Below are 42,892 nucleotides of genomic sequence, written 5' to 3'. Positions count from 1 at the left end.
CCGCTTCAACTATTACTTCGACAAGTACGTCTTTCTGCCTGTGGCGAGTGCCTATGAATTCATCACGCCGGATTTCGTGGAAACCGGCCCGGTCAGAATGGAACCGTCGCACCGAAAATCACCAGGGCATCTTCCTCTCCGGAGGCGGTGTAAACAGCCCTGCCGGTTTCTTTTGAAATGGCCAGCGTCCAGCCAAATCCGTCCCGCGACTTCTCATAACCGTCCTCCGCTCCCTGCAGGATCAGTTTGCCGTCCACATTTTCCATGCGTTCTATGGGTGAGGGCGGCCTGTCGTCACCCGGCACGGCGGATGCGATATTTTTTTTCTCGAAGTCGATTTTAAAAAACTGGGGCACGTCGATTTCCTCTGCCGGCGTTTCGAAGCACTCACCGTCGGGTGTGCATTCGATCACCTTTATGACCGATAGCAGCAGTGCTTTCGAGCCGTCAAAGTCTTCGCCGGCGGCTGCAAGGGGAATCAGGCAAAGGCATAAAAAAATCAGACCGGTAAGGATTCGCTTGTTCATAATGCCCTCCAGACGTTTTTTCAGGGTCCACCAACCGATGACGTTATTTGCTTCGGGCCAAAGCGGAAACCCGATTTGAAAAGCGGAACATCAACATATTGCGAGAATTCAAATCACAGTGGTCAGCATAGCAACCGCGCAGCTGAGTCATTCAGGGATGAACGCTATTTAACGGAATAGCCTCTTCCTTCCAGGCAGGCACCATAGGCACGGTTGTAGGCATTGCGCTGCTGCGCATACTGTCCGGCTTGCTGGTTGGCCCACTGCTGCTGCGCCTGCTGGTCCTGCTGCTGCTGCCGATGGGTGCGCGCACCGCCTAAAACCCCACCGGTAAGAGCACCGATGCCCGCCCCCTTTTTGGCACCTTTTTTGCCGCTGGCGATGGCGCCCACTCCGGCACCCAGCAACCCACCCCCGACACCACCCCTTACAGCACTGCCGGCCACGCTCCCCTGGGCTTGCTGGGGTGGCGGCGCACTGCTGGCGGTCGGCGTTTGCATGGGATCAAAACCGGTTTGCCCTTTGGCCCAGGAGTAGCATTCGAATTTGTCCTTTTCCATCTGCTGCTGGCTCTGACCCTTGGCCGGGTAGATGACAAGGTCCTGGGCAACCGCGGGTCCTGCCACGACAATCGACAGCAGCATCACAAGCCATAACGGTGTGCGTTTTTTCATCGTTACCTCCTTATGGATTTCAGTCTGGTGCGCCCGTTCATCCGCAACACCTTTTTTCTGAGACCGTGTCCCAAAAAGTCATTTGACCGCAAGACGACGGGCCGTCAGTGTGATCACGGCGATGCGTATTATGCTTTCGTGGTTTCGGGCAACTTCTCGTAGTCCTTGGGTAGCCTCCGGTGACGACCCAGCCATCCGGAGAACCGCTCCACAACCCACCGGCGTGGAAGCACATGGAAATGACCGGTTCAACCTTTTTGGACACGCGCTAAAAAATGATGCCCACATAGCCCACAAAGCTGTCTCCGGGGTGTTTGTCGTAGCTCGTGGCATAGGCGACGGTCTCGGCTCGCCGGGCGCCAAGCTGCAGGCCGGCCGCCAGTGCCGCCGCCGCCGCGCCGGCGCAGCAGGCATTCTGATGCGCCAGGGCTTTTCGGATCACCGCCTGGGGGTCCAGCGCCAGCATCGTCTCGATTATTTCGCGGTCGTTTTGATCCCGCACCCAGCGCACGGCCTGCGGCCCGCTGCCCTCCGGTGAAAAGCCGTAGTTGGCCCCGTAATGGGTCAAATCGGTGGATCCCAGGATCTTGATGCGCAACCCCAGCTCACGGCCGATGTCCACCGCGGCGGCCCCGATTTCGATGGCCTCGGGGGACGGTGCGGCGCCGATCGGAACGATTTTGACCCCCCTGAAAAAGTATTTGATAAACGGCAGCTGCAGCTCGATGGTGTTGTCCTGGGAGTAGCGCCCCGGCTTTTCAATGGTGAATGCGAACCGTCGCGCCAGGGCGGCCGCCAGCCGCTCTTCCACCGGCAGGCTGCCGAGAGGTGTTTCCCAAGCCCCGGCGGTCATGATGTGGTGGGCCGAGGCGGGGTGCAGGTGCATGCCGAAGAGCACGAAGACGTCCGGCGGGGGGTCCTGCCGCAGGGCGTGGATCACGCGGCAGGCGATGCTGCCGGAAAAGAACCAGCCGGCATGGGGCACGATGCCGCCCACCAGGACGCGGTCCGGGGGGGGCTGAAAACCGTCCTCTTTCAGGAACCCTTTGATGGCGCTTTGACACCCGGCGGCGGTGTCGGGATACCAGCTGCCGGCAAAGACCGATTTGCGGAGCGTCATTGGGCACCTCCTTTCTGAAGCGGCTGAAGGTGGCGGGAGAAAAGGCCGGCGGAGGATTGTGGGCGAGCGCGGGGCGTGGCGGTGGATCTCCCGGCGACCCTGATGGGTAAAGAATTTCATTTTGCCACACCCCGCCCGCCTTGTCCATGGACTTTTAGACCCGTGTCGCCGCAGTCCACCTATCCGTCTGCAGCCCTCCTGGCCGGCGCCAAAATCCTTAACATTCGCCCGCCAATGTGCTATGTGCAGACAACTTTTTGGCGGCCGGCGCCGGCGCGCTTCCTCCCCGGCCGCCGCAAACCGCCGAGAACCCACGCACGCGGCATTCAGAGAGGCCTTATGTTCAAAGTCATGATCCGGGACGGCATGTCCCCGCTTGCCAGACAAATTCTTGAGGCCACGGGCCAGATCGAGGTGGTCGTGGACAACGACAAAACCACCTCCGAACCGGACCGGCTGGCTGAAATCATAGCCGATTTCGACGGACTGGCCATTCGCAGCGGCACCCGCGTTACCGCGGCGGTGCTGGACAAGGCCCCCAGGCTGAAGGTTATCGGCCGGGCCGGCATCGGGGTCGACAATATCGACGTGCAGGCCGCCACCCGCAAGGGCATCGTGGTCATGAACGCCCCCGGCGGCAATACCATCACCACCGCCGAGCACACAATCTCGATGATGTTCGCGCTCGCCCGCAACATCCCCCAGGGGACCTGGTCGTTGCGCCACGGCAAGTGGGAAAAGAAAACCTTGACCGGCGTCGAGATCACCGGCAAGACTTTGGGGATCATCGGTCTCGGGCACATCGGGCGGGTGGTGGCCGAGCGGGCCCAGGGGCTGAAAATGCGGGTGATCGCCAGCGACCCCTTTGTGAGCCCAGAGGCCGCCCGGGCGCTGGGGGTTACCCTGGTGAGTTTTGACGAGCTCTTGGCCGGGTCCGATTTTATCTCCCTGCATGTGCCGCGCATGAAGGAGACCGTCAACCTGATCAACGCCGGAACCATCGTCAAAATGAAGCCCGGGGTGCGGCTGATCAACTGCTCCCGGGGCGAGGTGGTCAACATCGACGATCTCTACGATGCGCTGGTCAGCGGCCGGGTGGCCGGGGCCGCCCTGGACGTGCTGCCCCAGGAACCGCCCGATCCCACCTGGCCGATCCTGCAGCACCCCCACGTGATTCTCACGCCGCACCTGGGGGCCAGCACCGGCGAGGCCCAGGAAAAGGTCGCCGACATGATCGCGCACCAGATCGCCAATTACCTGATCAACGACGTCATCACCAATGCGGTCAATTTTCCGTCGCTCTCCAAGGAGAGCATGGATCAGCTGCGTCCCTACCTGGATCTGAGCGAGAAGATGGGCTCGCTCATGGGGCAGCTGGCCAAGGGCGTGCATGATATCACAATCACCTACGAGGGCGAGATGGCCAACCTGGCCACCCAGCCGCTGACCCACGCCCTGCTCAAAGGCCTGCTGGGCGCCTTCACCGACAAACCGGTCAACTTTGTCAGCGCCCCCGAGATTGCCAAGGAAAAAGGCATCTCGGTCAAGGAGGTCACCACCCAGAAAAAGGCCAATTTTTCGGGGGTCATCCGGCTGAAACTGGAAGACGTCGAAGAGGGGCCGGGCGAAATCTGGGGCACGATCTTCGCCGAGAAGCACCCCCGCATCGTCCGCCTGGGCAAAATCTACCTGGACGCCATTCCCGAGGGCGCCATGATCGTCATCCAGAACTTCGACCGGCCCGGGGTGATCGGCAACCTGGGGACAACCCTGGGGCGCCACAACATCAATATCGGCCGTTTCCAGCTGGGGCGGCTGGAGGACCGCGCGCTGTGCATGATCAACGTCGATTCCCCGGCTGAGGAAGCGGTGATCGAAGAGCTGCGCGCGCTGCCCAACATCATTTCGGCCCGCCAGGTGAATCTCGGCTGACCCGGCGGCCGGCTTTTCCGATCCGACACAAGCTAAGAGGGCGAACCAAATAAACGGTTCGCCCTCTTAGCATTTTTTGGGGTTGCGGCTGCATGCTTACGCCGCCGGCTACCGCAGCTTGCGCCCGACCTGCTCCTTGAGCCAGTCGACCCAGGGGGCCAGCCCGTCGCCGCTGTGCGCCGAGATTTCAAAGATCGGCATCTGCGGGTGGATCTGGCGGATATTGGCCAGCACCGCGGCCTTGTCGTAGTCCAGGTGCGGCAGCAGGTCGGTCTTGTTGAGCAGGGCGGCGTCGCAGACCCGGAACATCAGGGGGTACTTGAGGGGTTTGTCCTCACCTTCGGTGACGCTGAGCACGACCACGCGGGCGTCTTCGCCAATGTCGAATTCCGCCGGGCAGACGAGGTTGCCCACGTTTTCAACGATCAGCAGCTCCGTCTGGTCCAGATCCAGGTCCATGGCCGCTTTTTCGATGACGTGGGCCGCCAGGTGGCAGTCGCCGCCGAAGGCGTCGGTGTTGACTTGGATCACCGGCACACCCGTGCGCGCCAGGCGGTCCGCGTCGTTGGTGGTGCAGACGTCGCCGACGATGACCGCGCAATGCAGCGCCGGTGCCAGGAGCGCGAGGGTCTTCTCCAGGGTGGTGGTCTTGCCCGAACCCGGCGAACTCATCATGTTGAGGACAAACACCTTTTTGCTGCTGAACAGCTCCCGGTTGCGGGCGGCCATGGTGTCATTGACGTCCAGGACCTTGCGGACCACTTTGATTTCCATCAAATTTTCCTTCCGGCGGGCACCACCGAAGGCCGGTGGGCTCAGTCTTTTTCGACTTCGATGGACACGATGTCCAGTTCCCGGCCCGAGAGCATCCGGACATCCCCGCTGTCACAGGCCGGACAGCGAAAGGCCGGCCCGTCTAAGGTCCATTCGTGGCCGCAGGCGCCGCAGCGGGCCACCACCGCCACCTCTTGCATGAAGAGCTCCGCCCCCTCCATGGGGGTGTTGCGGGTGATCGCCGCAAAACAGAAGCGCAGACTCTCCGGCACCACCGCCGCCATTTTGCCGACCTTCAGGTTGACCCGCTGGATGCGGGCCCCGGCAAGCTCGGGGGGCAGGGAGGCTTTGGCGATTTCGACAATCTGGAGCGCCAACCCCATTTCGTGCATGATCCGTGGGCCTGTTGCGAAAAAAAGGTTCATCCCCGTCCGGCGGCGCGCGGCCCGGCGAGCGGTGTCAAAAAGCCTTGGCGCAGAGTTCGCCCAGGGTCCCCAGGTTCTCGCAGACGTGGATCCCACTGGCCTTCATGGCGGCGATCTTGCCCTGGGCGGTACCGCTGGCGCCGCTGATGATGGCGCCGGCATGCCCCATGCGGCGGCCCGGCGGGGCCGTCAAGCCGGCGATGAAGCCCACCACGGGCTTGGTCACCTCCCGGGTGATGAAATCGGCGGCGTCCTCCTCGGCGCTCCCGCCGATTTCTCCCACCATCACGATCCCGGTGGTTTCGGGGTCGTTCTGAAAGGCCGTCAGGCAGTCGATGAAGTTGGTGCCGTTGACCGGGTCGCCGCCGATTCCGATGCATGTGGTCTGGCCGATTCCCTGCTGGGTCAACTGATGAACGACCTCGTAGGTCAGGGTGCCGGAGCGCGACACCACCCCGATGGGGCCGCCGGGTTTGTGGATCGGGCCCGGCATGATGCCGACCTTGCACGCACCGGGGGTGATGATGCCCGGGCAGTTGGGGCCGATCAGACGGCAGGCCTTGTTTCGGAGGTAATTTTTGACGCGCATCATGTCCATCACCGGAATGCCCTCGGTGATGGCCACGATCAGGTCCACCCCACTGTCGGCGGCCTCCAGGATCGCGTCGGCGGCAAAGGCCGGCGGCACGAAGATCAGGCTGCAGTTGGCCCCGGTTTCGGCAACGGCCTCCTTGGCGCGGTTGAAAACCGGGATGCCGTCCATCTCCTGGCCGCCCTTCCCGGGGGTCACCCCGGCCACCACCTGGGTGCCGTAGGCCGCGCACTGGCGGGTGTGAAACTGCCCCTCGCGTCCGGTAATTCCCTGAACCAGAACCTTGGTGTTCTTGTCGACGAAAATGCTCATCTTTTCTCCCTCTTCAGACCCACCTGCAGGTCGAAACGGTGTCAGGCGTTGACGATCGCGGCCACCTTGCCGGCCGCGTCCTTGAGGTCCACCGCGGTGATCAGGTTCAGGCCGGATTCCGACAGGATCCTGCGCCCCTCCTCCACGTTGGTACCCTCCATGCGGACCACCACGGGCACGTTCAAGCCGGCTTTGGTCGCGGCCGTCACCACGCCCTGGGCCAGGACGTCGCAGCGCAGGATGCCCCCGAAGATGTTGATCAGGATGCCCTTGACGTTCTTGTCGCTGAGGATGATCCGAAAGCCGTTTTCCACCATTTCGGCGTTGGCGCCGCCGCCCACGTCCAGAAAGTTGGCGGGCTCCGCACCGGCCAGCTTGATGATGTCCATCGTGGCCATGGCCAGCCCCGCGCCGTTGACCATGTTGCCGACATTGCCCCCGCCGCCGAGATTGATGTAGTTGAGATTGTACTTGGAGGCTTCCAGCTCCAGCGGGTCCTCTTCGTCCGTATCGCGGTAGGCCAGGATGTCCTTGTGCCGGAAGAGGGCGTTGCTGTCCACGTCCACCTTGGCGTCCAGCGCGATGACGCTGTTTTCCGCCGTCAGCACCAGGGGGTTGATCTCCACCAGCGAGCAGTCGCAGGTGGTGAAAACCCGGTAGAGGCTGCCCAGCAGGGCCGAAAAGGGCTTCATCGCCGCCGCCGGGATGTTGAGCCGGAAGGCCGCCTCGCGGATGTGGTAGGGCTGGATGCCCAGCAGCGGGTCGACGTAGACCTTGACGATTTTCTCCGGCGTCTCGGCCGCAACGGTTTCGATGTCCATGCCGCCGGCCTCGCTGGCCATGATGATGTTCTGGGCGCTGGCGCGATCGGGCAGGACGCTCAGGTAGAGTTCCTTGGCGATGTTGAGGCCCTGCTCCACCAGGACCTTCTTGACCAGCCGGCCCTGGGGCCCGGTCTGGGGCGTGACCAGGGTCATGCCGATGATCTGGCCGGCGAGAGTTCCCACCTCGTCCAGGGACTGAGCCAGCTTGACCCCGCCGCCTTTGCCGCGCCCCCCGGCGTGGATCTGGGCTTTGACCACCACCGGAAACCCGCCCAGCTTCTGGGCCACGCCCCTGGCCTCCTCGGGGGTGAAGGCGACGCCGCCGTCCGGCACCGGGACGCCGTATTTGCGGAACAGTTCCTTTGCCTGGTACTCGTGGATTTTCATTGCTGCAACCCCCTCCCTGTGTGCTGCGGGATAGTGACGCGGCAAACGCCGGACAAGCCGGCGTTCGCCCGTTTTTGCGGATGACGCTGGGCTAACCGATGACGGCCAGCACGTCGTTTTTGGCCACCGAGTCGCCGCTCTTGCGTGTGATGGCCTTGATGGTGCCGGCCACCGGGGCCGGCAGGGCATTTTCCATTTTCATGGCCTCCAGGACCAGCACGGTTTCCCCCTCGGCGACGGTGTCGCCCACCTGTTTGCTGTAGGAGACGATCATGCCGGGCATCGGGGCCACCAGCGGGGTCCCGTCGGCGACGGCGGCCGCGGCCGGTTTGGGGGCGGCGGCCGGCTTCGGGGGCGCTGCCGGTTTGGGCGCCGCCGGGGCTGCCGGCGCCTTGGGTGCTGCGGGCGCGGGGGCGGCCGGACGCAGCGGTGGAATGAATGTCGCCGCGGGCGCCGCGGCGGCGGCGGCCGGCGTGCCGGGCGCTGCGGGTGCCGCCGGCAGCTGCTGCAGGTAGCTGATCACCGGCGAGCCGCCGACCTCGTCCACGCCGACCTCGAAGAACTCGTCATCCATGAACACGTTGAAGGTGCGGGCGTTTTCGCTCTTGGCCGGGGCGGCCTCCTTCTTGGCCTTTTCCACCAGTTCGCCGGCCAGGGCTTTCTTGACCAGCTCGCGCTCCTTGAGGGCCTGCTCCAGCGTTTTGGGGCGGACTTCCGGGGGCGCCTCCTCCTTGCCGTATTTCCATTTGAGGAAGCGTTTGCCGGTCACCGGGTAGAGGGCGTAGAGAATTTCATCGTCCAGGTCCACCGCCAGGCCCTTGATCTCCTCCTGGGCCTTCTTCAGCTCGGGCTCCAGGACCTCGGCCGGCCGGCAGGTGATCGGTTCCTCGCCGCGCGGGTAGCCCTTGAGGGCTTTCTTCTGGACTTCCGGGTTGATGGGCACCGCGGTCTTGCCGTAGAGCCCGTAGCAGAGGTCTTTGACCTGGCCGGTGATGCGCTTGTAGCGCTCGTTTTCATCGTCGAAGAGGACGTTGTTGACCGTCTGCACACCGACGATCTGGCTGGTGGGGGTCACCAGCGGGATCTGGCCGAGATCCTTGCGCACCCGCGGCAGTTCGGCGTAAACCTGATCGATTTTGTCCAGGGCGTCCATTTCGCGCAGCTGGTTGACCAGGTTGGAGAGCATCCCGCCCGGGGTCTGGTGCAAGAGGACGTTGATGTCGATGATCGACATTTTGGTGTCGTCCAGCAGGTGGCGGTACTTGGGCATGACCTCCTTTTCGAGGATTTCGTTGATCTGACCCAGCAGGCGGATGTCGAAGCCGGTGTCGCGGTTGGTCCCTATCAGGGCCATCACCAGCGGCTCGATGGCGGCATGCGAGGTGCGGTAGGCGTAAGGCGCCATGACCGCGTCGATGATGTCCACGCCGGCCTCGATGGCCTTGAGGTGGCTCATGGCGGACATCCCCGAGGTGAAGTGGCTGTGGAGATGGATGGGCGGTTTGACCGCGGCTTTGAGCGTCTTGACGATGGCGTAGGCATCGTAGGGGGCGATCAGCCCGGCCATGTCCTTGATGCAGATGCTGTCGGCGCCCATGGCCTCCAGCGCCTTGGCCTTGTTGAGATAGTACTCCAGGTTGTAGACCTCGCCGCCCAGGCGCGGTTCGGTCAGGGTGTAGCAGATACAGCCCTGGAAGTGCTTGCCGCAGGACTTGATCACCGGCACGACGGTCTCGAAGTTGCGGTAGTCGTTGAGGGCGTCGAAGGTCCGGAAGATGTCCATCCCGTTTTCGGCGGCGCGCTGGACGAAGGCTTTGGCCACGTCATCGGCGTAGTTGCGGTAGCCGACCAGGTTCTGGCCGCGCAGCAGCATCGAGAAGGGCGTTTTTTTGATGTAGCGCTTGAGGGTGCGGATGCGCTCCCAGGGGTCTTCGTTGAGAAAGCGGTGCATGGTGTCGAAGGTGGCGCCGCCCCAGACCTCCATGGCCCAGAAGCCCACCTGGTCCATCATTTCGGCCACCGGCAGCATGTCCTCGGTGCGCCCGCGGGTGGCGAAAAGCGACTGGTGACCGTCGCGCAGACTCAAATCCTCGATCTTGACCGGATTTGCCGCCTGGGGACGGTCCTTGGCATAGTTCATTTCCGTCATTGCTACTTGGCTGTGATCGCTCATCTTAGACTTCTCCTCTCAAAAGATAGCTGGCGCGAGTTAAAATTGCGGTATTGGGTGGTGTCGGGACCGGTTCGGGGCCGGCGGGCTATCGCATTTTCCATCCCTGAAACGCTTTGAGCTGCATCAGCCCCCGCAGCTGCATCTGCTCCTGGCGGCCGCTGAAGCCCCACGGCTTGTAGGCGGCGGCCGGCGCCGGGGCAGGTGCCGGGGCGATTTCGGCTGTGCCGGCCTGGAGGCGCTGGAGGCACAGGGCTTCTTCTTCGGTCTGGATGTAGGCGATTACCGCCGAGGCGATGGCGGCCCTTTTTTTGTCGGCTTCCATGGGGTCTCCCTGGGTTAGACGTTGGCGAAGATGGGCGGAAAAGCGGCCCGGCTCACATCGGGATGTTGCCGTGCTTTTTCGGCGGCCGCAGCTCCCGCTTGGTGCATAGGATCTCCAGGGCCTCGATGAGCCGCGGCCGGGTCTCGCTGGGTTCGATCACCGCGTCGATGTAGCCACGGCTGGCGGCGCAGTATGGGTTGGAGAAAAGCGCCTTGTACTCCTCGATTTTTTCCTTGCGCTTGGCCACCGGTTCTTCGGCCTCCTTGATCTCGCGGCGGTGGATGATGTTGGCCGCACCCTCGGCGCCCATCACGGCGATCTCGGCGGTGGGCCAGGCAAAGGCCATGTCGGCCCCCAGGTCCTTGGAGCACATCGCCAGGTAGGAGCCGCCGTAGTCCTTGCGGGTCACCAGCAGCAGCTTGGGCACGGTGGCCTCGGAGTAGCACCACAGCAGCTTGGCGCCGTGGCGGATGATGCCGCCCCATTCCTGCTGGCTGCCGGGCAGGTAGCCGGGGACATCGGCGATGGTCAGCATCGGGATGTTGAAGGCGTCGCAGAAGCGGATGAAGCGCGTGGCCTTGTCCGAAGCGTTGATGTCCAGGCAGCCGGCCAGGTTCTTGGGCTGATTGGCGATGATGCCGATGGTCCGGCCGTTCAGGCGCGCAAAGCAGACGAGAATGTTGGGCGCGAAGAACTGGTGCGGCTCGAAGAATTCGCCGTTGTCGACGATCGCGGCGATCACGTCCTTCACGTCGTAGGCCGTATTCGGGTTGTCGGGAATGATCGTGTTGAGCTCCGGCGCGCTGCGCCTGGGGGAGTCGCCGGTGTCCACCCGCGGCGGGTCCTCCATGTTGTTGGCCGGCAGATAGGAGAGCAGGCGTTTGATCTGCGCGATGGCGTCCTCGTCGTTTTCACAGGCGAAATGCGAGACGCCGCTCTTTTCGCTGTGGGTCATGGCCCCACCCAGGTCCTCGAAGCTGATCTCCTCGCCGGTGACGGCCTTGATGACCTGGGGCCCGGTGATGAACATGAAGCTGGTGTTTTTGACCATGAAAATCCAGTCGGTCATGGCCGGCGAGTAGACGGCGCCGCCGGCGGTGGTGCCCATGATGGCCGAAATCTGGGGGATGACCCCCGAGGCCAGCGAGTTGCGGTAGAAAATCTGACCGAAGCCCGACAGGGCATCGACCCCTTCCTGGATGCGCGCCCCGCCGGAATCGTTGATGCCCACGAAGGGCACGCCGGCTTTGAGGGCCAGGTCCATGACCTTGCAGATTTTCTTGGCGTGCATTTCCCCCAGGCTGCCGGCGCGCGAAGTGAAGTCCTGGGAGAAGGCGAACACCGGGCGGCCGTCCACCATCCCGTGGCCGGTGACCACGCCGTCGGAGGGCACCTCGACCTTCTCCATCCCGAAGTTGACGCAGCGGTGCTGGACGAACATGTCGATTTCGCGGAAAGTTCCCGGGTCGAAAAGCAAGTCCAGCCGCTCACGGGCGCTGAGCTTGCCCGATTCCTTGTGCTTCGCGACCGCCTTCTCGCCGCCCATCTGCAGGACCTTTTGCTCGCGTTCCTTGAGATCCTTCAACTTGTCATCAACGACACCCATCGTTTCTTCCTTTCATCTCGCCAGATTTTATGATTGGAAAACATTATATATCCGAATCCTTGTCAAGCAAAAAGAGGAGGTCGCTGGCGGCCCGGGTGGGCGCGCACTCGCCCCGCTGAACGGCGGCGATCACCTCGGGCAGCCGGCGCTGGACGGCCGGATGCTGGTGGAAGCGCTCCTTGAGGCCCTCCTCCAGCAGGGTCCACATCCAGGCCAGGGACTGCTGGCGGCGTTTGGCCTGCAGTTCGCCGACGGCCTCCAGTTTGCGGTGATGCGCCATCACGGTCGACCAGACCTCCTCGATGCCGACGGTGTTCAGGGCGCTGCAGGTCAGCACCGGCGGGTTCCAGTGGGGAGAGGCCGGGCTGAGGTAGTGCAGGGCGTTTTCATACTCCCGGCGGGCCCGCCGCGCCTTTTCGAGGTTGTCGCCGTCGGCCTTGTTGATGGCGATGGCATCGGCCAGCTCCAAGATGCCCTTCTTGATCCCCTGGAGCTCGTCGCCGGCGCCGGCCAGCATCAGGACCAGGAAAAAGTCGACCATGGAGGCCACCGCCGTTTCCGACTGTCCGACCCCCACGGTTTCGACGATGATGACATCAAAGCCCGCGGCTTCGCAGACCACCATGGTCTCGCGCGTCCGGCTGGCCACCCCGCCCAGGGTGCCCCCCGAGGGCGAGGGCCGGATAAAGGCGTTCTCCTCGGCCGAGAGGCGCTCCATGCGGGTCTTGTCCGCCAGGATGCTGCCGCCGCTGCGCGCGCTGCTGGGGTCCACCGCCAGAACCGCCAAGCGGTGGCCCCGGCCCACCAGATACATGCCGAGACTCTCGATGAAGGTGCTCTTGCCCACTCCGGGCACCCCCGTGATGCCCACCCGCACCGCCTTGCAGCGCCGGGGCAGAAGGTGCTCGACGATCTCGCGGGCCAGCTGCTGGCGGCTCGGCAGGACGCTTTCCACCAGGGTGATGGTCTTGGCGAGGATGCGCTGGTTGCGCTCCAGGACCCCTTTGACGTAGTCTTCGGCTTCGGCGGATAGCATCGCGCTACGATCAGGCCTTCTTTTCGACGACGTTCAGGACCTTGTTGGCGGCGTCGGTCACCACCGTACCGGGGCCGAACACGCAGGCCGCGCCGGCCTGGTAGAGAAAATCGTAGTCGCCCGGCGGAATGACCCCGCCGACCACCACCGCGATGTCCTCGCCGCCGGCCTGCTTGAGCTCCGCGATCAGCTGCGGCACCAGGGTCTTGTGGCCGGCGGCCAGGCTGGAGACCCCCACCACGTGGACGTCGTTTTCCACCGCCATTTTGGCCGCTTCCCTGGGGGTCTGGAACATGGGGCTGATGTCGACGTCGAAGCCCAGGTCGGCGAAGGCCGTGGCGATCACCTTGATCCCCCGGTCGTGGCCGTCCTGGCCCATCTTGGTGACCAGGATGCGCGGCCGGCGGCCCCGCTGCTGCTTGAACTCGTCGGTGCGCTTGCGCAGGGCGGCAAAGATCTCGCTGTCGCCGTACTCTGCGGCGTAGACCCCCGAAATGCTCTGGGTGGTGGCGACAAAGCGCCCGAAGACCTTCTCCATGGCATCCGAGATCTCCCCTACCGTGGCGCGCGCGCGCACCGCCGTGATGCAGGCGGCCAGCAGGTTGTCGCCGCCTTCGGCCGCGCGGGTGACGGCCTCAAGGGCTTGGGCGACCGCTGCGGCGTCGCGCCGGCCGCGGATTTCCTTCAGGCGCGCGACCTGCTCCTCGCGCACGCTGGCGGGCACCTCCAGAACCTCCATGGGGGTTTCCTGGTCGATCTTGTACTTGTTGACCCCCACAATCACGTCGAGCCCCTGGTCGATGCGCGCCTGTTTGCGGGCTGCCGACTCCTCGATCCGCATTTTGGGCATACCGGTTTCGATGGCCTTGGCCATGCCGCCCAGTTCCTCGACCTCGGCAATGATCTTGCGGGCCTCGCGGATGATCCCGTCGGTCAGGGCCTCCACGTAGTAGGAACCGCCCAGGGGGTCGACCACGTGGCAGACCTGGGATTCCTCCTGGATGACCAGCTGGGTGTTGCGGGCGATGCGGGCGGAGAAGTCGGTGGGCAGACCGACGGCCTCGTCGAAGGAGTTGGTGTGCAGCGACTGGGTGCCGCCCAGGACCGCCGAGAGGGCCTCCAGGGTGGTGCGGATGATGTTGTTGTAGGGATCCTGTTGGGTGAGGCTCCAGCCCGAGGTCTGGACGTGGGTGCGCAGCATGGAGGATTTGGGGTTCTTGGGGTTGAACTGCCGCATCAGGTCGTGCCAGAGAAAGCGCGCCGCCCGCAGCATGGCGATTTCCATGAAGAAGTTCATGCCGACCCCGAAGAAGAAGGACAGCCTTGGGGCGAAGGTGTCGATGTCCAGGCCGGCGGCCAGCGCCGCCCGCACGTATTCGATCCCGTCGGCCAGGGTGAAGGCGGTCTGGAGGACCGAGTTGGCGCCGGCCTCCATCATGTGGTAGCCGCTGATGCTGACGGTGTTGAAGCGCGGCATGTTCTCCGAGCAGTAGGCGATGATGTCGGAGACGATCCGCATGGAGGGCTCCGGCGGGTAGATGTAGGTGTTGCGGGTGAGGTACTCCTTCAAAATGTCGTTCTGGATCGTGCCGGTGAGCTGCGCCTGGGCGACCCCCTGCTCCTCGGCGGCCACGATGTAGCCGGCCATGATGGGCAGCACCGCGCCGTTCATGGTCATGGAGACCGACATCTGGTCCAGCGGGATCTGGTCGAAGAGGATCTTCATGTCCTCAATGGAATCGATGGCGACGCCGGCCTTGCCGATGTCGCCGACCACCCGCGGGTGGTCGGAATCATAGCCCCGGTGGGTGGCCAGGTCGAAGGCCACCGAGAGCCCCTTCTGGCCGGCGGCCAGGTTGCGGCGGTAGAAGGCGTTGGATTCCTTGGCGGTGGAAAAGCCGGCGTACTGGCGGATGGTCCAGGGGCGCCCGGTGTACATGGTGGCCATCGGGCCGCGGACGTAGGGGGCGATCCCCGGCAGGGTGTTGACGTGTTCCATGCCCTCGAGGTCTTCGGCGGTGTAAAGCGGCTTGACGCGGATGCCCTCGGGGGTGTCCCAGTTCAGGCTCTCCAGGGGTTTGCCTTTCATCTGTTTGGATGCCAGATCGATCCACTTTTGCAGGTCGGGGTGTGCTGCCATGTTCACTCTCCTTGTTCGTTGCGGCCACAATTCAAAAAAGAGGCAAGCGTCCGGGGGGGCAACCCGAGCGCTTCGGGGCTTGCAGTGCGTTGGACGGCGGGTGCCGGAGGCGGAAAAAGAAACTGAGCGATCGTTCGGCAACGATTACCTTACCTAAAAATCGCTGACAGGTCAATATGTTTGGCGTACGGGGTGTGGGCCGCTGCCTACCGTTCGCAGAGCTCGACCAGGACCCCGTTGGTGGCCTTGGGGTGCAGAAAGGCGATTTTGGCCCCGCCGGCCCCCTTGCGGGGGGTCTGATCGATCAGCTGGACGCCCTTGGCCTTGAGCTCTTCCAGGGCCGCCTCGATGTTCTCCACCCGAAAGGCCACGTGCTGGATGCCCTGGCCCTTCTTTTCGATGTATTTGGCCACCGGCCCGTCGGGGGCGGTGGACATCAGCAGTTCGACTTCGCTTTCCCCCACCGGGAAAAAAGCGGTGGTCACCTTCTGTTCGGCGACCGTCTCGGTGCCCTCGAAATTCAAGCCCAGGACCTCCTGCCAGAAGCGTTGGCCCTCCTCGATGCTGTTGACCGCGATGCCGAGGTGGTCGATTTTCAGAATTTTCATTTCTTATCTCCTTAGTAATGTTGCGGGTTGCCCCCGCAATGGGGGTGAAAACGCTGGGGACTCCAGGCCGGCTACCGGAAGCGGGCCATGACCCGCCGGAAGCCCGGCAGGGCGTTGACGATGGTCTCATCGGAGACGCAAAACGCGATTCGAAAATGACCCGGGCGGCCGAAGCCGCTGCCCGGGACCGTCAGGATCAGCTCCTCCTGCAGGGCCTGCACGAATTTCACGTCATCGGCCAGCGGGGTTCGGGGAAAGGCGTAAAGGGCGCCCTTGGGTGTGACAAAATCGTAGCCGCAGGCGGCCAGACCGTCGCACAACAGGTCGCGCTTGCGCTGGTAGGCGGCCACATCCACGCTGACATCCTGCAGCTCGGCCACCACCCGCTGCATCAGGGCCGGGGCGTTGACAAAGCCCAAAATGCGGTTGGCCAGGGTCATGCCCGCCACCAGGTCCGCCCGGAACTCGGCGCGCGGGCTGACCGCCACGTAGCCGATGCGCTCGCCGGCCAGGGAGAGATCCTTGGAGTAGGAGTTGGCGATCAGGCTGTTGGCGCAGCAGTCGAAGATGCCCGGCACCGTGACGCCGTCAAAAACGATGCGGCGGTAGGGTTCGTCGGAGATCAGGTACAGGCTGCGGCCCAGCTCCCGGCCGCGGGTCTCCAGCAGCGCCCCCAGGGCCTGGAGGCTTTCGGCCGAATAGACCTGGCCGGTGGGGTTGTTGGGCGAGTTGATCAACACCGCGCGCGTGCGGGGGGTGATGGCGGCGGCGAGGCCGTCCAGATCCAGGGTGAAGTCCGCCCGCGTCGGCACGGTTTTCAGCACGCCGCCGTGGTTGTCGGCGTAGAAGGTGTACTCCACGAAATAGGGCGCCGGGGTGATGACCTCATCCCCCGGGTCCAGCAGGGCCTTGAAAATGACGTTCAAGGCGCCGGCGGCCCCGCAGGTCATGATGATCTCCTCGGCGGTCACCGATAGCTTCTCCTGGCGGGCCACGGTCTCGGCCACCCGCTGGCGCACGAAGGGGTAGCCGGCGTTGGGCATGTAGACGTGGTCGTGGTCGCCGGCCTGATCGATGATGGCGCGGGCCACCTGGCGGAAGGCGGCCGGCGGGCTGAGGTTGGGGTTGCCCAGGCTGAAATCGAAAACCCGGTCGGCGCCGTGGTGCGCCTTGAGGCGCGCGCCTTCCTCGAACATCTTGCGGATCCAGGAGGACCGCGTCAGGACCTCCGCCACCTTTCTGGAAATCGTCATGAATCTCTCCCGCTGGGGTTACCCCAATTCGCATCCACGCCCGGCCGGGGCCCTTAGTCCGCCGACTCCACTGATTTAACCCCGGGGATCTCCTTTTTCAACAATTTTTCGATGCCCTGTTTGAGGGTCATCTGGGACATGGGGCAGCCGGCGCAGGCGCCCTTGAGGCGCACCTTGACCACGCCCTCCTCAATGGCCACGAACTCCACGTCGCCGCCGTCGGCCTGCAGCATCGGGCGGATCTTGGCGAGCATCTCTTTGACTTTGGCTTCCATCAGGGGTCTCCTTGGTTGGGGTTGCAGTCGCTGCCGGCGGGGGCGTCAGGCCTGGCGCCGGCGGTAAAACGCCTTTCTGAACTGGTCGAACGCGCCGGCTGCGATGGCCGCTTGCATGGCCGCCATCAACCCGGCATAGTAGTGCAGGTTGTGGATCGAGTTGAGCCGGTAGGCCAGCAGTTCGCGGTTGAGGTAGAGGTGGCGCAGGTAGGCGCGCGAGTAGTGCCGGCAGGTGTAGCAGTCGCAGTCGGGGTCGACGGGGCCGCAATCCAGCCGAAAGCGGGCGTTGGCGATGTTGAGGGTACCAAAGGCAGTCAGCAGCTGGCCGTTGCGGGCATTGCGCGTGGGCAGCACGCAGTCGAACATGTCCGCGCCCAGGGCGGTCAACTCCACCAGGTCTTCGGGGGTGCCGACGCCCATGATGTAGCGCGGTTTGTCGACGGGCAGCAGCGGCAGGCTGGCCGCGGCCACCGCCAGCATCAACTCCGTGGGCTCGCCCACGCTCAGACCGCCCAGGGCGTAGCCCGGAAAGTCGATATCCACCAGCTCGGCCGCCGACTGCGCCCGCAGCGCGTGGTCCATGCCGCCCTGAACGATGCCGAAGAGCAGCCGGTCGGCCGGCGCGCGCGCGCTCCAGAACTCCTTGCAGCGCCGCGCCCAGCGGGTGGTCAGGTCCATGGCCGATCGGGTTTGGTCGGGTGCGGCGGGGTATTGCAGGCACTGGTCGAGGCACATGGCGATATCGGAGCCCAGGCAGATCTGGATTTGCATGGCCTTTTCGGGCGTCAGCAGGTGCCGCGAGCCGTCGATGTGGGACTGGAAGGCGGCGCCCTCCTCGCTGATCCGGGTCAACCGGGCCAGGGAGAAGATCTGAAACCCGCCGCTGTCGGTCAGGATGGGGTGCGGCCAGTTCATGAAGCCGTGAAGACCGCTGAAGGCCTCGATGACCTCGCAGCCGGGGCGCAGGTAGAGGTGGTAGGTGTTGCCCAGGATGACCTGGGCGCCGCAAGTGCGCAGTTCTTCGGGGGAGAGGGCCTTGACCGTGCCCAGGGTGCCCACCGGCATGAAGACCGGGGTGCGGATGGCACCGTGCGCGGTTTGCAGCAAACCGCTGCGGGCGTCGGCATCGGTGGCGATCAGACTGAAAGGCTGCATGCGGTCTTTCTGCGGCGCCGGGGGGCGGCGGATGGCGGCGGATGGCGGCAATCGGGGCCGCGGCCCAATCGGCGGTGATAACCTCGCGCCATGATCCCTACTGGAGCAGCATGGCGTCCCCGTAACTGAAAAAGCGGTAGCCCCGCGCGACGGCCTCCGCGTAGGCCGTGAGCACCCGCTCCCGGCCGGCGAAAGCCGACACCAGCATCAGCAGGGTCGAGCGCGGCAGGTGAAAATTGGTGATCATGGCATCCACCTGGCGGAAACGGTAGCCGGGGTAGATGAACAGGTCGCACTGGCCGCTGCCCGGGGTGAGGCGTCCGTCCGCGCCGGTGGCGAATTCCAGGCTGCGCACGCTGGTGGTGCCGACGGCCACCACGCGACGGCCCTGCCTGCGGGCGCGGTTGACCGCCTCGGCCACCGGCTGCGGGATATGGTACCACTCGGAGTGGATCGGGTGCCGGCGGATATCCGTCACCCGCACCGGTGAAAAAGTACCGTAACCCACGTGCAGCGTAATTGCAACGATCTTGACCCCCCGGGCGGCCAGCCCCCGGACCACCTCGGGGGTGAAATGCAGGCCGGCGGTGGGGGCCGCGATGGCTCCCTTGTGCTCGGCGAAGAGGGTCTGGTAGGCGTTGATGTCGTCGCAGGGCGGTGTCTGCCCCGGCTGTCGGTGGATATAGGGCGGCAGCGGCACCCTGCCGATTGTGGGCAACAGCGCCTCCAGCGCCCGGCCGTCGGCGAAGCTCAGGCGGCAGGTGCCGTTGCGCGCCGATTCCACCCGGGCCTCGAGGCCCGCTTCGAAGGTGATCACGGTCCCCGGCTGGGGCCGTCGGGCGGACTTCACCAGACACTCGCAGACAAACGCGCCCCCCCGGCGGCTGCGGCGCAGGCCGGCGGCGTAGTCCAGGATCAGCACCTCGGCCTTGCCGCCGGTGGCTTTGCACCCCATGAGACGACCCGGAATCACCGCCGTGTTGTTGACCACCAGCAGATCACCGGGGTTCAGGAGACCCTCCAGCTCGCGGAAGCGGTGATGCCCCAGGCGGCCCGAGCGCCGGTCGAGCACCAGCAGGCGCGACCGGTCACGGCCGGCGGCCGGGCTCTGGGCGATGAGCCCCTCGGGCAGGGGGTAATCGTAATCCTCGATGGCGAACATGACGCGCTCAGGTTCTACCCAGGTAGACCAGAAAAAGGCCCAGCAGCATCAGGATCAACCCGAAGCGCCGCAACGCGCCGGCGGACATCTCCCTGATCTTGCCGACCCAGGATTTCATTTGCTCCGGAAAGGCGAAATACGGCAGTCCCTCGATGATCATCACCATTCCCAGCACACAGAGGAAAAATTCCATTAGACTCTCCCGCGGGTTGCCGTGCTCCCGGATGCCCGATTCCCCGCGTCTCTTTTGGTTCAGCGGCTGCCGTGGCGCAGCCGCGGCCCGCCGGGTGGGTCATGGTGGATTAGCCCTCTGCCGGCGGCCTGAAATTGATCTTTGTAGCCCGCCGCACCGCTCTTGTCAAAATCAATTCGGCGCCCGCCGCAGCCGGGCAAAAAGGGGCTTGTCAAAAAGGCGCCATTGATACTATGGGTGGGGTGGGATGCACGCCCAAAACCAAGGAGCATACCCGATGCGTTCTCCGGATGTCTCCGTGACCAAACGGTCGCTTTTTTCGTGGGTCTTCGCCTACAACCTGCATCTGCAGGCGCTTCTGCTGGCGGTCATCATCATCACGGTCTTTGCCCGGGTGCTTCCCCTGGAGATGCAGAAGCGGGTGGTCAACGAGGCCATCAAGCTGCGCGACGTGGACCTGCTGATGCTTTACTGCGGCATCTACCTCGTGTCGGTCCTGGCCGCCAGCGGCCTCAAGTACCTGATCAATATTCTGCAGACCCTCATCGGCCAGCGCGCCCTGGCCGAGATGCGCAAGGCCCTCTACCACCATCTCCTGACCCTGCCGCTTTCCTTCTTCCGCAAAACCCAGCCGGGGTTGGTGGTCGCCTCTTTGGTCAACGAACTCGTCGCAGCCGGGGATTTCGCCGGCGAGGCGCTGGCCGTGCCCATCACCAGCCTCCTGACTCTGCTGGTCTTCGCCGTCTACCTGGCGTGGCTCAACCCGATCCTGGCGGCCGTCTCGCTCTCGATTTACCCCGTGGTGCTGCTCATCATCCCGCTGCTGCAGCAAAAGGCCAACCAAGCCAACAAAAAGCGCGTGGACATCACCCGCCACTACTCGGATATCATCGTCGAGTCGGTTTCAGGGATCCACGAGGTCCAGGGCAACGGCTCCTACGAGATCGAAAACCTGCGCCACGACCAGGAGGTCGAAGACCTGCGCAAGATACGGGTGCGCTGGAATTTGCTGCGCTTCGGAATCAAAACCGCCAACAATTTTTTCACCAACCTGAGCCCTTTCCTGGTGTTCATCATCGGCGGCTACCTCACCATCCACGGCCGGCTGGAACTGGGTGCGCTGGTGGCCTTTCTCTCGGCCCAGGAAAAGCTTTACGACCCCTGGAAGGAGCTGATCGAGTTCTATCAGTCCTATCAAGACGCAATCGTGCGCTATCGCCGCACCATGGAGTACTTCGATGCCGCCCCCGAGTACCAGCTGGCGCCCGTGGACCGTGCGCCCTATCACCTGCGCGGCGACCTTCAGGTTCAGCACCTGTCCTTCGCCACCGAGGGCGGCATCCTCTTGCTGCAGGACATCAACCTCTCCCTGGCCCCGGGCGAGCACTTGGCCCTGGTGGGCTTCTCCGGCAGCGGCAAGAGCACCCTGGCGCTGTGCGTCGGTCAGCTCTACCGCTACACTGGCGGCCACGTGCTGATGGACGGACGCGAGGTGGCGGAGATGACCAAAAGCGACATCGTCAACAACGTCGGCTTCGTCTCCCAGAGCCCCTTCATCTTCGGCGGCACCATCCAGAGCAACCTGCTCTATGGCTGCGAGGCCCGCAAACAGGCGGCCGGGGCGGAAAGCACCCCGCCGATGCCGACCCTCGACCAAATCATCGAGGTGCTTCAGCAGACCGGCATTTTCGTGGACGTGCTGCGATTTGGCCTCAATGCGCGGGTCTCGCCCCAGCGCGACGGCGACCTGATGGCGGTGCTGGTGCGGGTGCGGGCCAATTTCCGGCGGGATTTTGGCGAGGCCCTGGCCGACAGCGTGGAGTTTTTCAATGTGCAGAACTTTCTCCACCACGCCAGCATCGCCGAGAACCTGATTTTCGGTACGGCCAACGACCCCGCCTTCGAAGCCCCCAACCTCTACCACAACCCCTATTTCCTGGAATTTCTGGAGCGCGCCGAGCTCACCGGGCCGCTGCTGAAGCTCGGGGCGGAGCTGGCCCGGCAGACCGTGGATATCCTGGGCAATCTCCCGCCCCAGGACATCTTCTTCCGCGAAAGCCCGATCCAACCCGAGGAGCTGGAGGATTACAAGCAGATCGTGCAGCGGCTGGAAAAACAGCCGTTGGCGGACCTACCCGCTGGCGAGCGCGAAAAGCTTCTGATCCTGGGGCTGCGCTTCACCCCCGCGCGGCACAAGACCGTGGCCCTCTCCGGTTTGCTGGAAAAGCGGGTCATGGCCGGCCGGGCGCTTTTCAAGGCGGGGATTGAACGGGATTTTCCCGATGCGCTTGCCTTTTACCAAACGGCCGTTTACATTCATTCCGAGACCATTCTCAACAATATTCTCTTCGGCAAACCCAAAAGCAGCGGCTCCCAGGCCGAGGAAAAAATAAACCAGAGCATCGTCCAGGTGCTCATCGAGGAGGACCTGCTGGAGAGGATCATCGAGATCGGGATGACGTTCGACGTCGGCAGCAAGGGTGACCGGCTCTCCGGCGGCCAGCGCCAGAAAGTGGCGATCGCCCGGGCGTTTCTGAAGAACCCGGAAATCCTGATCATGGACGAGGCCACCTCGGCCCTGGACAACAAGTCCCAGGCCCGCATCCAGCGCCTGCTGGAGGCCCGCTTCAAGGGTCGTACCACCCTGATCGCCGTGTTGCACCGCCTGGACATCGTCAAAAATTTCGACAAGATCGCGGTGATGAAGGCCGGCAAGATTCTCGAGTTGGGACCTTACGAAGAGCTGATGAATCGGAAAGGAACCTTTTATGAGCTGGTCACCGGAAGAAAATAGGACGGACGCGGCCTGCGAGTTCCAGCAGAATCTGGACATCCTGCGCGAGGTGCGGTTTTTTGCCGGGCTGTCGCCCGAGGCCCTCAAGCTGCTGGCGTACCTTTGCGCGCGGGAGAGCTTTAAGGCGGGGGAGCGCCTCTTCACCCAGGGGGAGGACGACGGTCAGGCCTTTTTCCTGGTCTCCGGTCAGGCACGCCTGTTGCGCGAGACAAACGGTCGCGAGCACGAGATGCGCGTTTTCGAGGCCGGCGCTTTTTTGGGCGGGATCACGCTACTGGGCGGGATGCGGCGTCTGTTTTCCCTGGTGGCGGTGACCGATGTGGTCTGCCTGGTGCTGACGCGCGAAAAATTCTCGCGCGTGCTGGAGCAGTTTCCCGACATGATGCCCAAGGTCCTCAAGGGGCTGGTGGAGAGCATCAGCGCCTGGGAGGAGCGCTTCATGTCGGATGCATTCCTGGGCGCCGACAGCTGCCAAAAGAAATCGGGGGTCAGTCTGATCTGAGCCTTGCAGCCATCCCGGATGATTCCATGGGTGCAGACACACTAGAACTCAAACTGCAAAACCGCCTCTCCGAACTCAGGCGTCTGAGCCGGCATCTGCAGGACTTCGGCGAGCGCCACGGGCTGCCGCCAAGATGCGTATTTGAAATCAACTTCACCCTGGAGGAAATCCTGAGCAACATCATTTCCTACGGCTTCTGCGATGACAAAGAGCACTGGATCACCGTGCGCCTTCGGCTGGAGGGCGAGACCCTGACCATCCGGGTCAAGGACGACGGGCGCCACTTCAACCTGTCCCAGGTCCAGCCGCCGGAGATCCACTGCCCGCTGGAGAAGCGCTCGATCGGGGGGCTGGGGATATTCTTCATCCGCAAATTCATGGACCGGATCGTCTACGAACGGCGGCGGGACACCAACGTCCTGACCCTCAAAAAACAGATCCGGCGCTGAGGGCCGCCGCCGGCCGCATCTGAAAGGTAATTTCTCCATGGAAATAACCGAGCGACAACAAGACGATATCTTGATCTTCAGCCTCTCCGGGCGGCTGGATTCCAATACTTCGCCGGACTTCGAAAAGCGGCTTTCCGATGTGATCCGCCAGGGGACCCGGTGTCTGGTGGTGGACTTCGGCGCGCTGGATTATATTTCCAGCGCGGGGCTGCGGGTCATTCTGAAAGCCACCAAGGACATCAAGCGCGCCGAAGGCAGCTTTGTCCTCTGCGCCATGAAAGACTACGTCCGCGAAGTTTTCGAAATCGCGGGTTTTGACACCTTCCTGCCGATCTTTACCTCCCTGGAGGACGCCCTGCAGCAGTTTTAGGGTCGCGGCAATCAACAATTCCACATTATGGCGCCGGATTTTGGTTTGTCACCCAGGCACATTCGCCGGTGCATATCGGGATACGTGCCGGCGGATGTAACGCCGGTGACGTGCCAAAAGACAAGCCAGATGTGGAATTATTTCTTGCCGAGGCCCTTGAGCTCCCCCGGCGGGGCCTTGAGTCCGATCAACCCCCGCTTGCCCAATTCCTTCAGGAAGCGCGTGACGGACACCTCCGCTTCGCGCGGATGCAGCTGAAACTCGTGCGCAAAGGCCCGCACCACCCCGGCCACCGTCCGCCGACCGTCCAGAAGGCGCCAGGCCGCCGTCCCCAGCGTGTCCAGCTGCAGCCGGCGGGTCTGAACCTCGGCGGCCGGGGCGCCCAGGCGGCGTGCCAGGGACCCGAACCACGGGCGGACCCTGACCGGGTAGACCAGCAGCAGCTCGCCTGAATCCAGCGGGCTTTCCTGGACCTCCGGGTTTTTGGTGGGCCGGCAGGCCAGCGACGCCGCGCGGGCGGCGTCGGTCTCGGCGGTTTTGCGGCGTTTAAAAACTTTCATAGGCTTGGCAGAGGGCGTCCAGCCATGGATAGGGGGGCGCCAGGCGGCCTTCCAGACTGACCCCCAGGAGACGGTTGCGCTGCGGCAGATGCCAGATCCGGTAGCGCCGGTAGCGCTCGCCGGGGGTGAGTCTGCCCCACCAGCGCTGCCAGCCCCGCTGCGGCGGGTCCTGGGACCATTCCAGACCCTGATGGGGGCCGATCGCCAGGTCTTCCGGCCGGCCGTCGCTCCCGGGCAGCAGGCGCCGGCCCAGGGTCGCCAGGGCTGTTTGTTGCAGCAGCACCCCGGCCGGCCCCCAGCGGTGCAGCACCAGCCGCTGGCGCGGGCCTTTGAAGACCAGCTCGAAATAGCCCGCTTCGAAGCGCTGGCCGGCCAGCTGGAAAATCGCCGGGACTTCGGCCCGGATGTCGAAGAGGGCGTAGACCACGGTGGGGGCCGGACCGTGATCCCGGAAGGCGGAGAGGACCCCGGCGGCGGTCGGTCCGGCGCCGGCCCCGGGGGGGTGGAAAAACTGGACCAGGGTGGCCTGACGGCAGACCGGGCAGCAGAGCACCGCACCGCTGGCGGCCTGTCCGCCGGCGGACCAGGAAAACCCCTGGCAGGCGAACCCCGTCAGCGCCTTTTGCCAGGCGGCCGGCAGTGGAATGGGGCGGATGAGCCTGCGGGGGCCTTTGCGGGGCTGCAGGCGGCGCAGATAGTCGGCGGGGTCGGCGTGCCTGCCGGCGGCCGGGCCCCATCGCAGCTCCATCGCCGGCCCGTCCGGCGAGGCCAGCAGCAGATAGCGGCGGCCGATCTCGCGGGGCTCCCACCTGGCCGGGACCCGCAAGCGTACGCCGTTCCAGGCGGTCTCACGCCAGTCGTCTGCGGGCGTGGAGTCCACAGGGGTCATGCCGGCATCACGCGGGCTGTGGGGCTCATCGCGGAACTAGCAAATCCCAGTCCACCGGGCCGCGGGCAGCCGGCGGCTCCCCCGGGGCCGCCGACTTTGGCTGCCGCTTTTCGAAGCAGCGGCGTTCGGCCTCGATCAGGTGGCTGGCCGTCAGTTTGACCGCGTTGCCCATTTTCTCGTCCTCGTCGCGGGTGTTGTGCTGGAGAATCAGGCTGATGCAGGTGCCGTCGGGCTCGGTGAATTGCCATTTCCAAGCGATCACCACGTGAAACGGGTCGCCGCGCCACTCGCTGGGGTTGCCGAAGCGCTGTTTGAAGCGCTTCAGCAGCGCGTCGTAGAATTTGCGCGAGGACTCGGCATACTTCAGCTTGATGCGTACGATCTGCCCCGGCTGGTCGCAGGTCCCGAAGGCGATGTAGCCGCTTTTAAACTGCGGCAAATCGATGATTTCCACCTCCTGCAGGAACTCCATGTGGCGCACCGGCAGCGCGCTTGCCATGCGCACGCGATCCTCCACCGCCTGGACCGGCGCGCCCAGGACAAACCCGCCCACTTCGAGCGGGGCCTTGGCCTCACACCAGCCCCGACCCACCAGCAGGCCGGCTACCATCGCGAAAACCATCCATCTGAGCATTTCGGTTTCCTCTTCCGGCGATACGGTCGCCAGGTCCGTCCGCCGCGCGGGTTATACGCCGATTTCACGCGCCAGCTCGGCGCCGCCGCCCGGGTCTTTGATGTTTTTCATCAGGGTGTCCATGTGCTCGCGCATGCGCTGCATGCGTAGGCGCACCAGGCTGTCCACCACCTCGATGCACTGATCCGGAAAGCGGATCAGAATCTTGCGAAAACTCTCACGGTCCACGCTCAGGGTTTCGCCGGCGGCCGTGGCCCGGGCGCTCAGCGGCCAGTCGTAGCGTGCCAACAGCGCCATGTAGCCGAAAAATTCCATCGGCCCAAGGACCTGCAGCGGGAGCGTCCGTCCCGACTTCTCCACCGACAACGTCACCTCGCCGCTCAGGATGAGGTGGGCCCGGTCGGCCTGCTGGTTCTGGCGGAAGATAAAATCCCCCTGACGGAAACGCCGTCTACGAGCAATGTAAGCATAGAGCCGCAGGATTTCAAAGGGGGTGCGCTCAAAAGGGCCCAGCTGTCTCAGGTAGTCCATGTTCTGGGCCAGTTCGCTGCGGTTTTGACGTGCCTCGGCGGTCATTTCAGGTCGTCGCTCCCCTGACAAGGTCGTAGAAGCTCCCCTGTCGCTCCATCAGGTTGTCGTAGGTACCGGCCTCCATCACCCGCCCGGCCCGCAGCACCAGGATCCGGTCGTAGGCCCGGGCCGTGTCCAGGCGATGAATCACCGCCACCACCGTTTGACGGCCCTTGAGACGGGTCTCGATATACTGCTGGATCCTGGCCTGGGAGGTGTTGTCCAGGCTGGCGGTGGCCTCATCCAGGATGAGAATCGGGGTTTCCTTGAGCAGCGCGCGGGCGATGGCGATTTTCTGGCGCTGGCCGCCGGAGAGGCGGTCGCCCTTGCTGCCCACGGCGAAATCCAGGCCGATTTCCATCACGGTGTCCAGCAGCCCGTTTTCCTCCAGCGCCTTGGTCACCCGTTCGCGCAGCTCGGCCTGGGCGGTGTCCTGCTCGGCTTTGAGGGTGCCGAAGACGAGGTTGTCCAGCAGGCTGCGCGAGTAGAGGTACTCGGTGGGACAGTAGATCGAAAAGTCGCGGTTGCCGCCGGTCTCCTCGGCCGGCCCGGGGTCCTCGCCGCGCATGAAGTGCTCGGTGGCCAGCTGGCAGCGCCGCAGCTGAAGGTGGCCGACATTCTGGATGAACCGCTGGCGGGCGGCCACGATCGCGGCCGCCAGGGACCCGGGGATCGCGGCCAACTTGTGCCGGGCGGGGATGAAGCGCAGCGCCAGGAGCTGCAGCTGGGCCCGGTCGGCCGCTGGCAGCCCGCTCGGGCTGGTTTTGGCCGCCCGCCCCACGATCCGGGCGTAGGTTTCGAACTCCTCCGGGGCCATCGGGCTGGCAGCGAAGAAAAAGGCATCGTCGCCGATCTTTCCCAGCAGGGCGACGGTTTCCGCCGCCAGCTTGGCGCCCAGCTCCAGCAGGGGGCTGTCGAGGTCGTTGGCTTCCAGAAAAGCGGTAAAGGCCGGATTCCGCGGCAGGTTGGAAAGCGCCCAGGCGGGGTCGTGGACGTCGCCGAAAAACAGATTGTCGTAGATCCGCAAATGCTCGAGAAACCGGTTGACGTTGTAGAACTCCACCGCTTGACCGAGTTTCTCCGACAGCTGGCGGTGCAGCCGGTTGCGCATCCGCAGCAGGTCCGCCCGCAGGGGCTGGCAGCGCTCGCGGTCCAGGACGGCGTTTAAGCCGAAGCGCACGATGTCCTCGGCAAACCCCACGGCGGCGGTCATCTCCAGCAGCCGGCGGGTGTCCGGCAGCGCCGGGGGCGGTCCTTTGGCCGTGGCCGCGGCGGCCAGCGCGCGGCAGCCGTAGAGCAAGTTGTCGCGCACCGTGCCGCTGAAGATGAAGGGGTGCTGGGCCACGAACCCGATGTTGCGGCTGACGTCCAGCTTGGTCAGCTCCCGCAGTTCATGCCCGTCCAGCCGGATGTGGCCCCGGCGGTAGCTGTAGAGCTGCCCCAGCAGCATGGCCAGGGTGCTTTTGCCGCTGCCGGAAAATCCCACCAGGGCCATCTGCTGGCCGGCGGCGAGATCCAGGCCGACCCCGTCCAGGAGCTGGATCTGTTCCTGGACCGTCAGGCTGAGGTCGCTGACCGCGATGCTGCCGCTCAGGCGGTGGGCCGGCCGGCCCTCCGGAAAGAGGGCGAACTCGGGGGCCTCATCGAAGTAGCCCATCACCCGCTCGTAGCGCACGCGCGCATCCTGGAGGTCCTGATAGTATTCGATCAGCTCCTTCCACGGCTCGTAGACCTTCTCGTAGGCCGAGAGAAAGGCCACCAGCGCCCCGAGGGTGAAGCGGCCCTGGATCACCAGGTAGCCGCCCAGCAGGAAGAGAAAAAAGGGCCCCAGGTTCTGGAAGAGGTTGTTGAGTGTCTTGGTGCCGAATTTGTATAGAAATAAGCGGTTTACCAGGTCGAAGAGCCGCCGCGCGATGTCGCTGAACTTGGCCTTTTCGAGGGCGAAGCTGGCATTGCCCTGGATTTCGAGGATGCCCCCGACGGCCTCGCCGACGACGTTGCTCATCTCGCGCACGGCGTCCACCCGGCGGGCGTTGAGGCGATTGTAGCGCCGTTGCAGGATCGGGATCAGAACGATCTCCAGGGGGTAGATCGCCAGGCTGATCAGCGCCAGCAGGGGGTCCAGGTAGATCATGTAGGCCGCGAAGCTCAGCAGCATCAGCAGGCTGGTGACCGGAACGGCCAGGGCGCCGCCGATGAAGTGGCCGACGGCGTTGAGTTCCGCGCTCAGGAGGCTGATGACCGTACCCTGGGGGGTCCGGCGAAAGAACTGCAGGGGCAGCTGCAGCATGTGGGTGTAGAGCGTCTCCCGCATTTCCAGCAGGATTTTCTGCCCCACGTACTTCTGCAGGACGTTGATGGCGTACTTGAAGAGCGAGGCCAGCAGCACCGCCGTCAGGAAAAGGCCGCAGTAGAGCAGCAGGAGATCGACTTGCTTGAGCTCGATGGCGCTGTTGATGATCCGCTTCTGGAGCTCCAGAGGCAGCAGCCGCAGGCCGATGCTGACCAGAATCAGCGCCAGGATCAGCAGTTGCAGCAGGCGGTGGCGCTGCCGGATCCAGTAGAAGAGCGATCTTTGGGTGATCATGGCCGAAGGGTCCGTGGGGGCAGCCTTAACCGGCGGCGTCAGTAGGCCAGGCGCCCCAGCGATTTGAGAATCAGCGCAAAGCCCATGGCGAACATGCCGGTCAGGCCCATACCGCAGGAGAAGCCGGCCAGCAGCACCGGCGCGTACTGGCGCCACATGGCGCCGTAGCGCTTCAGAAAAAAGAAGCGCCCCAGGAAAGCGCCGGCCACCTCCAGGATCATGCCGTGGGGGGTGCTCTGGCCGAGGCCCCGGACCACGCCGTAGATCAGCAGCACCGGCAGCCCCAGGACCGACAGGACGGCGTAGACCACCAGGCCGAAGCCCAGCCCCGAGAGCACGTAACTGGCCCTGAGGGCCTGGAAAAAGAGCGAATTGCCCTCCAGGGTGGAGGTCTGCATCAGCAGGGTGTTGAGCGCCTGCAGGTGCCACAGCTCCTGGGCGTAGGGGTAGTTGCTGGAGGGGATCGGCGCCAGACGCCAGATGAACTGCGAGAACAGCAGGCTGGCCACCATGACTACCGGGAAGACCACCAGCTCGGCCTTGATGATGCCCCGGATGCTGGTGCCAGTGAGCTCGATCTCGCGGAAGTGGACGGTGGCCTCGCCGTAGTTGTGGATGGGTATCGGGGCGTACCAGATCTCGATGCCGCGGTAGCCGAAGAACTTGGCACCGGCGATGAAGCTCGCCTCGCGCACCAGCGGCAGGTTGACGAACTGGCCGGCGATGCCCTCCATGCGGGCGGTGATGTAGGAGATCACCGGCGTGTAGACGAAGCCGTAGGCCAGGAAAAAAACCCACGGGAAATTGGGCACCAGCCAGCGGCACAGCAGCACGTAGGCCAGGGTCGAAAAGACATAGATGGCGATGGAGATCCAAAAATTGAAATCGCCGCGCCCCGGCGGCGGACGGAAAAGCGCCTTGAAACTGCCCTGGCGGCCGGGGCCGCTTTTGCCGAAGGAGCGCGCCACGTGCCAGACCCCCACGCAGCCGATGGCCAGCCCCAGGCCGATGCCGAAGCTCATGTAAAAGTCGAAGTTGTTGGCAAAGACCGTGTCCACGGTTTCCATGCCCGGGTGCCAGCGGTTGAGAATGCCGTGGCGGTAGAGGATCGGGTTGGCCACCACGGTGATCACCAGCCCCACCAGACCGCCGATGACCGCCCAGAAGGGCAGCACCATGCCGATGAAGATCAGCCCGAGGTCCAGCTGCAGGCCGGTGGCCACCGCCGGCAGCACGCCCTCGGTGTGGCGGGTGAGCTCGATCCAGGGGATCGGGATCAGCCGGATGGGCTCGGTGAAGATCAGCCCCGAGACGGTGGGCAGCAGCACATAGATCCCGCCGAAGGCCAGGCCGATCACCCCGCCAATGGAAAACACCCGCCATTTCCAGCTTTTCTGTTTGTCCTCGGTGGACTCGGCCAGGGCCATGGTGCCCAGGGCGCCCACGGGCGCCATGGGAAAGGGCAACTTTTCGACGTCCGAGGTGATCCGGAAAAGGGCGTAGCCCAGGCCGAAGTGGTCGATGCGCTGGATCACCTGGGAGCCCACCAGCAGCAGGATCGGGATCAGCCAGTCGCGGTGGAAGAAGGTGCGCTCCACCAGGGAAGCCGAATCGGGCCCCGGCGCCACCCAGGAGGGAATGAACTCGGTCACCCCCAGCATGCGGGCCGCATCCGACTGGACCAGGTACTGGCTCCACAGCAGGCCCTGGAAGGGCGAGGAAAGGGCGGCTCCGGCCATGTAGTAGAGCAGGAAAATCTCCTGCTGCTTCAGTTCGGTGTAGGAGCGTTTGGCGATCTCGGCAAACAGAATGATGGTCACCCAGCGGGCCGCCGGGCCGATGCCGGTGCCGATCACCAGCTGCAGGTACATGCTGCCCGGCATCATCAGAAATCCGATGAAAACCGCCCCCACCACGGTCTTCCAGTCGAAGCCCTCCTCGAAATGGGTGGGCGTTTTGAGCAGGTCGCGGTATTCGGCGAGTTCTTTGTCGATATACATGCCCACGGATTCCCAATGCCGGTTGCGGTTTGAGACGGCCGTCGGACGGCCGGCCGCCTTCAGTCGGGCAGCACCAGGTAGCTGGCGCCGGCGAAAAGCCCCACCACGGCCCAGATGCCCCCCATCAAAAAATCCCCCAGGATCAGGCCCACGAAGAACAGCCGCAGGCGCTTGAACAGGACCACCCCGCCGTAGCGCATGCACAGCGCGTTGCACAGCCAGCCCACGAAAAAGCTGAACCACAGGATGCGCATGGCCGAGCTATAGGCGGCGAGGTAGCCCAGCGGGTGGATCGGCCACCAGTAGAAGCGGTGGTAGCAGATCACCAGGACCAGCATCAACGCCGCCCCCAGCAGGCCGAAGAGAACCACCCAGTGGCCGCTTTCCAGGGGGCTTTCGATCAGGGCGAAAACGTTGTCGTAGACCGTCAGGGTGGTTTGGGTTGCCCAGTCGAACTGCAGTTCGCGTACCCCGAATTTGTAGCACAGCGCCAGCATGGCTACCAGCGAGACGACGATCCCGGCCAGCAGCGTGACCACGATGCCGCCGGCCACCAGGCGCCGGTTTTTTAGCGGTGCGCTGATCTTGCTGGCGTGCAGGAGTGAGGGCATCAGCGACTCGCGCAGGTCCACGAACATGACCTTCTGCACCACGGCCGCGACCAAGAGGCCCATGTGGCTGAAGAACCCCGGGCCGAAGAAGGTCAGCAGGCCGTCGATGGGGGCTGTGGTGAGGGTGAAGTAGGCGATCCCCCCCTGGCAGATGATCCGGCTGGCCACCAGCAGCACCATGAACGAGGCCCCGATGAAGAGCAGCGAGGCCGTCAGCGGAACGCCGAAGTAGCGGCACCAGGCCACCAGGCCGCCCCCGCCGAGCACCACCCCCCAGAAGGCCAGACGGGTGGAGAACCATTCCGATTCGGCCGGGGCCGCCTTTTTGAGCCACAGGGCCTCGCGCAGGGTGTCGGCCAGGTGAAAACGCGCCAGCCACATTAGGAAGAGAAAAAAGACCCCGTAGGCGCCCAGCATCTGCATCTCCTCGGGGTGGGAAAGGGTCGGCCCGAAGGTCACCCCTAAAGCCGCCGCCGGGATGTTGTAGCCCAGGACACCCAGCAGGCCGGAGAGCAGGCCGCCCAGGATGAAAAAGAGCCAGAAGGAAAAGGAGATCTGGCGCGAGGTCAGGAAGGCGAAGCCGATGAAGGCGGGGTAGATGTAGATTTTCAGCTTGTAAAACCCTGAAAACAGGCCGGTTTTGGGGAAATAGGGGCCCACCAGGATCAGGGTCGGCAGCTGGGGCACCGCCGGCAGGTAGAAATGCAGGCCGTTTAACAGGTGCAGCGCCACCGGCAGGAGCATCCCGCAGAGCAGGAAGCGGTCGGTCAAAAAGTCGCCCAGGCGCCCCGCGTCAAGAGCGTCCTCCATCAACTGCGGCACCCGCAGCAGCGGGAAGTTCATGCGCTCGTTGGCCAGGGCCTGACGGCTGAGAATGTTCACCAGGCAGAGCATCACCAGGTAGCACAAGAGGATGAAGCCGCCCCAGCTGGCCAGCGGCACGATCCAGGCCTGCCAGGGGATCTGGCGCACGACCGTCAGCCAGCCCATCTGGCGCCCGCCGATCAGCCCGTTGTAGAGGGTGGCCACCGCCTCGGCCTGCTGGGGGAAGAGGGCCTGGGGCAGCAGCGGCTGCAGCACCGTTTCCCAGCGGTTTTCGACGTTGGCAAAGTGGTACGGGGCGGTCAGGTTGATGAAAAAGGTGCGCGCCAGCCCCGTGTAGGCGATGCCGGAGACGAGCACCATCAGGATCCAGACCACCAGCAGCTCGCGACCGTTCAGCCACGGCCGGCGGCCCGCCAGCCGGCCGGCGGCGGCCACCAGCAGCGTCAGCCAGAAGAGGATGAAAAACGGCGCCAGCGGGAAATGACCGCCCCCCAGCGGCGTGGCCTGGCGGTAGACGTTGTTGAAGGGGGTCAGGGCGCAGATCACCGTCGCCAGCAGCAGGCCGATCAGAACGGCACGCGGGCGGATGGCGATCGCCGCCGACTGCTCCGGTTCCCCGGGGGGCGGGGTGGCGGGTGCGGGCGGCGTGCTCATGTGCCGGTGCTGCTGCTTGCGCTTGAAAAGAGGCCCATGGGCGGGGTGTCCTCCTTTAAAGGTATTGGTTTGGGTGCCTTTCAGACAGTCGGGGCGGGCCCGGCCGTCTCCAGCCGCCCGCGGTAAAACTCCTGGGTCTCGGCCGGCAGGGACCGCCAGACCAGCAGTTGTTTGCGCAGGTCGTTGACGAACACACGGTTCACCCGGCCCCAGACGTTGGCCTCGCCGGTCTGGCGCACCAGCCGCAGCCGGATTTCGTAGAGGTCCGGTTTGTCCTGCGACGGGCAGAAGGTCACCGTCACCGTCTGCATGATGCCGAAGTCAAACGGCGCCAACCAGACCTTGGCCCGCAGGAAGAGGCAGGTCGCCCCGTCCGGGGCTGACGGCTGGTCCTCGAAGCCGAAGTCGATCTCGCCGCTGGAGAACAGGCCGTGGGAGACGTCCTGGTGGCCGCGGAAGTGGTCGATCACGAAGCCGCCGATGCTGAGGTGTTCGTGATATTTCATCAGGAAGGGCAGGGTGATTTCGATGGTGCTGCTCTGGGCGTCGGGCAGGCGCCAGGAGCGGTTGACGTCCGGGATGGCGATCTCGGCGGCCACTCGCGCCGGGTAGATGACCGACACCAGCACCACCAGGATCACCAGCAGCATCGCGGCCACCCCCGCCAGGGAGGAGTAGTTGACCGTGATGCCGGCCCACAGGGTCGTTCCGGCAAAGAGCTTGGCGGAGCTCTGGGCCAGCAGATAGCCCAGCACGACGCTCAGCACGGCGAAGGCCATGGCCTCGGCGACGAACAGAAACCCCACGTGGGAGGGCGCCAGCCCCACTGAGGTGTAGATCCCGATTTCGCGCTTGCGCTCGTAGACGCTGCCGATCATCGTGTTGAGCACGATGAAGACCGAGATCACCAGCGGGATCAGGATGTTGGGCACACCGCTGTAGCGGATCGTCTCGCTGGCGTGGTAGATGAAGGTGCCGTCCGGCTCCCCGCTGAAAAGCGTCAGCCCGAAGCGGTCGGCCAGCTGCGCGGAGAGGGCCTGCAAATCCTCGGACGCGTCCGGCCGCAGGGCGGCGGCCTTCAGCCGGCCGCCCAGGGCGAGGAGGGTGTCCGCCGGCACGATTACCGTCAGATCGGCAGGGATGTGCTGGTACGCGCCCTGCAGCTCGAGGACCTCGTCGCCGGACTCCAGGGCGTCCATCTCCACCTCGGTCAACTCCACGGCGATGTCGCTGGGAAAGGTGACCGGCGTCAGGATCTCGCCGTCCAGGTCGGGGCGCCCCTGGAGGCGTTCGCCGGAGAAAACGCCGGCAATCTCGAAGGGCAGCCCCCAGAGCAGCACCTGGGTGCCGGCCGGTGGATCGGTTCCGATGCCCAGCTCCCGGGCCATGCGCTCGGAGATCAGGACGGCCTTTTCCTCATCCTCGCGGAACCAGCGCCCGCCCACCAGCACCTGGTCCAGCCCCGTCACCGCGGGCTCGTTGCTGGCCAGCCCGATCATCCCCTGGGCCTCGTAGCGCCGGTCGCCAAAGCGCAGCGGGATGCGCGTGGACCGCGTCCGGTCGGCGTCTTCCAGCCAGACCCGCGGCGCCACCAGGCCGCTGTCGTGAAACTCGTTGGTGATGATGCCCAGGGCCTCGGGCGGCAGGTCCTGCCAGTTGACGTTCTTCATCAGGATGGCCGGGTAGGGGGCGCGGTCCTGGTAGAGCATGCGGGCGTGCTGGCGGTTGGTCTTGACCGAGGTGAAACTCATGATGGTGAAGGTCAGGATGATCAGGGTCAGGCAGGTCAAAACCGTCCGCAGCCGCCGCCGCCGCAGGTTGTTGACCCCCAGGAAAAAAGCCGCCACAAAGGCTTTCCAGCGGCTGATCTCGCCGGCCGGCAGGCGGCTGGCGCGCCGCTGCAGGCGCACCATCTCGTTTTCGAAGCGGAAGAAGATGATCAGCGTGACCACCAGCGAGAGCCCCATGATGAAAAAGGCCAGCACCACCACCAACGGGCTGTAGGCCAGCTGAAAGGCCGGGTGGACCTGGAAAATGACGGCGATCAGGACCGCCAGGATCGCCACGAAGGCCACGATCCGCTTGTGGATGTTGGCGTACGAGAACAGCAGCCGCTCCAGGCAGAAGGCGAAGGGGACGAACAGGGCGATGTAGAAGAGGACGCCGAAGAGGACGTCCTTCTGGGTCTTCTGAACATGGTTGTAGACCCGGCTGGCCAACGCCCAGGAGCGGGCGGCGGCGGCGGCGGCGCGGTCGAAGCGGCGGCCGTCCAGGTCGGCTTCCGCCTGCCGCAGGGCGGACACCCCCTCCTCCCGGAGCTGGCGGATACGCTCGTCGTGGATGCCGTGGGTCTCCAGGGCCGCGATCCGGGGGGTCAGCAGGGTCCACATGTCGCGGGCGACGTGGAAGGCCGTCTGGGGGATGCTGGGATAGTCGTCCACCGGGAAACCGGTGCCCTCGGGATGGTCCGGGGTGGCGTTGAGCAAGAGCATCTTGTTGCGCAGGACGGTGTCCGAGAGGGTCAGCTTCATGCGGGTCCCCGGCTCCAGGAAGATCGAGGCGATCACCGAGCTGCGGGTGTCGATCCGGCTGTACCAGTAACGCAGCGGCAGGGCCTCGCGGCGGCCGTCGAGGACCTGGATCTTGGTGAGGTAACGGAAGCTGCGCGGCTCGAGCAGGTCGAAGATGGTGGTCTGGCGGCAGCTGAACATCACCAGGTCGGTTTCCATGTTCCGGCGCTGCATTTTCAGCCGGTAGGCTTCCTTGCCGGTCTGCTTTTTGTCGATGGCCCAGAGGGTCTCCCCGCTTTCGGGGTCGAAACGATAGCCCTCGATGATCACCTTGTCCAGCACGTGCCGCTTTTCGGCCACGCCCTTGAGCTGGAAGCGGCCGCGGGCGTCGACGATGGCGTGATGCCGGGCCGGTCCCTGAAAGGCCAGCAGAACCGCCCCCGGTGCGGCCTGGTCGGGAAACAGCTCGCCGTGGCGCAGACGCTTGGCGTGCCCGGAAACCGTGGCGAAGCCCTCGGAGGGTGCGATGCCGCTGTCCAGGCGGGGCGCCCGGGCGAGGGCCTGAACGAGGCCGCAGACCAGCGCGCATTGCCGTGCGGCCTGGACGGTATCCACCGCCTGGGGCCGGTCGCCGGGGGTGCCCCAGCGGGTCCGGGCGTCATTGACGGTGGCCAGGGTGAAGCCGAGATAGCCGGCCAGCGCGCTGACCTCGCCGCCCAGATGGGGCTGGTCGATGAAGTGGCTCTGCCACGGGCGCACCCGGCTGGGGCGCAGGGTGTCGCGGAAAGCATAGGGCAGCTCCCCGGCGGAGGCCATGGCCGCCGCGCCGGCGTTGAGCACCTCGTTTAAGGTGCTGTAAGGGGCCACCCGGTTGACGCTGGGCTTGAGCGGGTAAAGCCAGCCGCGGTTGAAGGCCCCGAGCCCGTCGCCGTGGCTGGAAAGATGCAGCGAGACCGCCGCTGCCAGGTCGTGGGCCCTGACGATGCCCCGCAGGCGGTTGGCGCTCTCCAGCAGTTCCAGCTGGTGGCGGGCGTCGGCCAGCAGCATCTCCTGGCGGCGGATCGCCTCGGGCAGGAGCATCTTGGCCGCGGCCCGCTCGGCGGCGTTCAGACCGGCAAAGCCGCTGCGCCACAGCAGGCCGCGCAGCACCTGGCGCTCCTGGGCGAGGGTGTTGATCCGCCCGCGGCTGGCATTATCGCTGCCGTCCAGGCGCAGCTGGATGAGCTCGCGCGAAATCCGGTCGACCTCGGTTTTGATCTCCTCGGCCAGCGCCTCCCTGAGATCGCCGCCGGCTGTCTCTTGGCCGTCGAAACCCGAGACCGCAGCCTGCCCCAGGAGGTCCGCCATCTGCCGGGCGGTTTTGACCACCCGCTGCAGTTCGCTGCGGGTCTCACGCAGCTCCCTGGTTCGGGCGCTGATGCTCCAGACCAGCTCGCGCATCCCGGCCAGCTCGGTGGCATGGCCGTCGGTGGCCACCAGCAGGATCGAGCGCGCCGGCGGGTGGTCGCGCAGCTCGGCCGCCAGTGTCAGCAGGCTGGCGATGCCGCAGGCCTCGTCGCTTCCCGGGGCGCGCCCGAAGACCAGCGGGGTGCTGTCGTAGAAGGCCTCCACCAGCAGCAGCTGCTCTTTCAGGTCCGGGTCGGTTCCCGGCACCAAACAGTAGATGTTTTCGCCCACCGCCGGCTCCCAGCGCAGGTCCGAGGTCAGCCGCACGTTTTCGGCCAGCACGCTGCCGACAGTGCCTTCGAAATCGCCCAGGAGGCTGTGCGCGACCTCCAGCGGCAGCCAGAAGCGCGGGAAGCGGATGGGGGAAAGCTCGTGTTTCTCCTCGAACAGGGTTCGCGGGGAGTCCCCGCGGTCGACGTAGATCAGGGCCTTGGCGCCGAGGTTGGCCGCGTGCAGCCAGTTGCGGCCGGAGGTCAGGTCCATCAGAACGATGGCGCCGGCAGTCGGGGTGCCGTTGAAATTCGGCAGGTCCCCCGGGCCGACGTAGACCAGCGGCCCGTCGAGGCCTTCGGGGGCGATGGTGCCGGGTGAGATGGCGTTGCCGTTGATGGGGTTGAGGGGCGTGCGCCGGCCTTGGGCCGGCAGGGCGATGCGGCTTTGGGTGTGGCGGCGCAGCGGCAGGGCGAAGCGGTGCACGCCGACGTCCTCGAACCCCAGGGCCGTGAAACGGCCCCGAATGGCCTCGGCGGCAGCGCGGTGGCCAGGGGTGCCGCTGCTGCGATCATCCCAAGCGCTGAGGGCTTTCAGGTTTGCGGCAAAATCGCCGGGTTCCACGGCGGCCGCCGGGGGTCCCGCGGCGGCCAGGATCGCCAGCAGCGCCAGGGCGCAGCCCCAGCGGAGCGGGAAGCGGATCTGGCGGGATGGTTCGGCCGGTTTTGCCATCTGCGGTCACCTGCCGGCGCCTGGGCCGGCTCTCAAAATGGCGCCACGGTTGTGGCGTTCGGTTTCGTTTGGTTCGGTGGGCGCGCCCGCCGCTGCCTGCGGGGCTATTCCCGGGAGCCGATCGTGCCCACCGAAATGGAGAGCTCTTCGCGGTCCTCGATTTTGTCCACCAGCCCGTCGCGGATCCAGACCACCTGATCCGAGACGTTGAGCATCTTGAAATCGTGGGTGGCCGAGATCACCGTCACCCCCCGGTCTTGGCTCATCTGCTTGAGCAGGGCGATGATCTCCTCGCCGGTGGTGAGGTCCAGGTTGCCGGTGGGTTCGTCGGCCAGGATGATGGCCGGGTCGTTGGCCAGCGCCCGGGCGATGGCCACGCGCTGCTGTTGGCCGCCGGAAAGCTCGCTGGGTTTGTGTTCGAAGCGGTCCCCGAGCCCCACCAGCTGCAGCAGCCCGATGCCCTTCTCCACCGCCTCGTCGCTGTTCATGCCTGCGAAGGTCATCGGCAGGGTGACGTTTTCAAGAGCGGTCATGACCGGGATGATGTTGAAGGTCTGAAAGATGTAGCCGATCTTGCGGCAGCGCAGCCAGGCGAGCTCGTAGGCGTCCAGCTGGGCGATGTCCACCTCGTCGATGAAGACCTTGCCGGCCGAAGGCTTGTCCAGGCCGCCGATCATGTTGAAGAGCGTACTCTTGCCCGACCCCGAGGGGCCCATGATGGAAATGTAGTTGCCGGCGGCGATTTCCAGGTCGATGCCTTTGAGGGCCTCCACCAACACCTTGCCGAGCTTGAAGGTCTTGATGACCCCGGAGACGCGGACGATGTTGCGGGTTTCGGTCATGGTTCCCCCGGCTGATGCGGGTCAGTTAAAAAGAAGGAACACCCCGCTGGTGCAGGCTACTGCTCCACGCGCATGGCCTCCACCGGCTGCATGCGGGCGGCCACCGCCGCCGGGTAGAGGACCCCCAGCAAGCTGAGGGCGATGCCCACCAGGGTGGCCCACAGGATCGAGGCCAGCACCTCCCCGGCCGGCAGCACCCGCAGGGCCAGGCCGCCGAAGGCGATCCAGGCGTTGAGCACTGCGAACAGGCCGCCGGCCGCAGCCCCGATGGCGGCCCCGGCCAGCCCCTGCATGCCGGCCTCCAGGACGAACAGCCGCAGGATGAAGCGGTCCAGGGCACCCAGGCACTTCATCGTGCCGATTTCGCGGAAGCGCTCGGTGACCGCCATCAACTGGGCGTTGACGATGCCCACCACGCACACCAACAGCGACAGGATCACGATCCAGCGCTGTTTGGGGCTGCTGCCGACGCTGGTGTCCCGCGGGCCGAAGTCGTAGCCGGCCTGGCTCAGGTCCTGGCGCACGACGGGGTCGCCGCTCGCCAGCAGCCCGTTGGCCATATCCGTGCCGACATTGACGAAGCTCAGGAAGGAAACCGCAAGCACCAGGCTGAGGGTCGTGATCATGGAGCGGAAGAAGCGCGCCCGGATGCTCTTGAAGGCGATTTCCACCGATTTCTTGAAGGGCAGAACCACCTGCCGGGCAACCGACCCGCCCCGCAAGCCGGGCTGCGCCGCAGTGGGTCGATCGCCGGCCATCAGCCCGTCCTCCAGTTTTCCGTCCGCCCTCCGTTTTCGGCCAGCGCCGGCATTCCCGTCAGCTGAAATCCCCGGTGGGCCTTCAGGGCCGCCAGAAGGGCGTCCAGAAAAGCGGCGCCGGCGGCGTTCATCCTTTGGTGGTGGATCATGATCCCGCAACGGCCGGTGGCCACGGCCGCCTGCAGTTCCTCCCCCAGCCCCTGCCAGGCGCGCTCGGCAGTGGGCTCCCGGCGGGTGTGCAGGTCGAGGTTGACCGCCAGCTCCGGCATGCCCGGCGGTGCCTGCGGCCGGCTGCCGCTGCTGCGCGAAACGGCGCGGTAGTCGGCCTCCCGGATCAACTCCAGGGCCTCCGCGCTGCAGCGGTTCCAGGGCGGGGTGAACGCCGGGTAGAAGGCCGGCCCCATCAGGGCCTCCAGCCGCTCCCGCCCCCGCCGCAGGTCCGCCGCCAATTGGGACCGGGGGCGTGCGGGGCCGAATTCCTGCTTCTTGCCCGCCGGTTCGTGGTTGACATGCCGCCAGCCGTGTTGATGCCAGCACCACAACCCGTTTCCACCGCCGGTCAGGGCGGCCAATCGTTCCCAGCGGGCCGTGGTCAGCCAGGCGGGCACCACCGCCAGCCCCAGGGGCGCCCGGTGCCGCTGGAAGAGCCCCACCAGGCGCTCGAAGCGCCGGCCCGGAACGCCGACGTCGTCCGCGCGGCAAAAGACCGTCACGCGCCGGAAGGCCTTGGCAGCGGCCAGGCCGTCGGTCAGCCAGCGCGTCAGGCGGGCGTCCAGATCGGGCGGCAGGGGTGCGCGCCACAGGGGTGAAGGGGTGGTCTCGGGCATGGGGCATTCATCCTGGGCCGTGGGGCCGGTTACCAAACCCATAGCACAAACTGGGGATCGGGGGGAATATATAGATCAAAAGAATCTCCACACCGCCCGCTGCGCTCGAGACGCAAAGTAGGCCGAGAAAACAGTGTCGTTTTCCTCGCCTGATGCAACCGGTGTTTTATGTCCCGTTGTCCCGGGCCGAGCATCGCAGCAGCTGGCGAAAAAGGCCCTGTGGTTGTTTGAGCGTAAGCGAGTTCCACAGGGCCCGCCGGCTGCGAGAAGCGCAGGGCAGCCCGAAGGGCCCCGGGACGCGGGCGGTTTCTTTTGGTTCGTTTTCTTGTCCGTACAAGAAAATGAACATAAGACCCATGGGAATGCTAAATCCAGTCCATTCCCAAAGTGCCCACCAAAGTTCCTTTCTGACAAACACCGTACTGCGGGGTAAAATGCTTTCTACACCGCCATCAAAATTGATGGACCGGTAAAAAGTAGAAAATCAGACAGTTTCGTAAAAAGCCCAAGTTCATGGCGCGCAAATCTCGAGGAGTGAGGGGTACTTATGTACGCCGCAGCGACTTCGAGATGCAGCGCAACGCGGAAATTGGGTTTTTTACGGAACTGTCAAAATTACGAAGCGCCGGAGGTCAGCCAGGTGGCCGTGGCGGCGGCGCCGTCGAGGTCGATGTCGCCGGCCTGCGCCGGTCCGGCCGCCAGGCGCCGGCGCATGCGCCCGGCCAGGACTTCGGGCCGCAGGTCCGCGGTCGTGAGGACCTCCAGGGCGCCGCGGCCTGCCAGGCGCGCAGCCCGCAGCCCCTGTTCGCGGTTCTGGGCAAAGGGCCAGACCAGGGCCGGGACCCCGGTGGCGAGGATGTTCATGCTGGTGTTGTACCCCGCCATGCTCACCGATAGGTCGGCGGCGGCCAGGTAGGAGAGGAAATCGGGGCTGAAGCGCGCGACCCGGCAGGAATCGCCGGCAAAGCGGCGCAGCCTTTCATAGGCCTCGGCCGCCAGAAACGGCCCGGAAAAAATCTGCAGGCGGCAGCCCGCCCGGCGCGGCAGCCGCCCAAAGGCCGCCGCCACAGCCTCCAGCAGCTCCCCGCCGACGCTGCCGCCGCCGGCGCTGGCCACGATCAGCCGCTCTTCCGGCCCCAGACCCAGCCGCCGCCGCACCCGCCGGCGTGCGCCGGGGTCCGGGCGGGGGGCCACAAAGCCGGTGTAGACCTGCGGGACGGGAATCTCGGCGCTGCGCCCGAAGGTTTCCTCCAGGCGCACCACGGTTGGGTCGGCATGGATCAGGAGGGCGTCGAAGAAACGCCCCAGGCGGTCCAGGACGCGGGCCTCGTAGGCCGCGGAGTCCGCCTTTTCCACCAGGATGTCGCGCAGGCTGCAGACCACCCGCGCCGGGGGCAGGTCGCCGGCGCGGATGGCCTGCAGGACAGGATCCAGTTCGAAGCCGAAGGCCTTGCGGCCGAAGGGGTAAAGCTCGATGACGACGGTCTCCGGGGCGGCCTGGTCCACCAGGTCGAAGAGCAGCCGCCGGCGTCGGGCCTTTACCTCGTCCGGGGAAACCTCGCCGGCGGCATCGTAGAGCCGGCTGAAGTCGGCGTCCATCATCAGCGGCGGCAGGGCCGCCTCCCGCACATTGGGCGGCAGGGGGGCGTCCACCCGGCTGCCGCCGGTGACCAGCGTCACCGGGTGGGGCGCCAGGGCCCGGCAGATCGCCAGGCTGCGGAAGAGGTGGCCGATTCCCAGCACGTGCTGGCAGTAGAAGGGGATTTTCATAATTTGGAAGTTTTCGCCTTTTTTTCATTGTTGTTACTTTTCTTGTGCGGACAAGAAAAGTAACCAAAAGAAACCGCCCGCGCCCCGGGGCCCTTCGGGCTGCCCTGCGCTTCTCGCAGCCGGCGGGCCCTGTGGAATTCGCTGGCGCTCAGACAGCCACAGGGCCTTTTTCGCCGGCTGCTGCGATGCTCGGCCCGGGACGATGGGATGCAAGGCTCATCTGATTTTAGCTTTCTTGGTCACCCCAATGGAATGATATTTCAGTCAAAAATAGAATCTCCGATTTCCGGATGATTCGGATGCAAACCATGAATCACTTAAAAAAGCCTTACTGCTGCGCGTGAAACAAGATGAAGCAGTAAGTTAATATTGGGGATGGTGGTATAGTAAGTTCAAGTTACGGCGCGCAAATTTCGAGAAGTGAGGCGTACTTATGTTCGCTGCAGCGACTTCGAGATGCAGCGAAGCGCCAAAATTGGCCTTTTTGCGAAACCTTCAGGGTTGCGTGCCTGGGTCGAGGGCCAGGCGGTTGAGGGCTGTGGCCGTCAGGCGGCCGCCCGCGGCGCACAGCCGGTGCAGGTGGCGGGGCCGCAGCAGGGGCCCTTCGTTCGGCAGGAAGCGGCGGCCGCTGAGGCCGTAGGCCAGGCACTTGATCACCCCCTCGTGGGTGATCACCAGCAAGGTTTCCCCGGGCCAGCGCTGCGCGGCCGCCGTCAGGGCTGCGCGGCCGCGGCGCCAGACCTCGCGCCGGGATTCGCCGCCGGGCGGGCGGAAGTCCCAGCCGCGGGCTTCGGCGGCGGCCAGGCTCACGGGGTCGCGGGCCCTCAGGGCTGCCAGGGTCTCGCCGGTCCAGCGGCCCCAG

36 protein-coding genes and 1 pseudogene are annotated in these 42,892 nt (G+C 65.1%); 5 read left to right on the top strand and 32 right to left on the bottom strand.

Features of this window, described 5'->3' with window-relative positions:
• Window positions 1–92: 92 nt before the first annotated feature.
• From LJE63_06105 to amrB, 4 genes and pseudogenes are all read right to left on the bottom strand, one after another.
• Window positions 93–527: a hypothetical protein gene (locus tag LJE63_06105; GenBank protein ID MCG6906182.1), complete on the bottom strand. Its 435-nt coding sequence runs from the start codon at window positions 525–527 to the stop codon at window positions 93–95.
• 164 nt (window positions 528–691) lie between these two features.
• Window positions 692–1,201 (bottom strand): hypothetical protein, encoded by a 510-nt coding sequence (locus tag LJE63_06100; GenBank protein ID MCG6906181.1) that lies wholly within the window; start codon window positions 1,199–1,201, stop codon window positions 692–694.
• Between the two features lie 78 nt (window positions 1,202–1,279).
• Window positions 1,280–1,440: pseudogene (locus LJE63_06095) on the bottom strand (transposase).
• 29 nt (window positions 1,441–1,469) lie between these two features.
• Window positions 1,470–2,321, bottom strand: a complete 852-nt coding sequence (amrB, locus tag LJE63_06090; GenBank protein MCG6906180.1) for an AmmeMemoRadiSam system protein B — start codon at window positions 2,319–2,321, stop codon at window positions 1,470–1,472.
• A 339-nt stretch (window positions 2,322–2,660) separates the two neighbouring features.
• Here amrB and serA point away from each other — a divergent pair, with 339 nt between their 5' ends.
• Complete coding sequence (gene serA, locus LJE63_06085) at window positions 2,661–4,253, top strand: phosphoglycerate dehydrogenase (protein ID MCG6906179.1); 1,593 nt, start codon at window positions 2,661–2,663, stop codon at window positions 4,251–4,253.
• A 108-nt stretch (window positions 4,254–4,361) separates the two neighbouring features.
• On the opposite strand, the gene hypB is transcribed toward serA, so the two are convergent.
• The 15 genes from hypB to LJE63_06010 form a co-directional block, all read right to left on the bottom strand.
• Window positions 4,362–5,027, bottom strand: a complete 666-nt coding sequence (gene hypB, locus LJE63_06080) for a hydrogenase nickel incorporation protein HypB (protein MCG6906178.1) — start codon at window positions 5,025–5,027, stop codon at window positions 4,362–4,364.
• 41 nt (window positions 5,028–5,068) lie between these two features.
• Window positions 5,069–5,452 carry a hydrogenase maturation nickel metallochaperone HypA gene (locus LJE63_06075; GenBank protein MCG6906177.1) on the bottom strand — a complete coding sequence of 128 codons (384 nt, stop codon included), beginning with the start codon at window positions 5,450–5,452 and terminating at the stop codon, window positions 5,069–5,071.
• Window positions 5,453–5,486: 34 nt separating this feature from the next.
• Entirely contained in the window at window positions 5,487–6,356 is an 870-nt protein-coding gene (gene sucD / locus LJE63_06070) for a succinate--CoA ligase subunit alpha (GenBank protein ID MCG6906176.1), read from the bottom strand.
• A gap of 41 nt (window positions 6,357–6,397) precedes the next feature.
• Complete coding sequence (gene sucC, locus LJE63_06065; GenBank protein ID MCG6906175.1) at window positions 6,398–7,567, bottom strand: ADP-forming succinate--CoA ligase subunit beta; 1,170 nt, start codon at window positions 7,565–7,567, stop codon at window positions 6,398–6,400.
• A gap of 91 nt (window positions 7,568–7,658) precedes the next feature.
• On the bottom strand, window positions 7,659–9,740 hold the full coding sequence (locus LJE63_06060; protein MCG6906174.1) for a pyruvate carboxylase subunit B: 2,082 nt from the start codon (window positions 9,738–9,740) through the stop codon (window positions 7,659–7,661).
• A gap of 85 nt (window positions 9,741–9,825) precedes the next feature.
• A complete protein-coding gene (locus LJE63_06055) occupies window positions 9,826–10,062 on the bottom strand; it encodes a hypothetical protein (GenBank protein MCG6906173.1) in 237 nt (78 codons plus the stop codon).
• A gap of 52 nt (window positions 10,063–10,114) precedes the next feature.
• Complete coding sequence (locus LJE63_06050; GenBank protein MCG6906172.1) at window positions 10,115–11,668, bottom strand: methylmalonyl-CoA carboxyltransferase; 1,554 nt, start codon at window positions 11,666–11,668, stop codon at window positions 10,115–10,117.
• Between the two features lie 43 nt (window positions 11,669–11,711).
• The gene (gene meaB, locus LJE63_06045) at window positions 11,712–12,704 is read right to left on the bottom strand and encodes a methylmalonyl Co-A mutase-associated GTPase MeaB (protein ID MCG6906171.1); all 993 of its coding nucleotides are present in this window, start codon (window positions 12,702–12,704) and stop codon (window positions 11,712–11,714) included.
• A gap of 10 nt (window positions 12,705–12,714) precedes the next feature.
• Entirely contained in the window at window positions 12,715–14,844 is a 2,130-nt protein-coding gene (gene scpA / locus LJE63_06040; GenBank protein ID MCG6906170.1) for a methylmalonyl-CoA mutase, read from the bottom strand.
• A 206-nt stretch (window positions 14,845–15,050) separates the two neighbouring features.
• On the bottom strand, window positions 15,051–15,452 hold the full coding sequence (gene mce, locus LJE63_06035; GenBank protein MCG6906169.1) for a methylmalonyl-CoA epimerase: 402 nt from the start codon (window positions 15,450–15,452) through the stop codon (window positions 15,051–15,053).
• 71 nt (window positions 15,453–15,523) lie between these two features.
• A complete protein-coding gene (locus tag LJE63_06030; protein MCG6906168.1) occupies window positions 15,524–16,705 on the bottom strand; it encodes a pyridoxal phosphate-dependent aminotransferase in 1,182 nt (393 codons plus the stop codon).
• A 53-nt stretch (window positions 16,706–16,758) separates the two neighbouring features.
• Window positions 16,759–16,980, bottom strand: coding sequence for a NifU family protein (locus LJE63_06025; protein MCG6906167.1), 222 nt, complete (start codon window positions 16,978–16,980; stop codon window positions 16,759–16,761).
• A 45-nt stretch (window positions 16,981–17,025) separates the two neighbouring features.
• Window positions 17,026–18,135 carry a tRNA guanosine(34) transglycosylase Tgt gene (gene tgt, locus LJE63_06020; protein MCG6906166.1) on the bottom strand — a complete coding sequence of 370 codons (1,110 nt, stop codon included), beginning with the start codon at window positions 18,133–18,135 and terminating at the stop codon, window positions 17,026–17,028.
• Window positions 18,136–18,232: 97 nt separating this feature from the next.
• Window positions 18,233–19,297, bottom strand: coding sequence for a tRNA preQ1(34) S-adenosylmethionine ribosyltransferase-isomerase QueA (queA, locus tag LJE63_06015; GenBank protein ID MCG6906165.1), 1,065 nt, complete (start codon window positions 19,295–19,297; stop codon window positions 18,233–18,235).
• 7 nt (window positions 19,298–19,304) lie between these two features.
• Complete coding sequence (locus LJE63_06010; protein ID MCG6906164.1) at window positions 19,305–19,490, bottom strand: DUF2065 domain-containing protein; 186 nt, start codon at window positions 19,488–19,490, stop codon at window positions 19,305–19,307.
• 277 nt (window positions 19,491–19,767) lie between these two features.
• Here LJE63_06010 and LJE63_06005 point away from each other — a divergent pair, with 277 nt between their 5' ends.
• Genes LJE63_06005 through LJE63_05990 form a run of 4 tightly spaced genes read left to right on the top strand, consistent with a single transcriptional unit; the run spans window position 19,768 to window position 23,605 of the window.
• Entirely contained in the window at window positions 19,768–22,284 is a 2,517-nt protein-coding gene (locus LJE63_06005) for an ABC transporter ATP-binding protein/permease (GenBank protein ID MCG6906163.1), read from the top strand.
• Entirely contained in the window at window positions 22,259–22,786 is a 528-nt protein-coding gene (locus tag LJE63_06000; protein MCG6906162.1) for a Crp/Fnr family transcriptional regulator, read from the top strand. Before LJE63_06005 ends, LJE63_06000 begins: the two co-directional genes overlap by 26 nt.
• Window positions 22,787–22,812: 26 nt before the next feature.
• Window positions 22,813–23,235 carry an ATP-binding protein gene (locus LJE63_05995; GenBank protein ID MCG6906161.1) on the top strand — a complete coding sequence of 141 codons (423 nt, stop codon included), beginning with the start codon at window positions 22,813–22,815 and terminating at the stop codon, window positions 23,233–23,235.
• A 37-nt stretch (window positions 23,236–23,272) separates the two neighbouring features.
• Complete coding sequence (locus LJE63_05990) at window positions 23,273–23,605, top strand: STAS domain-containing protein (GenBank protein MCG6906160.1); 333 nt, start codon at window positions 23,273–23,275, stop codon at window positions 23,603–23,605.
• A 137-nt stretch (window positions 23,606–23,742) separates the two neighbouring features.
• Here the strand turns inward: LJE63_05990 and LJE63_05985 are convergent, their stop codons facing one another.
• The 13 genes from LJE63_05985 to LJE63_05925 all read right to left on the bottom strand — a co-directional run.
• Entirely contained in the window at window positions 23,743–24,165 is a 423-nt protein-coding gene (locus tag LJE63_05985; protein ID MCG6906159.1) for a PqqD family protein, read from the bottom strand.
• Window positions 24,152–25,054: a hypothetical protein gene (locus LJE63_05980; GenBank protein MCG6906158.1), complete on the bottom strand. Its 903-nt coding sequence runs from the start codon at window positions 25,052–25,054 to the stop codon at window positions 24,152–24,154. Before LJE63_05980 ends, LJE63_05985 begins: the two co-directional genes overlap by 14 nt.
• A 25-nt stretch (window positions 25,055–25,079) precedes the next feature.
• Window positions 25,080–25,688: a hypothetical protein gene (locus LJE63_05975; GenBank protein MCG6906157.1), complete on the bottom strand. Its 609-nt coding sequence runs from the start codon at window positions 25,686–25,688 to the stop codon at window positions 25,080–25,082.
• A gap of 51 nt (window positions 25,689–25,739) precedes the next feature.
• Entirely contained in the window at window positions 25,740–26,264 is a 525-nt protein-coding gene (locus LJE63_05970) for a Crp/Fnr family transcriptional regulator (GenBank protein ID MCG6906156.1), read from the bottom strand.
• A 1-nt stretch (window position 26,265) separates the two neighbouring features.
• Window positions 26,266–28,845 carry an ATP-binding cassette domain-containing protein gene (locus LJE63_05965; protein MCG6906155.1) on the bottom strand — a complete coding sequence of 860 codons (2,580 nt, stop codon included), beginning with the start codon at window positions 28,843–28,845 and terminating at the stop codon, window positions 26,266–26,268.
• Between the two features lie 38 nt (window positions 28,846–28,883).
• Window positions 28,884–30,845 carry a peptide transporter gene (locus LJE63_05960; protein ID MCG6906154.1) on the bottom strand — a complete coding sequence of 654 codons (1,962 nt, stop codon included), beginning with the start codon at window positions 30,843–30,845 and terminating at the stop codon, window positions 28,884–28,886.
• Window positions 30,846–30,904: 59 nt separating this feature from the next.
• On the bottom strand, window positions 30,905–32,935 hold the full coding sequence (locus LJE63_05955; protein MCG6906153.1) for a hypothetical protein: 2,031 nt from the start codon (window positions 32,933–32,935) through the stop codon (window positions 30,905–30,907).
• An 80-nt stretch (window positions 32,936–33,015) separates the two neighbouring features.
• On the bottom strand, window positions 33,016–37,833 hold the full coding sequence (locus LJE63_05950) for a peptide ABC transporter permease (protein ID MCG6906152.1): 4,818 nt from the start codon (window positions 37,831–37,833) through the stop codon (window positions 33,016–33,018).
• Between the two features lie 104 nt (window positions 37,834–37,937).
• Window positions 37,938–38,675 carry an ABC transporter ATP-binding protein gene (locus LJE63_05945; protein ID MCG6906151.1) on the bottom strand — a complete coding sequence of 246 codons (738 nt, stop codon included), beginning with the start codon at window positions 38,673–38,675 and terminating at the stop codon, window positions 37,938–37,940.
• Between the two features lie 56 nt (window positions 38,676–38,731).
• Entirely contained in the window at window positions 38,732–39,433 is a 702-nt protein-coding gene (locus tag LJE63_05940; GenBank protein ID MCG6906150.1) for an ABC transporter permease, read from the bottom strand.
• Complete coding sequence (locus LJE63_05935; protein MCG6906149.1) at window positions 39,433–40,260, bottom strand: polysaccharide deacetylase family protein; 828 nt, start codon at window positions 40,258–40,260, stop codon at window positions 39,433–39,435. The genes LJE63_05940 and LJE63_05935 overlap by 1 nt, the downstream gene beginning before the upstream one ends.
• A gap of 615 nt (window positions 40,261–40,875) precedes the next feature.
• On the bottom strand, window positions 40,876–42,030 hold the full coding sequence (locus tag LJE63_05930) for a glycosyl transferase (GenBank protein MCG6906148.1): 1,155 nt from the start codon (window positions 42,028–42,030) through the stop codon (window positions 40,876–40,878).
• Window positions 42,031–42,525: 495 nt separating this feature from the next.
• The coding region (locus tag LJE63_05925; GenBank protein MCG6906147.1) for a histidine phosphatase family protein at window positions 42,526–42,892 on the bottom strand (367 nt) is incomplete at its 5' end.

This window comes from Desulfobacteraceae bacterium, from assembly GCA_022340425.1.
GTDB lineage: Bacteria > Desulfobacterota > Desulfobacteria > Desulfobacterales > JAABRJ01 > JAABRJ01.
The sequence above is the reverse complement of the archived record's forward strand: the minus strand, read 5'-3'. Positions and strand labels throughout refer to the sequence as shown.

What these genes read in the sequence shown, in the direction of transcription:
- LJE63_06105 (MCG6906182.1), bottom strand. Translation starts at nt 527, where the DNA reads ATGAACAAGCGAATCCTTACCGGTCTGATTTTTTTATGCCTTTGCCTG.
- LJE63_06100 (MCG6906181.1), bottom strand. Translation starts at nt 1,201, where the DNA reads ATGAAAAAACGCACACCGTTATGGCTTGTGATGCTGCTGTCGATTGTC.
- amrB (MCG6906180.1), bottom strand. Translation starts at nt 2,321, where the DNA reads ATGACGCTCCGCAAATCGGTCTTTGCCGGCAGCTGGTATCCCGACACC.
- serA (MCG6906179.1), top strand. Translation starts at nt 2,661, where the DNA reads ATGTTCAAAGTCATGATCCGGGACGGCATGTCCCCGCTTGCCAGACAA.
- hypB (MCG6906178.1), bottom strand. Translation starts at nt 5,027, where the DNA reads ATGGAAATCAAAGTGGTCCGCAAGGTCCTGGACGTCAATGACACCATG.
- LJE63_06075 (MCG6906177.1), bottom strand. Translation starts at nt 5,452, where the DNA reads ATGAACCTTTTTTTCGCAACAGGCCCACGGATCATGCACGAAATGGGG.
- sucD (MCG6906176.1), bottom strand. Translation starts at nt 6,356, where the DNA reads ATGAGCATTTTCGTCGACAAGAACACCAAGGTTCTGGTTCAGGGAATT.
- sucC (MCG6906175.1), bottom strand. Translation starts at nt 7,567, where the DNA reads ATGAAAATCCACGAGTACCAGGCAAAGGAACTGTTCCGCAAATACGGC.
- LJE63_06060 (MCG6906174.1), bottom strand. Translation starts at nt 9,740, where the DNA reads ATGAGCGATCACAGCCAAGTAGCAATGACGGAAATGAACTATGCCAAG.
- LJE63_06055 (MCG6906173.1), bottom strand. Translation starts at nt 10,062, where the DNA reads ATGGAAGCCGACAAAAAAAGGGCCGCCATCGCCTCGGCGGTAATCGCC.
- LJE63_06050 (MCG6906172.1), bottom strand. Translation starts at nt 11,668, where the DNA reads ATGGGTGTCGTTGATGACAAGTTGAAGGATCTCAAGGAACGCGAGCAA.
- meaB (MCG6906171.1), bottom strand. Translation starts at nt 12,704, where the DNA reads ATGCTATCCGCCGAAGCCGAAGACTACGTCAAAGGGGTCCTGGAGCGC.
- scpA (MCG6906170.1), bottom strand. Translation starts at nt 14,844, where the DNA reads ATGGCAGCACACCCCGACCTGCAAAAGTGGATCGATCTGGCATCCAAA.
- mce (MCG6906169.1), bottom strand. Translation starts at nt 15,452, where the DNA reads ATGAAAATTCTGAAAATCGACCACCTCGGCATCGCGGTCAACAGCATC.
- LJE63_06030 (MCG6906168.1), bottom strand. Translation starts at nt 16,705, where the DNA reads ATGACGATTTCCAGAAAGGTGGCGGAGGTCCTGACGCGGTCCTCCTGG.
- LJE63_06025 (MCG6906167.1), bottom strand. Translation starts at nt 16,980, where the DNA reads ATGGAAGCCAAAGTCAAAGAGATGCTCGCCAAGATCCGCCCGATGCTG.
- tgt (MCG6906166.1), bottom strand. Translation starts at nt 18,135, where the DNA reads ATGCAGCCTTTCAGTCTGATCGCCACCGATGCCGACGCCCGCAGCGGT.
- queA (MCG6906165.1), bottom strand. Translation starts at nt 19,297, where the DNA reads ATGTTCGCCATCGAGGATTACGATTACCCCCTGCCCGAGGGGCTCATC.
- LJE63_06010 (MCG6906164.1), bottom strand. Translation starts at nt 19,490, where the DNA reads ATGGAATTTTTCCTCTGTGTGCTGGGAATGGTGATGATCATCGAGGGA.
- LJE63_06005 (MCG6906163.1), top strand. Translation starts at nt 19,768, where the DNA reads ATGCGTTCTCCGGATGTCTCCGTGACCAAACGGTCGCTTTTTTCGTGG.
- LJE63_06000 (MCG6906162.1), top strand. Translation starts at nt 22,259, where the DNA reads ATGAGCTGGTCACCGGAAGAAAATAGGACGGACGCGGCCTGCGAGTTC.
- LJE63_05995 (MCG6906161.1), top strand. Translation starts at nt 22,813, where the DNA reads ATGGGTGCAGACACACTAGAACTCAAACTGCAAAACCGCCTCTCCGAA.
- LJE63_05990 (MCG6906160.1), top strand. Translation starts at nt 23,273, where the DNA reads ATGGAAATAACCGAGCGACAACAAGACGATATCTTGATCTTCAGCCTC.
- LJE63_05985 (MCG6906159.1), bottom strand. Translation starts at nt 24,165, where the DNA reads ATGAAAGTTTTTAAACGCCGCAAAACCGCCGAGACCGACGCCGCCCGC.
- LJE63_05980 (MCG6906158.1), bottom strand. Translation starts at nt 25,054, where the DNA reads ATGACCCCTGTGGACTCCACGCCCGCAGACGACTGGCGTGAGACCGCC.
- LJE63_05975 (MCG6906157.1), bottom strand. Translation starts at nt 25,688, where the DNA reads ATGCTCAGATGGATGGTTTTCGCGATGGTAGCCGGCCTGCTGGTGGGT.
- LJE63_05970 (MCG6906156.1), bottom strand. Translation starts at nt 26,264, where the DNA reads ATGACCGCCGAGGCACGTCAAAACCGCAGCGAACTGGCCCAGAACATG.
- LJE63_05965 (MCG6906155.1), bottom strand. Translation starts at nt 28,845, where the DNA reads ATGATCACCCAAAGATCGCTCTTCTACTGGATCCGGCAGCGCCACCGC.
- LJE63_05960 (MCG6906154.1), bottom strand. Translation starts at nt 30,845, where the DNA reads ATGTATATCGACAAAGAACTCGCCGAATACCGCGACCTGCTCAAAACG.
- LJE63_05955 (MCG6906153.1), bottom strand. Translation starts at nt 32,935, where the DNA reads ATGAGCACGCCGCCCGCACCCGCCACCCCGCCCCCCGGGGAACCGGAG.
- LJE63_05950 (MCG6906152.1), bottom strand. Translation starts at nt 37,833, where the DNA reads ATGGCAAAACCGGCCGAACCATCCCGCCAGATCCGCTTCCCGCTCCGC.
- LJE63_05945 (MCG6906151.1), bottom strand. Translation starts at nt 38,675, where the DNA reads ATGACCGAAACCCGCAACATCGTCCGCGTCTCCGGGGTCATCAAGACC.
- LJE63_05940 (MCG6906150.1), bottom strand. Translation starts at nt 39,433, where the DNA reads ATGGCCGGCGATCGACCCACTGCGGCGCAGCCCGGCTTGCGGGGCGGG.
- LJE63_05935 (MCG6906149.1), bottom strand. Translation starts at nt 40,260, where the DNA reads ATGCCCGAGACCACCCCTTCACCCCTGTGGCGCGCACCCCTGCCGCCC.
- LJE63_05930 (MCG6906148.1), bottom strand. Translation starts at nt 42,030, where the DNA reads ATGAAAATCCCCTTCTACTGCCAGCACGTGCTGGGAATCGGCCACCTC.